Source organism: Ruminococcus sp. 1001136sp1, assembly GCF_039841815.1.
Classification (GTDB): domain Bacteria; phylum Bacillota; class Clostridia; order Lachnospirales; family Lachnospiraceae; genus Blautia_A; species Blautia_A faecis.
Window position 1 is genome coordinate 115,343 of record NZ_JBDPGY010000004.1, and the last position, 57,671, is coordinate 173,013.

The window sequence follows — 57,671 nt, forward strand, 5'->3', positions numbered from 1 at the left end:
ACGGTTCAGCTCAGCATCATCCACGATCAGAATCTGCTGTTTCAGCTCATCACGATTAACCTCTGCGCCATCTGCATTTCCAGCTTTTATCTCATTAGACTCGGTTACCACCAGGTTCTTACGGGTTTTCGCCTGGTACATAAAGCGGTCAGCTCTTCCTACCACACTTCCGATCGTTTCATCTGCCCCGGCAATTGTTCCTCCAATACTCACAGAAAGCTGAATTCCTGCATATCCCGGCACCGCAGCCAGATGAATCTTATCATGGATTTCCTGCAGTCTTCCGGCAAATTTCACTTCTGTTACTCCGGGAAGCACCAGAAGAAACTCATCCCCTCCATAGCGGATCAGAATATCATCCTTACGGATATGCTTGCATATGGTTTCTGCAACAACAGTCAGTGCCATATCCCCGGCATTATGTCCATATGTGTCGTTATAAAGCTTAAAATCGTCCAGATCGATCATGGCAATTCCAGCCGGTCCCATCTTGGACTTCAATTCTTCTTCATAATAACGTCTGTTGTATGCCTTCGTAAGAACATCCTGGTACAGTCTCTCGTTATATCCAGTAAGGCTGCTGATCAGGCGCTCATGATCTTTCCGGTCGATCAGGCTGCTTTTGTCCATTTTCTTCAAAAGCTCCATTACATAAGGATTACCGTCAATTTCCAGATATTTAGCCATGATCTGATAAATGTCATCTCCAATAAATTCCAGCTTGCACAGCTCTGCCTTCCGTAAAAAGGCTTCCATTGCCACACAGCCCTGGCAAAAATGTCCTATGCACAAATCTGCTTTTTTTGTCTGTCCGCCCTCTGCTGCCAACAGACCTTCTGCATTCAATTTCTCCAGTTTTTCCTGGTCAAGAAGCCTTACAAAGTTAAAAACCCTACGGTAACAGACCATCTCGTATTCTGCCTGCTCCATGGTGATTTTGTAATCTGATACCATACTTTATCCATCCTTCTTCGTTGTAAAGCATATTTGGACAATAAGCTTTCTCAACTCTTCCTCTGTATATGCAATATAATCTGGTTTTTCCATACCTTCCGGAACCGTATAACGGTGATGGTTCATCCAGATGGTCTTCCATCCGGCATTTTTTGCACCTGCAATGTCATTCTCCAGAGAATCCCCGATCATAAAAGTATTCTCCGGCTTCATTCCCCATTTTTCTTCTGCCATGCGGAAGATCTTCACATCCGGCTTGACCACGCCCACACCTGCAGACACGATCAGCTGATCCTCTGTAAACCATTTATCAAGTCCCAGTGTGTGGAACTTCTGAACCTGATGGGAAAAAGGTCCGTTGGTGATCACGCCCATTTTCACTCCGGCAGCTTCGCATTCGTCCAGCAGTTGTGTCATTACCCCTGAAACATGAAGATGGGACTGATTCTCTTTATATCTCTTCTGGAAGAGCTCTGCCTGCTCTCTGGTAAAGGGAATTCCCAGGTCTTTCATAGTATTTTCAATTCTGTAAATCCGGGATTCATGAATGGAAACCTGTCCACTCTCGCTGAACAGAAACATTTCAGCGCTTCTTTTCCCGAAAATCCGGTAAAACAGCTCCGGATCCGGAAGCTTCCTGCCCAGACTGAACTCACAGGCTGTAAGCAACGGCTCCATCTGGCTATATAAGGTATCATCTATATCGAAAACCAGAAATCTTTCGTTGTTCATTTTGCTGACTCTTTTCCTTTTTCGTATAACTCTAAAAAATATTATGCCGCAGTCTGCAGACAATAAAATAATTATACCTTTTTAAGGTAGGTTACGCAATCTATTATTCAGTTTTCTATGTGTTTTCTAACTATTTCAAAGCAGAGTATATTTGAAAAATCTGTTTCGCAACCGGCATGCCTCGCTTTGTGGGAAATTTTGCCCGAAAAAAGAGGTTCACCTTTTTTACAGATGAACCTCTCTCATTCTATTATTTACATTTCCGTGGCTGAATCAATCCCGGTTCTCCTGCCTTAGAGCGTGTCTAAAAAGCATTCCAGCAATCTGTATGCCTTACTAGAGCGTATTCGCCCAAGTGTTTAATTCCAGCCCTCGCCGTACTGGAGACCTGAGCCGCCTTCGTTATTCTCCCAGTCTTCCAGAAGATTATCATCCTGGCTGCTTCCCTGACCGTCACCGTTGTCCTTGGAATCCGTACTCTGTGTATTTGTGTTCTCGCCAAGAGTTACAGTTACCGTCTCTTCTTTGTAACCTTTTCCATCCGGAACCTCAAGGGTAAGCTCTACATCCTCACCTGGCTCGTAGTAGGAAAGGAAATCAATCAGCTGTTCCTTGGTTGTAACAACCTTGCCTGCAAATTTTGTAATGATGGATTTTGCTTCAATACCAGCCTCATCAGCTGCACCGCCTTCTGTTACGTCTCTTACAAGAACGCCTTCCGGAACACCGTATGCTTCACTTACTGCACTGTCAACACTCTTAACTGTGATTCCCAGAACACCGTGGTTATCAACTTTATCTCTGGTCTCCTCATTCATCAGGCTCTCCAGCGTATCTGTTACATCAGAAATTGCAATTGCATAACCGATACCCTCAACCGCTGTGGAAGCAAGCTTTGCAGAGTTGATACCAACAACCTCACCGTTCATGTTCAGAAGAGCACCACCGCTGTTGCCTGGGTTGATTGCTGCATCTGTCTGGATCAGGTTCGTAGCGGAATTGCTGTCGCTGTCATAATCGCCGACTGTATCATCAGAATTCAGCTGACGGTTCTTGGCGCTTACAATACCGGTTGTTACGGACTGACCATAACCAAGTGCGTTACCAATTGCAACAACCTGTGCACCAACCTTCAGGTCATCGGAATTACCGATAGTTGCAATCGTAATGGCATCCATTGTATCGCTGTCAATATCATCCAGGGAAACTGCTACAACTGCAAGATCCCTCTCGCTGTCATAACCTTTTACCTTAGCCTCACATGCTGTGCTGTCACAGAAGCCAACAGATAAAGTCTCCGCACCTTCTACTACATGATAGTTGGTTGCGATCAGAAGCTCGGAATCGTTCTTACCAATGATAATACCGGAACCGCTTCCCTGTACTTCTCTCTGCTCAGGAGAGTAAGCACCGTACTGACCAAACATTCCGTAGTAGTTCTGAACCTCTTCTACAGATTTGGTTGTAATGGAAACGATACTTGGCATTGCCTCTTCTACAATATCAGATACATCAAGGCTACCCTTTGCTGTACTCTCATCTTTGCTGTCATCCTGGGAATCATCCGATTTCTTCTCGGATTTCAGCAGCTCAACTTTACCTTCGCTTGCTGCCTGTACGTTCTGCTCATAGCCTGTCAGATAGTTAACTCCTGTATATGTCCCTGCTGCAAGGCCGCCTGCCAGTACTGCGCAAAGACTAATGCTTGCTGCCTTTTTAAGTTTTCTCTTTAATTCTTCATTTCTATTCTTCATGATAAAAGCCTCCTTTAGAAACTCCTTTATGTTCTTTTCATTTGATAGTTCACAGTATATAGACAATTTGTGTTCTCTTTGTGGGAAAAATGTGTTTAAATTGTTAAATTCCGCCTTTTAATATTAGAGCGTGTTTGAAAAATCATTCCCGCAATCTGCACGCCCCACTTTGCGGGAGATTTCACCCGAATTCGGTTGCCGTAGCCCGCTACGGCGCCCTCATCCGAGCGAAATCTCCCACAAATTGTGACGCACATCTTGCAGAAAGCCTTTTTCAAACACGCTCTAGCATTAAAAAACCCGGACTGCAAGGCAATCCGGGTAAAGAACAATCATCTTTATTTGTTCGGCATGATCCAGAATTTCATGGTCGGGTAGCTGAGAACTACCTGAACCAGAATGTTCAGAACATTTGCGAGTGTAGGTGCAAGTGCTTCGGAAATACCGATGTTTACGAAAAAGCTCTGGCTGTAAGCCGGAAGTGCTGCGGATACAAGCACCAGCACAACTGCAAGTACAATGTATTTCGGTACAGCCTTCTCAAACGCTGCATTGGATTTGAAAACCAGATTCTTCTGTACAAAGAAGTTTACGGTCTGAGCTGCTGCAGTTGCAACCAAAAAGCTTAAAAATCCACATAAACCAAGATTGGACTCGATATTATCTGCGTAATTGAACACCAGAAACTTAAATGGTGTATTTGCAAAGCTTTTGAAAATAAAACCGGTACACAGCCACATGATAATGAAGTTTGTAATAGTTGCACAGTTGGATAATACGTTAAATTTAATAAATTCCCAGATATTCGGGTGATCTTCGATTAACTGTTTGATTTTTCCCATAATGATACTCCTCCTATTTCTGCTCTTCCAGATCTTTCTCATACTGCTTGTTCAGCTTCTGGTTTCTGAAAAATCCGCTGATTACTTTTCCAAGTCCGCTGAAATGACCGTTTACAACCTTTAGAAGTCCCTCTACCATTTCCATGGAAACCATACCGCCTGTCATCTTGGCGATTGCACGGAATGGCATGTTGTACTGGAACAGGGTGTTCAGATCCGGAATTCCCGCTGCCTCGCTCTTTTTCAGCTTTTCACCCAGCTTCTTACAGATGAAGCGGGCAATTCCGTTCTTCGCGTAATACATCTGGCAAAGGGCATCGTTCATGCCAAGCTCGCCGCTCCAGCTTCCGTCCGGAATGGAATGTCCCAGGATCGTCTCGTACTCCTCATTTCCGATCTGCTGGATTTTTCCCTCCACGTAAGAAGAAACGCGGTTAGTATAGTATGGCATTACCTCAGTGGTTCCGATAATGGCAAGAGAATCCTGAAGACGGATATCCGCACAGCTTGCACCGATCATAATGCTGTAAACGCCGCCTTCTACTTCCCATTTATTTGTCTTCATATTCCAGTAACGGAATGTCTTGTCGTCGAACTTAATGGTAACGGTTTTCTCCTCGCCTGCCTTTAAGAACACCTTGGAAAAACCTTTCAGTTCCTTGACCGGGCGGAAAACTTTTGCTCCCGGAAGTCCTACATAAAGCTGGGCAATCTCTGCACCATCATACTTTCCGGTGTTGCGAAGGGTAAACGTCGCCCCATCCGGCTTCACCTGAAGATTGTCATATTCAAATGTAGTGTAGGAAAGACCATATCCAAATGGATAGTTTACCGGCACACCTGCGGTGTCGAAGTAGCGGTATCCTACGTAAATTCCCTCTCTGTACTCAGAGTTCCGCTCCTGTGACGGATAGTAATTGTAAGAAGGAGTATCCTCATATTTCTTAATGTAAGTTTCAGCAAGCTTTCCGGATGGGTTGACTTTACCGGAAAGAATATCAAGCACTGCACCTGCACCTGCCTGACCCATGAGAGCGGTGTGAAGCAGGGCTTTGAAATGATGGTGCCATGGCATTTCGATAACAGAACCTGCGCTGATGATACCAACCATGTTTGCATTTGCTTTTGCCAGCTCCTGAATCAGGTTGATCTGGTTCTGGGGAATGCGGAGATGCTTACGGTCAAGACCTTCTGTCTCGCTTTTTTCGTTCAGTCCGAAGAAAAACAGAACTACATCAGAACGGCGTGCAAGATCCACGGCCTCTTTTTTCATAGCTTCGTCTTCCTTGCCGTCACGCTGATAACCGCGGACGATTCCAGTTACGGAAATTCCGCTGGTCTCCAGCATGTCCTTGATGGAATCTACTTTTGTGGAGTTTACCATGGAGGAACCTGCGCCCTGGTATCTTGGGTCAAAAGCGAAGTCACCGATTATGGCTGCCTGAACCTTCGCTCCAACCGGAAGGATTCCGTCCTCATTTTTCAGAAGAACTGCACTGTTCTCGCAGGCAAGACGTGCCAGCTTGTGGTGCTCCTCATGAAGGGCTTTCTTGTCCGCCACTTTTTTATAATGCTTTGCATTCTCGGTGGTAGTAAGTACCAGATCAAGAAGCTCGTCTACGCGCTCGTCGATGTCCTTCTCACTGATCTTGCCGCTTTCTACGCTGGCAAGAAGCTCTCTTGCCGCATCAAGTCCCGGAGTCGGCATTTCCAGAGTGGAACCGTTCTTTACACCGAGAGAATGGTCGTTAGAAGCGCCCCAGTCAGTGATAACAGAGCCTTCGAAGCCCCACTCATCGCGGAGAATGTCTTTCAGCAGATGCTCGTTTTCGTTGGCGTAAACACCGTTTACCTCGTTGTAGCTGCTCATAACCGTTTTCGCGCCACCCTCTTTGATGGCAATCTCAAAACCGGTGAGGTAGATTTCACGGAGAGTTCTCTCATCTACCACCGCATTCATTGCCATACGGCGAAGTTCCTGGCTGTTTACAGCGAAATGTTTTGCACAGGCTGCTGCTCCTGTGCTCTGCACACCGCGGATAAAAGCAGCTGCCATTTTTCCGGAAAGATAGGGATCCTCGGAAAAATACTCGAAGTTACGTCCACAGAGAGGATTTCTCTTAATGTTCAGTCCAGGTCCAAGAAGAACGTTTACGTCTTCTTCCATGGATTCTTCACCAAGGGCAACGCCTACCCTCTGCTCCAGCTCTTCATCCCAGCTGTTTGCCATAGCTGCCGCTGTAGGAAAACAGGTTGCCGGTACTGCTGGATTGATTCCCAGATGATCTCCTGCTCCTGCCTGTTTACGCACACCATTCGGTCCGTCTGAACAGAAAATCGCCGGGATATCCAGACGCGGGAAATCTCTTGTCTGCCACTCGCTTTTTCCGCTGAGGAATGCGGCTTTTTCCTTCAGGGTCATGTTATCTATGATATTCTGATATTTCATGCTTGTGATCGCTCCCTTCTATATTGCCATAAATATAACATAACCCCGTCTGTAAAAGACGGGGTTATCACAAACTGTCAATATATTGCACAAGATGCATTAAAAAACCATTTATTTTTATCCCAGCACTTTCTGCAGCGTTTTCTCCAGCACCTGCAGATTCACAGGCTTGGAAAGATGTCCGTTCATACCGCTTGCCAGGGAACGTTTCACATCCTCGTCAAAAGCGTTGGCGCTCATTGCGTAAATCGGAATCTTTTTGCAATCCTCACGATCCAGATTCCGGATGGTCCGGGTTGCTTCCAGTCCGTCCATTTCCGGCATCATAATATCCATAAAGATCATATCGTAATATCCGGGAACGGATTCTTCCATGCGCCGCACAGCTTCTTTTCCGTTAACTGCCTGCTCGGTTTTAATTCCGTAATTTTCAAGAATCGTACAGATAATTTCCATATTCAGCTCATTATCCTCAACCACCAGGATTCTTTTTCCCGGGAAGCTGATCTCCTCCGGCTGGCTGGTGACCGTAGTCTTCTCTCCGCTTACCGGCTGAAGCTTCACGTTAAAGCTGAAGCTGCTTCCCTTACCAGGCTCACTTTCCAACTTAATATCGGAATCCATCATCCGCACAATTCTTCTGCTGATGGCAAGACCAAGACCAGTGCCCTGTTTTCTTGCATTTTCAGAATTATCCGCCTGCTCAAACTGCCGGAAAATAAGCTGCTGTTTCTCAGGTGCAATTCCAATTCCATCATCCCTGACCTGAAAATACAGATTGGAAAAGCCTTTCTCTTCTTCTGTCTCGCGAACGGTCAGCCACACATGTCCATCTGGTCTGGAATACTTCAGCGCATTTCCCAGAAGATTTACCAGAACCTGGTTCAGCCGCAGGGAATCTGCCATAAACCAATGGTTTTTCAGCTGGATATCTGCTATATACTGAATGTTATTTTCGTTCAGCTTCGCTTCCAGCAAAGGACGAAGTCCCTGTATCATCTCCATGAGATTGCATTTTTCTTCGATCAGCCTCATCTTTCCGCTCTCAATCTTGGACATATCCAGAATATCGTTGATAAGTCCAAGCAGATATTCCGAGGAGTACTCGATTTTTCTCAGACAATCGATTCGCCGCTCCTCAGTCTGTCCATCTTTCAATGCAATCTCCGTCATACCTATAATACCGTTCATAGGAGTACGGATCTCATGAGACATACGGGCCAGGAAATCCGATTTCGCCTTGGCAGAAAGATCGTGACGCTCCAGATTCAACCGGTTTTGAATAATTGCGCTGATTTCTTCCAGACACTTACACTCTTCTTTTTTCTCCAGAACATCCTGGTCAATGTCCCGGAATACAATACTTCCGGAATACTGTCCGTTATCTGTCATATGGAATACAATATCGTTTCTGCCTGAAGCAAAAGGCTGAATCAGCGGCTCTTTCCATATGCTTTCCCCGGAAGTCAGAAGCTGCTGCATTTCCTGTGTCTCCACAAAGTGCTGGTATTGCTTCTCAGAACAGTGGACCATACCGTCCCAGCCATCCTTTTTCTCCCAGGTTTTCCAGCAGTACAGCAGGTTATTTACCATATATTCCCCGTTGAAATGGGTGATCACAATGTCTGTCAGATGGTATTTCTCCTGCAGCTTCAACGCCAGAATATCCAGAACCACAGAAGTATCACCATCTCTGTCAAACAGGTTCAGAGCTATAGAGGAAAGTGTCATTTCCTTCAGACGTTCCAGAGAAGCCACCTCCGCAAATGCCACATCAACCGCACAGGCTTTTTCCACCGTTGAAAGCTCCTCATAGAACATGATTTCCTGCTTTCCATGACGTGCAGCTGTAAGAGCAGTCTTCGTCTGTTCAAGTGCCTCAGACAGCGAATTTCTGCTGCCTGTAACTGCGATTCCACATTTCAGGGAAAGGGACAGATGCTTCTCATCTGTAAGCGCCCCAAACTCCTTTTCCAGTCCCTGCACACTTCTCACGATCGGTCCGGTCGTACATACCGGCAGCCATACCAGCATCTGGTCTGCACCAGCCCTGATATAAATACCACCGTTTAAACCGTCCTCCTGGAAGCGCTTCGCCAGCAGACCGGCAAACTGCTCCAGAATAATATCTCCGAAGATCAGGCCATAACGCTCATCTATTTTGGAAAACTGCTGGATTTCCAGGAGTACCAGTACTCCCTCCGGGTCATCCCGACACAGTGTTTCCACAACCTCCAGTCCACTTCCAAGGCGGTAAAAAGAAGTAATGGAGTCATAAATCTGCTTTCTTTTCTGCGCCTGCTCCAGAAGCTTGTGCTGATGTACATTGTGAATGCAGCCAACGATCCTGCTGCGCTCTTTATTCTCGTCAAAAGTAATGCTTCCGGATAGATTTACCCACTGAAATTCTCCATTGACATGCTGCAGACGAAAATCAACATCCAGAACTCCTCCTGAGCTTTTTACCGCGTTTATCAGTTTTGCCTTATCTGCCGGATGGATACTGTCATTATCAAGAAATTCCGGATGCTTTCCGCAGTCCCATACACCGTCATTGCCTTTACTGTTAACTATTTCCAGCAGTTTTTCCTTACATTTGTAGGTAAAAAAGGCATCCTGGGAACTTTCTACCGCAATTCGATAGCGCTCCTTTTCCTCCAGAAGCTGATTCTCTGTCTGCATCTGAGCATCCGTCAGATTCTCTATCACTTTGTGGAGCTCATCAAGCTCCTGAATACCTGACTCCTGAAAACTGTGAATTCCCTTCACTCCGCCTCGTACACTCTCCACCAGATGGTAAACCGGTTCCGTCGCATACTGGACAAGAAAATAAACCAGAATAACTGCCATCAGGGCACTTCCCAGAATCGCTCCCAGGATTCTCTCATAAACATCGGAAATCAATCCATACACAGAATCCTCTGCAACAAAACCGCACAATGCCCACTGTGTATCTTCATACGGCACATTTCTGCTGTACAACTCCAGATTGCTCACAAGTCCGTAAATCTTCTGTTTCCCAATGGCAGCTCCTTGTACCAGCCTCAGATTCCCCTGCACCGGCTCCGCCAGAACAAAGTCACTTCCGTCCCGGCAGGCCGCATCATACAGCGCACCTTCACCGGCAATTCCCTCATAATTTCCATCTCCATGGTCTACCACAAGGGCAAATCCTGCATTCAGATCAGAATCCAGATCTTTTACTGGAAAATATTTGGTCAGATCATTCACTCCCACTTCAATTCCAAGCACACCGTAAACTGTTTTACCATAAACAAGAGGTACCGAATAGGTGATCATCTTATGATTATCCATATAGAAATCTTCCAGAATAAACGGCTTTGACCAGTACCCCAGGTTTGCCATACTGGTGCGGGAATCAACGTAGTTTGCTGCTGTTATATATGGCTGGTAAAAAAAGTCATCCGCATCTCTTTTCCCATTGCCCTGGAAGCGGAAATCTGTATGCCAGGAAGTATCCAGTGAAATGGACATGTTCTGTGACAGGACCTTACTTCCACGCTCCATCAGCAGATCCGTGCGGGAAGCCGTTTTGGTCTGGGGATCTGAGTCTCTCACCCAGAAGCCTTTGTATTCCCCTTCCGAATCTGTATCGCCGTCATTTCCCAGAACCAGAAAAATTCCAGAAGTGGAATTGTACTGCAAAACCTCCACCATATCGTAAAAAACTGTTTCCAGATATTCCTCCTGGACTCTTCCTGAGCCCATGAAGCCCTGCATGTCCATCTGATGATTGCTCAATACCTTTGTCAGCGCCGAGGAAAGATTATCACTTTCCTTGTTCACGCTACTCCACTGCTCGATCATATCGTTCTCCAGGACTACCTTACGGTTCTCCACCGTATGACTGTCCAGACCGATAACTGCATTCTCCATGTTTGAGCGGATTCCGCTGAAAATCAATGTCAGGAATGGGACTGCACCCTGTACAAACACAATGATCAGTATAGGAATCAGAAATATATTCAAAAGAGATTTCTTTTTCTTCACAGTCCTCCGCACCTCCTTATGTCCAGAATCTGTCTAAAAAACCACTTTGAATGTTTTTTCAAATACACTCCAGGCTATGGCAGAATTCCGTATACCAGTTCTGGAAATTCTCATCTGTCAGATACTGTGCAAGAGCCTCTTCCCGGCTCTCTCCGTCTACGATTGCAGCGTCCATGGCATCTTTATCAGCCTTTGCCTTGTCAGCCAGAGAATAATCCAGGATCTTACGGGCGCTGTAGCTATTGTCAAAGGCTCCAATTGTATAGAAACTTGTTTTATCAAAGTCTTCCATTTCCGTTGTAAAACAATCGTAAACCTTCTGGTTGACTTCTATATTATTCTCTTTGATAACGGAATCCAGTACATCTACGCTGTTGGCTTCTTTCAGAACCGGCATATAGGAGGATTCGCATACAAAGCGCAGGTTCTGGTTCTTCTGTGTGAACCATTTCAGGAATACACTTGCAGCATACTCATGTTCCTCATCAGACTTGGTCACTGCCATTCCGGCCCCCTGCTGAACTTTTATGTTCTCGCCGCCCTCCATAACCGGAGAATCACATACGATGTAATCAATCGGATAGCTTTCATTCTCTTTTTCCACGGTATCCGGGAAGTATACAGCGGAAGATGTGGAGCCTGTGTATGCAAGAATATCTCCTGTCTTCACATCATCGGAACGGAATTTTCCAAGAGATGCGAAATAGCCCTTCATATATGGTACATAGTAATTATCCCAAAGGCGGCGGATCAGATCTTCATCTGTGTTTAAGATCATTTTTCCATCTTTCACCTGGAAAATTTCCTTTCCCATCTGCTTCATGCCAATGATAAAATAGTTGGACATGGAGTCTCTGCCGTAGAATGCTTTTCCATCGTCCGGCACATCCGGGGTCTGCTCATCCGTCCACTCATAATAGCGCTGTGCAACCTCTGTAATACCTTCTGTAGTGGCAAGTTCATCCACTGTAGTTCCAGTGGCTTCTGCAAAAGGCTCCCAGTCAGTCTTATTGATCATGGTGATCTCTGTAGATTTGGCAACCGGGAAAAGATATAAAGCGCCATCCTGGTTAAAATAGCCCTCCTGGATGTAGGAATCTACATACCTGGACAGCTCATCTTCTGTAAAATACACGGAAAGGTCTGCCAGCTTGTCCTGCTCTGTACTGCGTAAGCAGTATCAGAATAGGAAGAGAAAATATCCGGCAGTTCTTCTGCTCCTACTTCTCCATTCAAAGAGCTGTTGACTGCTTCCTCAAGGTCGGATACGGAACCCTGACTGTAGCTCTCCACGTAGATACCCTCCTCTTTTCCAACGGAGGCGTTAAATTCCTTTACAAGGATGTCAAACATTGCCTGTTGGGCACCGTTGTAATAATGCCAGATTGTTAGGGACACCGGGTGATCCGGATCCAGCTTTACAGATTTACCGCTTCCATCTTTGCTGCTTCCACAGCCAGCTAAAGATGCGGTCATTATTGCGATTAACATCATTGCCACACATTTTTTCTTCATACTCTTTTACTCCCTCACGGCACCTGATGCCGCAGCTTAACTCAATATATACTTCTGCCTGCAGCACTGTCCAAAGACCGGCTGACATGGCAGACCAGAGCGTGTTTGAAATTCCAAATCTTCAAAACAAAAAGCCCCTGCAACAAGTAAAATGCATCGCTGACTTCTACGGAATACAATATCCTTTCCAGCGTTTTTACATGTCACATGGGTAAATTTATAACGCATAGGCTTATTATAGGAAATGTCAGAAAAAGAATCAATAAATATTCATGAAAAAGGACAGAAAATATTTCATTCCTGTCCTTTCAAAATATACGTTATTTCACAGTCACCTTACACTTAACTGTTTTCTTCCCTGCTTTCACCGTAATTACGGCTGTTCCTTTTTTCTTTGCAGTAATTCTGCCCTTGGAATCTACCTTTACCACCTTGGAGGAGCTGGATTTGTAGGTGATTTTTTCTTTGCTTGTTACTGGTTTTAAAACCGGTTTCAGGGAATATTTCTGATTTTTCATTAATTTCAGTGTTTTCGGCACACCTTTGATCTTTGTGGTTTTTACAGCGGTTTTCTGGACTTTTACGGTAACAGACTTTTCATATCCGCTGTTCAGGTATATGTGAATACGGGTTTTGCCTGTAGTCTTACCGGCGGTAATGTTACAGGTTCCATCTGAACTAACAGATACATCTGCAATACTCCAGTTATCAGTACTCCAGGTGGAAATGAAATCTCCCTTTGCAAGCCCGGTTACTTTCAGACACTTCGTCTTCTGTCTGGTCTTCAGCACAATACTGGACTGATTCAATTTCATTGTTGGCTGCAGTCTGTCCCGGGTAATTTTTGTTTCCTGCTCGCCGCATGCACTGCAGGTACGTGTCTGGACTTCTTCCTCATCCACAGTTGCTTCCTGGGTTACTGCCCATGCAGAAAATTTATGTCCGGTTGCTTTTATTGTAGTTCTCTTTTCCGTATCGCAATATCTGCAGGTGTATTCATCGACTCCGTCATCTGTACAGGTTGCATCTTCATGCCATGACCTTACCCAGCTATGTCCGGTTGCCGGAATTGTCTCTTTCTTTTTGTCACCACATCTTCTGCAGGTATAAGTTTTTTCTCCGTCACTTTCACAGGAAGCATCTTCTGTTGTTTCCCCACGGTTCCAGTCATGACCAAGTGCCGGTGTTTCTTTCGTATAGTAATCACCGCAAAATTCACAGATTTCTTCTTCGGATCCTGAATAGGTACAGCCACTCATTTTTATCACATGTGACTTGTAGGAATGAGTATGGTTCGGATTGTAGCTGTAATATACGGTTGTATTTGAATCACAAATGTATCTGGGCTGCCACGTGCTGCTATTTGCATAGCAGCGGATACTTCTCAGCTTGGCACAGTTTTTAAACGCATCATTTCCTATAGATGTCAAACTTGCCGGGATTTCTATGGTTTCTAACGCATTACATCTGCCAAAAGTCTGATCTCCAATTCTGGTCAGACCCTCTGAAAGCTTTACACTTGTCAAGCTGGTACAGCCCTGGAATACACCGCTTCCGATGCTCGTTACGCTTGCAGGAATAGTTATGCTTGTCAAACTGCTGCAGTTCCAGAATGCCTGAACTTCTATTGAGGTTACCGTTCCCGGAATGGTTACACTTGTCAGACTGGTACAATTGCCAAATGTCATACCATCTATGGTTGTTACGCCTTCTGGAATTGTCACACTTGTCAGATTGGTGCAGCCGGTAAATGCACGGGAACCAATGCCGGTCACTCCTTCAGAGATAACCACGCTTGTTATTTTAGTGTTGCCAGCAAATGCATCATCTGCGATGCTTCCAGTTCCGGAAATTACCAGTTTCCCATCATCTGACAAGGTGTAGGTAATTCCTGTGTCTTCTCCATCTGAAAAAACCAGGGCTTCGTCTGCTGTTGCCGCTTCCTCATTCTGCCATTCTGCAGCTGCTTCCATGCCAGACGCATCTGAGAATGAATCCTCGGATGACTGATCCTCCACCTGATCCATCTCCGGAGTCTGAACCGGTTCCTGAACCTCATCCTGATTGTCCAGCCCCTCATTCTCCACTTCGTCAAAAACTGCTTCTGCTACTTCCTCAGAAGAAAAATCAGCTCCACTTACTGCCAGTGCTGCTCCGTCTGCACTTGTGATTGCCAGCAGCAATGCTGCAGCCAGTGCCAGTCGTCTGTTTCTCATACGCTTTACCTCGCTATTCTTTTTTTCGTCTTTTCAAACACACTCCAGAGGCAAAGATTTTTCCATTGATATCTGCTGTATAACACTAAACGCTTCCCCAAAATGGATAACCTGCTATTCTGCAAATGAGCCCGCAGCATACTCCCTCCCCAAATTTGTCAGACGATTGATTTAATGATAAAGCAAAACAGCATTTAAAGCAATTAACTAACAGCATAGTATAGACGATAATTCATAAGTCGAAAACTATTTCTTCAATGTCTCATTCATACTTCCCATTCGGTATCCCTGAAGATCCATGGTCACGTATGTGAAGCCGTATTCTTTGAATGCTTTCACGATCTGGTTGCGGTTCTCCAGGACTTTCTGGAGTTCATCTGGCAATACTTCAATTCGTGCCAATGTACCATGAATACGCACACGAAGCTGATGAAATCCCAGATCCAGAAGCAGCTGTTCTGCCTTGTCTACCATGCCAAGTTTCTCCTTCGTGATAGTCTCACCGTATACAAAACGGGAAGAAAGACAGGCGAAGGATTGTTTCTCCCAGGTGGGAAGGCCAAGATCTTTAGACAGGGCACGGATGTCTGCTTTATACAATTCGCTGTGGCGCAGCGGGCTCTTCACCCCCAGCTCTGCAACAGCCTGTAAACCAGGTCTGTAATCACCATTGTCGTCCATGTTGGAACCCTCTGCCACTGCATTCAGCCCCTCTTTTGTGGCAATGTCCCAGATTTTCTCAAATAATTCTTTCTTGCAGATATAGCAACGGTTAGTCGGGTTCTGGCAGAAGCCCTCAATTTCCAGTTCTTCAGACTCTACTGTAATGTGGCGGATTCCTTCCTTCTCACAGAAGGTCTTCGCCTCTTCCAGTTCTCTCTTCGGGAAAGAACAGGACATGGCAGTAATCGCGATACATTTATCCCCCAGCACATCGTGTGCTGTTTTCAAAAGAAACGTAGAGTCCACCCCGCTCGAAAAAGCCACAGCCACACTTCCCAGACTGCGTAAGTATTCTTTTAAAGCTTCGTATTTATTCTGCTGCTCTTTGGTTGCAGTGATTTCGCTCATATGATTAGCCTCCTGTGGCGATATGTTGCTATTTATGTTACTACGAATTATCCTAGTATGTCAATGGGATTAATTATGATTCTCTTCTTTCAACGATTAAATTATCATTTGCAGCTCTCATAGTGGTTCTAAGAAGTCTCCCTATAGTGTCAATAGGTTCCTTGTTTATTTTGATACTTTTAATAAGTCACAAAACATAAATCTTTAAGCGCTATATACAAAAAAGAAGTCAACATCAACTAATGATATCAACTTCTTTTCATCATTCTTAATTTAAACGCTAGGTTCATTCCTCCTGGCGTTCTTTCAGTCTCTGTTCAGCGGCAATCCGTTTCGGATGCTCCGGCGGATAACATTCCCGGAAGCCTTCCACGGCGGCTTTCAGATATATATCTTCTTTTTCCTCATCTCCAAGTGCACGGTAAACGCGTGCCAGATTCCAGGTAGGCTCTGCGACTGCCGAACCTACAAGTCCATTTTCCTTCGTAAGCTCCAGTGCCTCTGTCAGATATGGGATCGCTTCTTCCGGCTTTCCCAAGTCCAGGTAGACTACACTCATATTGTTATCCACCATCAGAAGCAAAGAACCCTCACGATAGCCATTCTTAAGCAGCTGATTGCGAACCGCAAGATGACATGCCAACGACTCTTCCCTTCGTCCGGCGGCATTATACATTCGTGCCAGTTCCTCTGACAGGGCAGAATACATCTGATTTTTCTCACCACAGTACATTTTGCACCTGTCCGTTGCTTGTTCCATACAATAGGCAGCTTCTTCCATATTCTGATCCATAGCTGCAAGCTGACCACGAAGCTGCCATATTGCATACTCACTCTCACCCTGACGCTTTCTTTGTATCTGTTGTATCTGCTCTATTTTTTCCAGACAATCTGCCAGCTTTTCTTTTTCCTGAAAAAACATATGACATTCTGCTTTTGGATAAAGAAAATCCAGTATTCTCTGGCTATGCCCCCATTGTACACACATGAGGATTCCACGTTCTGCCCACATTTCAGCCTTTTTCACATTAAGCTTTAACATCTGCATATTCGTCTGCAAAAGCGCATATCCAATTTTATAATCAATATTATCCTTCTGTTGAAAAATTAAATCACAGATCTCCCGGTAACACTCATAATTACTGTTCTGCTCCAACCTATTGCAAAAATCACTTATAGCAAACAACATCCATTCCGATGATAGCGTTCTCTTTTTCAGCTGTTCGCGGAAGAGTTCTATATATTCTTCGTTTTGTTCAGGTTTTGTCTCTGTCAGACACGCTACCATAAACTTCGTCTCATTGGAAATCTCTGCACATCTTTTTTCCAGTTCCCGGATTTTCCCGCACATAGGAACCGGCAGCTCCAGATATCGGGCAGCCTCTGCCGCCAGTGCCACAAGCTGGTCACTGACCGCACCCTGCACTCTGGATATCCCCTGAAAGACAAGCCACGCAATTTCCTCCATGCGGGAATCCTCGTCTTTCGGTGCCTGTTTCGGGAAAAAGCACTTCCTGACCCGCTCCCAGAATGGCTGAAACTCTGCTTCTAAAAAAGCCTTTGTACACAGACTCTCTGCAATTACAGGATGCATACGGTAACCATTTCCTGTATCTTCCAACCATCCGAATTTCACCAGCCTGCCAAGTGCCTTTCCAAGAGTTTCATTTTTCTTCAAAAATCCCTGAAAAAACATCACTGTAAAGTTCTGGTCAATTTCCTGATAGGGCAAAAGCGCGAACATCCTTGCCAGCTGGCTTCCTGTTTCTCCAATATCAGCCAGTCTGTACAGCCCACGGTACATATCAATGAGTCCGGACTCTTCTGCAACATCATTCCAGTTATTCTGCAGCTCTTCTTCCAGATAATCCCAATTACCAAAATAGTAGGTCCCCGCTTTTCCAAGAAGCTTCAATGTCAGAGGATGCTGAAAAATCTCTTTTTCCAGCAAACGACTCAGCCGGTCTTTTTCCTCTCTGGAAAGTATTTTGTTGTAATTGTCACGAAAAATCAAACTTAAGGCACTCTTTTGCGGTGCCTTTATGCCAAATGTAGTAAACCCATCCAGATGTTTCTGACGTGAAGTAACAAATATGGTGCACGGCAGATCTTTCAGTTCTGACAGGTAAGGATCTTCCTCTTCCGTATGGTTCATATTATCCAGAAAAAGCACTGTTTTTTCCTGATGCTCTTCTGACAGATGATAGATACTTTCGTGAAATCTTTCTTCCACGCTCTCACCAGTAAGATTCAGAAAACTTCTGGAAAAGCTGGCCGCCAGATTCTCCTCATACTGAACAGCTGCGATCCGGCACTTTACTTCTTCCTGCTCCATCCAGCTCACAAGCTGACGCATGAGTTCTGTTTTTCCAATTCCTCCAATTCCGGAAATCAGATACTTTCCGGAATTGAAGAACATCTCTTTCAAGTCATATAACTCTTCTTCTCTGCCAAAGAAATGGCTGGCTTTCACAGATTTCCGGAACAATTCACAGTTTCGCAGGGTGAGAAAGCTCTGCCTGGTTTCCCCGGATTCCTGATAAATACAGCTCCAGATATATTCCGGCTTTAAGTCTTCACGGTTTCTTACCAGTTTCATTTTTGCCCCGGATATTTCCGGCCCCGCCATCGCGTGCAGACTAAGCAGGGTAAACAGCCAGGCATCCCCAAAGGACTGGGAAAAATCCTTCTGTTTTTTCTCTATGTAATCGATCCAGAAGATCAGCTTTTCCCCACACTCTTGGGACAGCCATGGATCTGACTCCATGACCATGCCCAGAAATTTTCTCAGCTTCTGTACAAACACAGAATGGTTATAATTTTTCTCTTTCAGGAATTTTTCAAAAATCAGTACCTGACTGCCAAATGTCTCCGTATTCAGACCTTCCAGCACTTCCTCTATGTATATATGATACAAGGGAAAGCTTTCCTTGCGGTTACAGAATTCCGAATGATAGCGGTTCTGACTTCCATCCTTTCGAAAAATCATTTTTCCGTGTCTGGTGCTTTTCCACTCATAGAGAAGATATTCATCCCAGAATCTGACCAGAGTCAGACCCTTTTTACTTTTTTCTCCTAGAATTCCGGTAGAATAGACCGGATAATCTTTCACGGTAAACAACCGATATAAGTTTTTCAGCGAAAGCAACACATTTGCCTGCTCATCTTTTTTCATGTCACGTTCTCTCCGGTTGTAAACACAGTTCCTTTTTTATTACTGTCTGCTGGTCACCTGACCAGCAGCACTTTTTACAGGTAACTAAATACAACAACTGATTTCTTATTTTTTGATTGTAATCTTAGCTTTCTTTGTGTACACGCCAAACACCTTCTGTTTCTGCTTGTTCAGCTTATATGCACACGCACGTATATAATAGGTATGTCCCTTCGTCAGGTTCTTCACAGTTACCGTATTCTTTTTGGATCCCTTGATGTCCACAATATCATAAAGATTGGAATCTGCGGTAACCACAAACGCATATCCGGCAGCACCTTTTACCTTGGATGCCGTAATGGTGATCGTGCCCTTCTTGTTATTCTTTACACTGATCTTCTTTACCTTCGGCACAACATAGGTTGTAAACTTAACAGCCTTGCTATACTTTCCAGTAACCTTCTTGCCACCGCCCTGTGCGATTGCTCTTACTTTTACATAATAGGTCTTTCCAGATTTCAAACCGTAGATCAGTTCATTGTTTTTATTTTCCTCGACAATATAATTCTTTACATTCTTCTTGAATTTCTTGTCAGTGGAAATTGTGATCTGATATCCGGTTGCACTTGCAATCCGCTTCCAGGAAATCTTGGCGCCATCGGTAAGCACATTGGTGGCCTTGGTTCCGGTAACCTTCGGAAGCTTGGACGGAATTACAGTGTTCTGATTGTTATCAGAAGTGTTCGGAGTCTTCGTCGGTTCCGGAGCAGATGGTGCCTTAGTCGGCTCTGCGTTCGGAGCTTTTGTCGGCTCTGCCGTTGGAGCTTTCGTCGGTTCTGGTGCCTTGGTAGGATCTGGGTTCTTTTTCCAGTTTGCAGTCAGTTTAACACCACTTACCAGTTCACCCATTGATGGTGTGTAAGAACCGGAAAAGTTTACTTCTTCATCATCCGCATCTACTGTCGTCCATCCGGTAAAGGTATAACCGCTTCGTGTAGGCGCTTTCAGCTCAATACTGTTTCCACCTGTGAAAGTGGATGGGTTGGAGCTGTCATTTGTTCCGCCAGCCAGATCATAACTAATTGGAAGCACATCACCATTTTCATAATAAAAATGATAACGTGTATTAAAGTAATTGTCCACATAAGAATTTTTTACAACGTATAATTTACAGCTGTCCTTGATGGAATCAAAGGCATAATATGTGTTCCTGTCTCCTATAGAAGCCATAGAGTCATAATCCAGATCCAGTACACGGGCCGGAATGTGAATCTCTGTAAATTTACAGGAATCAAATGCAAAACCGCCTAACAATACTACATCTGACGGAAGTGTATAGCTTCCTGCCCAGCTTTTTCCTGCAGGATAGGTGAAAATACTGCTGCCAGCCACTTCCCCTCCGCTGCTTTTATAAACCTTACTGTAAAGCACACCGTCCTGGGAAGAAAGGTACGGATGTCCTGCGTCAACTGTGATTTCTTTTAAGCTTGTGCAGCCCTTGAACATTGCACCAACTGTATATTTTACATCAGCACCAATGCGGATACTTACAATTCCACTGTCGGTGAACTGATATTTCAGGCTGTCAGTTCCATGAATATATACATTTTCAAGATGGAGGTTCTTGCAGCCCATAAATGCACCTTCTCCGATACCTCCGCTTACGCTTGCCGGAAGAGAAGTAAATCCTGTAAGCGCTGTACAGCCTGCAAAAGCATAACTTCCAATAGTGGTTAAGCCCTCCGGGAGATTGATGTAAGTAAGGTTCTTGTTATCCTTAAATGCGTCCCAGCCAATTTCCTTCAGTGTGGAGGGCAACGTTACTTTTTTCAGTGTTTTAATGTTTTCTCCCCGTCCACTCGAGGGACTTCCATCCTCATTCCATTCATAAGCTACAATAGTCGAAATTCCATCGACATATGTAAGTCCTTCTGCAAAAGAAACCTCCTCAACATCGGCACAATACTGATCCCAGCCCAGTTCCAGCTCGGATGGGGCATTGTAAATTCTTTTCAGGTTACATTCTCCATAACTGTAAAAAGCTTCTTTATCAATCTCGTTATAAGCCCCTGTTGGCGGCAATGTTATCTCTTCCAGTTTCGGACAGTTACCAAATGCCTGCTTCTCGATTTTTACAGGCTGTGCACCGCCTACTGCGTCATTAAAATGCACGATTTGAAGATTCTTATCCCCATAAAACGCACTTTCTCCAATTACAAGCCGTGGATTCTGCGGCAGCTGAACGGCTGCCAGTCCGTCGAATGCATCCTTACCTCCCCCGAAGCGATTATCTGTTGAAAATGCATATGGTGCCACGTAGCAGAGTGTATCCGGAAGAATCACCTTATACATCATATAGTCGCTATTCTTTCCATCGTAAAAGAAACAGCCAAACCGGGCCCATGTGTAATCATATTCTGCATCCGGCCTATAATTACCAATTCCAATTACCTTCTTCGCCACACCATCCTTATACACATATGACGGAACCTGCAGTTCCATAACAGCCTCGGTTACTGCGCTGATAATAGCTTCTCCATTTGTTCCATATTCATGGGCATACCAGATCTGCCCCTGACTGTCTGTCCAGGAAAATTCTTCCTTGTTCCACTTTTCGCCGTCGAACTGGAAAAACTGTCCTGAGCCTTCTGCATGCACGCTAAGCGCCATACCCAGGCACATGATAATGCCAAGGAACAGCATTTTCACACATTTTGAAATTTGTTTTTTCACTCTTTCATTCCCCCTTATTTTTTCGGCAATTATAACTGTTCAAAAATCCATTTGGGTTACTGTTCACTCCGTTCACAGCAACACGCTTCGTGGCTCTGAATAGCACCAGCAAATTTTCAAAAGCTGGAAAATTGCTCTTTTTTTCTTATAAAAAGAATATCATAATTGAATTTTTGAGACAATAATAGTGGGAAAGGTTACGGTTTTTATGCACAAGATTGCTTTTTTTATGCACAACACAACCTGTTTGACAACTATCCAGAAGGCAGTGTGAAGATACTAAACAGTTATCCTGTTAAAAAAAACTGCCGTGTCCAATATGTTTCTTAAACATATCAGACACGGCAGTTTATCAGAGGCATCATACATCCTGTAATATTGGCAGTTCTAAAGTCTGCCCCCTAATCATTCTTACAATCTGCACGCCCCGCTTTACGGTATATTTTGTCTTCTTTCAGTAGGCGTAGCCTGCTTCGCGCTCTTGCAACTTACCACACTTTGACTTTAATAACCACCTTTTTTCTGCCGGAGCGTACCGTAACTTTTGCAGTACCTTTTTTCTTCGCTGTAATTACACCACCTTTTGTCACAGTGCAGACTTTCTTATTAGATGTGGTGTAGGTCACTTTCTGCTGGGTTGTGATCGGTGCCAGAACCGGTGCCAGGGTCTGTTTCTTCCCTTTCTTTAAGGTGATTTTCTTCGGTACACCTGAAATTTTGGTGGTTTTCACAGTTCCCTTCTGGATGGTAACATTCACAGTTTTTACTGCACCGCCAGCCAGAGTCACTGTAAGTTTCGTCTTTCCTGTTTTCTTCTGAGCCTTCAGCGTAACTGCACCGTCTTTGGTGTAGGAGCTTACTTTCAGAAGCTTACTGTTGCCTGAAACCACAGATGCTACATAGTCCCCACTCTCCATGCCGGAAATCTTGAGCACTTTTGTGGTCTGTTTTATTTTCATTTTCAGGCTGGAGGCTGTAAGTGTCATTTTGGAAGTCAGCGGATTTCCATTGTCTCTTTCTTCTGTGGTCTGGCAGAGCTTACAGATTCTTTTCTCTTTCTGAGCTGCAAATACGGTAGCATCTGATGTCTTTTCCCATTCTCCCCAGGTATGTTCTGTCTTCGCGATTGTTTCACCGCCGCTTAATCTGGTTCCGCAGGTCTTGCAATAAGTATCTCCTGTATAACCTTCACTTGCACAGGTTGCAGCTTTTTTCCCTCTGACCTCTGTTTCCCCATGTCCCTTCGCTGGCAGCTTCTCGGTTCTGGTCTGCCCACAGTTCATACAGGTAAAGGTTCTGATGCCTTCCTCAGTACAGGTAGCTTCCTTTGTCACTTTTCCGTTATCCCAGCTGTGGGCATCTGGATTCACCGGCAAAACCTCTGTTCTGGTAATATGGCAGTCCGTACACTCATAGCTGATAATTCCAGTGGAAGTACAGGTAGGCGCTATGACTACAGTTCCGTTATCCCAGCTGTGCTCTACTGGCGGTTTTGTCTGCGATACCATACCGATATTTACTTCGGTTCGAAGAGGCGGAACGGTCATCCAGTCACTCCATGTAGTTTCATATCCCTCTTTCTCGTATTTTACTCTCCACCAGCCTTCTGGAACATCCCATGCATATTTTCCGTCTGCATTTGTCTGAAGAGGATTGTACTGGTTATACTCCCCCGCATTCCATTTCGTTCCATACTCGGATGGGGACGGCGTTTTATTCCAGAAATCATCAGATTCATCATATGAAATCCAGTAAGCTGTTACGGTAACATCCTCAATTCTCTCTCCTGTGGAAAGATCAAACACATAGCCGCTTGGATCTACTACAAAACGAAGCTTGAATTTTTCCCCTTTAATATCTGCTTTTCTGATATCCCAGAATAATGAGGAAGCTGCTGTAATCGTTCCCAATATGGCAGTCAGCGCAATTACCGGACCTGCGCCCATCGCACCTCCGGCTACGACCAGTGGAATCATCGCTGTCATGATCATAAACATTTTCTGGTCGCTTTCCAGATTATCCACAGCTTTCAATTTCTCCTTTAATTCCTGGTCGGAATAGTTACCGCCGGAAGCCAGTACGTCTTTTCTCAGCTCATCCATGTCTTTCTCAATCTGATAGTTCTGATATAACATGGACGCTCCCTTATTTATTGTTGACAGGTGGGAGGAAATCTGGGAAAGTGTCCAGTACTGATCCAGAGTACCGGCATTATCTGTAGCAGTGTCCAGCATAAATCCGATGTATTTATTTCCGGTAACATCCTTTACCAGCATATACCAGGTGCCTTTGTCGGAATAATCCAGGTTGCAGATATACTTGCTGTCATCATACCCCGGGATCAGATAGCCCATATCTTTATTGGCTTCGTCGATCAATCCCTTCCATGTTCCCATACTGGAGCTGTTGCTCTCGTCAAACACGCTGATGGTGACATCCAGTCCTACATCTTTCAGATCTTCCCCGAATTTACTGAGATCAATGGTTGCGTCATAATCCGTTGCTGTATTTTTCCTTACCGTAATATCATTTTCTGCGCCTTCGGGAAGTCCTTTCTGCAAAGCCTCCCAGTCAACATCCTGTCCCATTTTTACTTCTGGAACTTTTTTGTTATATTCATAGCTGATCACACCAGGAACATAGTTGTGATCGGATTCATCGAAATATCCGTCTGTCACAAACGCATTTTTTTCCGGATCATAGGTTGCTTCCAGATATTTCGTCTGGTTGTTTCTGGTGCTTGTAACGTACAGAGTCTTTATCTGATCCGGGTTTTCAAAGGTAAGCTCATAGTCAAATTTGCTTTTCGGAAGGTAATACACCAAAGGTGTTACTCCGTCTGTCTTTGTCAGATCGTAGGATTTTATTTTGTCATGCTCATTATAGTACATTTTGAAGGACTCGATTGAGGGTTCTCCTTCATTATAAGTAACTGCGGCAGTTCTTGTTTCTGTTGTACCATCTGCCTGTGTGCAGAGTGCTTTGATCTTATAGGTCTCATAGTTGGAAGGATTTTCCAGTGTAAGGACGGCAGACCATAAGCCGGCCTTTGATACCTGGACTGTCTGCTGTTCTTTCTCATTCACAAGCGGGGTAACAGTTCCACCGGCATTTGCCATACCGGAAACATTTACGGTTGGCTTTGATACAACATCTGGTGCATCTATGGTGAACAGATTAATACTTTCATTCAGTACACCGATGATTTCCTGGCTGGAGTTTCTGTTCTTTTTGTAGTTCAAAATAGCGTAGCTGCGTGCTGCCGACTGACTCTGTGCTTTGATACTGAAACGGATAATTCCAGAAGTACCGCTCACAGGAATGGTCAGTGTCCTGTCCTTTAAATTATAGTTCTGGCATAACTCCCCATCCACCTTTAATGTAGATTCGTCAAGCTCTCCGTTGGAAGGAAGAACCAGCTTCACATTCAGGTCGCTTACTGCGGATTTCCATGTGTCTTTTATGTTATAGCGTACTGTCATGGCCACATATCCATTGGCTGTGGCACTTCCGAAGTCTCCGTAATAGCTGGTGTCTGAACGATCCAGGACGGTTTCGGCGCTGTCCGTATAAGTTCCTATTTGCTCAAATGGAATATTATTTTCAATGGCATATATGGTTGCCATAGAATAATAACTGCAATGTATCGTCAGCTGTGGGCAGTTTTCGAATACAGCTTTCCTGATATCAGTAGTGGAATCTGGAATGTAAATGTTCTTTAAACCTGCGCAGTCGGCAAATGCATAATCTCTTATTGTCTTGGTATTGGATGGAAGCGTTACTTCTGTAAGTCCGGTTGCTCCTGCGAATGCGTATGCACCGATTTCGGTCAGGCTTGATGGCAACGTTACACTGGTTAGTGTGGTTAAGCTTGCAAAGCTGTGGGGTGCGATTACCTTTACTCCTTCCGGAATCTCTATCCCGGTCAGCTTCGGACAGCCGGAAAATACATTTCCATATTCATAGCTGTTCGATCCGTTTCCACTGGGGCTGTTTACCCAGTTCACCGGATAATTGGCACTGACAAGATTGCTGCAGCCTCCAAAGACTTTATAGCCCAATGTGGTGATGCTGTCTGGCAGATGTATGCTGGTGATACTGGTACAGTTTTCAAATGCATAGGCGTATATGGTGGTAAGACCATCGGGAAGCTCCACACTTTCCAGCACTGTATTTCCCTGGAATGCTCTCGCCCCGATCACCTGAACCGCATAACCACCTATGGTAGACGGAACCTGAACGCTGGTGGCACTTCCGGAATATCTGGTAATACGCGCATAGCTGTTATTTACAATTACATAGGAAAAATCACCTTCTTTCATCTCTGCCGATTCAGAAAGAGCCTCTTCCAATTCATTTGTCTCTCCAGTTTCCTCTACGTTTTCTTCCACGTCGCCCGAAACAAAAGCTGCAGCATCTCGCTTTACCGCCTCATCTCCCGCTTCTGCTCCATCCATTTCCGCAGATTCCCATCCATCAGAACCATTTGCTGAAGATTCAACTGTTTCTGATTCTCCAGACCAGAATCCATCCTCGTCAGTAACCGTTTCCTCCGATGTGGTCGCTGAATTACTCTCTTCCAACGTATACGCTTCCGATATACCGGTTGTCGCATCGGCTTTCATGTTGATTTCTGTGTTGGTTTCTGTGTTAGATTCCGCGTTGGTTTCTGTGTTGATTTCCGTGTTAGTTTCCGCGTCGCCTTCATTCAAACTCTGGTTTTCAATAGAATCTTCTGCGAAGAAGTCCGCTGCAGCTGAAGTCCCAATTTCTTCTGCCGCATAAATCGGAATGCTTTGTGCACACATTGCAACACTCAGCGAAATTGCAAGTATCCGGCTGATTGCCTTCCTTTTCATAATTCTTTTCTCTCCCTTAAATTCATTTGTAACTGGTCAGAATCAAATGCCGAAATACAAAGCATTTTGAAAATTAGCACTGAACAATTATATTTATTTTTGATAATTGACTAAATCCATTTTAGCATAGCTATTTTCCCCTTACAATCACAAACGGCGCCGGAAAAGTTAGTTGTCGTTTTTATGTATAAGCATGCAATTTTTATGTACATTCTCGAGTTCAATCCGACCGATAATTGTACTATCAATGCTGACGGTACAATTGCTAACCAAATAAAATAATAGCGTAATATTACGCAAAAAAGCCTCACTGATCTGATAACAACTCTGTATAAGCGATATCAGATAGTGAGGCTTCTTATTTGGTAAACTATAACTGCGCAATGCCTTCACAGTTACCGTATGTTTACAATGTATCTTTATTCAGTGAACAGTGGTGTAGAATAATATCTGTCACCAGTATCCGGAAGAAGTGCTACGATCACTTTGCCCTTGTTCTCAGGTTTCTTCGCATACTCGATTGCAGCGCTTAATGCAGCACCGGAAGAGATTCCAACCAGGATTCCTTCTTTGTGTGCAAGAAGCTTCGCTGCTGCAAATGCATCATCTGCCTCTGCTTTATAAATTTCATCATAAACCTTGGTATTCAGAACATCCGGAACAAATCCGGCACCGATTCCCTGGATCTTGTGCGGACCTGCTTTTCCCTCAGATAATACCGGGGAGGTAGAAGGCTCAAGTGCTACAATTTTCACATTCGGGTTCTGCTCTTTCAGATATTCACCTGTTCCGGTAAGGGTTCCGCCTGTACCAACACCTGCGATGAAGATATCAACCTTTCCCTCAGTGTCCTTCCAGATCTCCGGACCTGTAGTAGCCTTGTGCACTGCCGGGTTCGCCGGGTTCACAAACTGTCCTGGGATGAAGCTGTTCGGAATCTCCTCTGCCAGTTCGTTGGCCCTGGCAATGGCACCTTTCATTCCCTTGGTTCCATCGGTAAGAACAAGCTCTGCGCCGTATGCTTTCAGAATGTTTCGACGCTCAACACTCATGGTCTCTGGCATGGTGAGGATGATTCTGTATCCCTTAGCTGCTGCGATAGATGCCAGACCGATTCCGGTATTTCCAGAAGTTGGCTCAATGATTACGGAACCTTCCTTCAGGATTCCCTTCTGCTCTGCATCCTCGATCATAGCCTTGGCAATTCTGTCCTTAACGCTTCCTGCCGGGTTAAAGTATTCCAGCTTCACAAGAACAGTAGCTTCCAGTCCAAGTTCCTTCTCAATATTAGTAACCTCTACAAGTGGGGTGTTTCCGATCAATCCAAGTGTTCCCTTATAATATGCCATATCCATTCCTTTCCCGGCGCCTGCGGCCGCTTTACATTTATTCGAGGTGATGTCGCCGTATGGCGGCCCGCCTGTTATGTCTGTATCTGCCCCCAGTAACTGCCAGCTTGCTTCTTCGGCAATAATTGTCGATATTCCGTATTGATTTACTGGGTTATTTATTCGTTAAATGGATATTACCACTATTAACCCACTATGTCAATAGGTTTTTGGGATTTTATATGAGAAAATAGATTAGAGCGTTACTGTTCACTGGTAACGTTCCGCGAGGTGTTTTTTGTGAACAAAGTTCACAGAAAACCCGAGAATTGCAGCGCGAAGCGCGTTACTGTGAACGGAGTGAACAGTAACATTAGAGCCGTCGCGTAGCGACGCTTGTACGATTTCTATACACTATAAAATCTCCACAATATGCAAGAAAAGTGCATCTAGTACTAAGTTTCGTGTTTTTAGCTGGATGCACTTTATTTTCAATAAATTATCACTCCTCTGCCTCAGCAACTTCACAGACCATCTCATATGCATCTTCCAACGCGTCCAGAGCCTCAGTCAGTGTATCCACTTTCCTTACATCTGCGCCATCATCCTCATACTCCTGGATCAAATCTGAAAACTGGTCTTTCAGTTCCTCCATGTACTCTACTACCTGCTGTAATTTTTCCTCTTTTTCCAGTACGGATGATAAATTAATAATTTTTCCCATAGTATGATGTCCTCCGCTTTCAAAAAATAGTTTTCTAAAGGTTTTTCATATTTTCCACATCATAACATGTCCGAAACGTGCTCTCAATATTTCGCTTCAAGTTTCGCCTGCAGATTATAACGTATATTTTACAGAAAACCTTTTTTCAAACACGCTATAAAGTTTTTTCCTTTTATAATTATAACGTAGTCTGTAAATTCTTTTACAGGATTCCGCCCCGCATACGCCGTCTCGTACTGCGCCAGCTATAATTTGCAAAAGCATCCTGGATTTCCTTTCGCTTAAGACGACTAATGGGGATTTCTGTCTTATCCGACAGCTTCAGAATATCCGTAGGCATAGCCACGATTTCCCTCATGGAAACCAGCGCCCACCGGATCGGGCGGCAAAACTCATTGGCTGGCAGAACCTTTTCCAGATCTGCCATAGACATGGAAGCATCTATCACGCCCTTTTTCGTGTGAATTTTCGCTCGTTTTCCATCTGCTTCTGCATACAGAATATCGGAAATGTAAATGCTCTCCTCCAGCCGTCCCACTTTCACGTTCACAGTCCGCAGGGAGTAGACACTGTCAAAAAAGCGATCCAGAATGTGAAACAGCTTCTCTTTTCTCACTGGCTTCACCATGTAATGAAGCGCCTCAATATCAAAGGCCTCTGCTGCAAACTCCGTACTGGTGCTCCCGAACACGATCTGCACCCGGCTGTTTCTTGAAATCAGCTTCTTCGCCGTCTCCATACCGTTCATCCCACTCATAAAAATATCCATAAAAACCAGTGAATAAACGGATGTATCTGAGGATAAAAATGCCTCCCCGGAAGAAAATTCTTCTATTTTCACATATAGGTTATTTTTGTCTGTGTATTCCGAAAGCAGCCGGGTGATATTCTCCCTGTCTTCCGCAAGGTCATCACAAACCGCTATTTTTATCTCCTGGTTCATGTGTAATTCCTCCCATAGAATCTGTCTGAGGTCTGTTTCTGAATCTGCCATCCCTCATATTTCTGCATAATAAATGCCGCATTCTCCGAGTAAAAATCTGTCTTTTATGATTCGCTCAGTTTTTGAAACATTTCCAGATATTCCTGCTCTACTTCAACAAACGGCCGCACTGTATAATCCAGCTCAAAGTGCAGCTTCGGTGCATCACCCGGTTGTTTCTCTTCCAGAAGAACCTCTAAATCATACCAGAGAAGATCATCATCGATTTCTTTCAGACGTTGCGCTTCTTCATCAGTCAGACTGCTTCCCAGAAATTTCTTATAAATCACCTGAAGCAGCTGCTCTTCCACCTCACGGTATCTGGGCATCTCCTGCTTCAGCGGACGGGGCACATCTGACATATAGCACTCGCTGGCATCATGCAAAAGACAAGCCAGCGCCTGACGATTGGAATACCCTCGCCCAAGAGCCTCCTTCGCACAGCAAATACAATGCTCCCCAACAGACCAGAAAGAACTTACATGTCCATTTCCCCTACAGGTCAGCGACAACGCATGTGCAATATCCTGAATATCAATCTTCTCCGCCTCCGGATGAACCGGATTGAAATGGTTTCTTGTGTATGTGGTTATGTAACTCATAGGATGCCTCCCCTACTGCTCTTTTCTTTTTCTTGCAAGATACTCATCCAGTTCTTTCTTGATTTTCTCCGGAATCTCCCTTGCAACCGGACACACTGCTGCATTTGCAAAACGTTCTGTAAACTTCACCAGAAAATCAATATCCCCCTGTAGCTGCTCCATGGACATAACCTCCTTCACATCATAGCGGCAATGAATTGGTGCCACATTGGAGCTGGCAATTCTGGCAAAAGAGAGTGCCGGAATTCCGCTGTCTGCAAAAGGTGTAGAATCACTGGAATACACTCCAGTCTTTGCCTCAATTGGAAAACCGATTTCTGCTGCCATATAAGATATATAATGTGCCAGCTTGTCCTCTGCGGAAACACAGGAGATAAATTTACCCATATAAGTTCCAATCATATCCAAATTAATGTTCAGCACTATTTTGTCCAGTTCCTCTTTATGCTCCTTCACATATGCTTTAGAGCCCAGAAGCCCTCTCTCCTCACTTCCGCAGAATACGAAACGAAGACCATAGTTTAGTTCTTTTCCCTTCAGCTGTTCCATAATTCCAAGCAAACCTGCGCAGCCACTCATGTTGTCATAAGCGCCGTGGGATAAAGAAGTGGAATCGTAATGGGCACTAAGCACAATAAACTCGTCCCGTCTGCCAGGAAGCTCTGCAATTACATTGTGGGACTCTCCGTCGTACTCTTTCTGGGAAACCTCCAGACGAATGTTCTTCACCTTATTTTTCACCAGTTCTACTGCCTGGCTGGAATGGATCATGGCGCAAAGAACTTTCCGTTCTTCCCCTACAACGGCTTCGCGCAGATCGCGCTGGTCAATATCTGTATTTGGATAATACATATTTCCGTACTGGAAAATAATTCCCTTTGCTCCTGCTTTTATCAGGTCCTGGTAAACAAAAAATCCAACTCCCTGAGTGTCCATCAGTACAATTTTATCTTTTGCACCTGCTATGGAAACAGGATCCGTTCCCGGCATATAATAAAGCTCTCCCTCTACGCTGCCGCTGCCACAGCAGTTAAACACCTTACAGGTGATTTCCTTCCCATCTGCAAACAAATGCGCAGATTCAATCTCTCCCATAGCAACCCGAAAAGCCTCCAGATGAGCTGGCACTCCCAGCGCCTCGCACTGATCTTTCAGAAATTCAGCAACTTGCAGTTCCTCCTTCGTGCCACTGGCGTGGACGAAATCGGTGAATTCGAAAATATTGGATAAATTCATGATGGTTTTCTCCTTTGTGAATTGAAGATAAAATCTCCGGCTCTCAGAGTGTCCCTGAGAACCGGAGGTTTGTTTTTATAAATTTCACTTAAGTTTATAACATTTTACGTATTAATACCTTTCATCGTGATTTGTTTCCCTTACTTAAATTTAGTTTTCGGTTACATTTGCTCTTTTTTCAAACAGATACCCCATTCCACGACCTCCAATCTCGCCCATCATCTCTCTTGCCTCGTCCACGGGCACATTCATCTTTATTAGTAAAGTCCATAAAATCTTCTTGTAAATTTCTTTTATCGCTTCCGGCGCATTGCTGTAAATAGAGTTGATTTGCTGGATACATCCTTGATATCTTCAGACTGAACATTCGCAAACAATGGAATATTCGTATAATTTCTCAAAAACTGGCTGGCAAGTGTATCGTTTTTGAAAATCTCCCGGCTGTTCACATCTCTTGTATGCAGCTCCGGATGGTAAGCAGTGTCTCTTTTTCTTTTGTTCTGTGGCTTTCTGCTCATTTTTCCTCCTTACGCAGGAAACGCTTCACAGATCAAAAAATATCTACAAGTTCATAGTAACACGCACAAATTCAGAATACAAGAAGGGACCATAAAATTTTCACTTCATATGATTGACCATAGAATGCCTTTTCCAATGTTTTACTAATAGTGCGTTTAAAGATTGCATCCAATCTCCTTCTTGACAGCCATGCTTCTTTTTATATCTGTCTCCCCTCACAAATAACCAAATATAATATGTACACTCCTTAATTTACTTTAAAAGAAATAGCCATGCGAGCCCCCTCGCACAGCCATCTCATATCTTTCATATTATTCAATTCCCTCACACAAACGGATTATAAAATCTCCCCCACCGTATCGTCACCGTCATGCTGACTACCAGCAGTACCACGCCAACTCCAATTGCCACAAAGTCCCTTTTCTCAAAAGGTCTCTTCATATACCACGTTCTCTTCTTATCCTTTCCAAACCCACGCAGTTCCATCGCATTGGAAATAGTGTCAATCCGATTCAGGCTGGTGAGGATCAGCGGTAGAAGAATATTCACCGAATTCTTCAACCGGGCAAAAAAGTGCTCGTTTTTTCCAAGTTCTACGCCCCTTGCCTGCTGAGCCTGGCTGATGCTGTGGTAGTCACGCTGAATGTCTGGAATGTATCGAAGCGCAATCGCCACAGAATAACCCACTTTATAGGAAATTCCAATACTGTTCAGGCTAGCAGCAAACTCACTTGGGTTCGTTGCAGAAATAAACAAGATCGCAACCGGCAGCGCAACAAAATATTTCAGAGAAATATTCACCATATAAAACAGCTGCTCTGCAGTCAGATCATACCGCCAGAACAGGTGGCAAAGCACATGTCTGGTGCCATACAGCGTCGTTCCCTGGTTAGGATCAAACAGGAAAATAAACAGATTATTCAACACCAGAAATACCAGCATAAAAATCATCATAAACCGCACTTCGCGGAACTTAATCTTACTCAGTTTAAACGCCGCCAGGCTCACCGCAAACAGCCCAAGCAGTACCCACGTATTATAAGTAATCATACTTGCAAAAGTAAAAAGCAGGAAAAACGCCAGTTTGGTGGTACCTGTCAGCTTGTGTATCACACTTTCCCTTGGCAGATAATTCAACACTGTCTTAGCGGCCATGGCTTCGCACCTCCCTGTCCTCCTCAATAAAACGCTGCACAAACTCTTCCGCCGGACTGATTCCCAGCTGGTTCGCCAGGGTAAAAAGGCTTGTCTCCTTCAGTGCCGCCTGACGGATCAGCTGTGGATCACAAAGAACTGCTGCCGCGCTTCTATCCGCGATCAGCCTGCCATCTGCAAAAACCAGTGCCCGGGGCGTATATTCCAGCATCAAATGCATATCATGGGTAATCATCACAACTGTTACCCCTTTTTCATTCAGCCCACGAAGGAACTCCATAATCTCTGTATAATGGCGAAAATCCTGTCCCGCAGTCGGCTCATCCAGAATGATCAGTTCCGGATCCTGCACCAGCACACTGGCAATGGTCACACGCTTCTTCTGCCCGAAGCTAAGCGCCGATACCGGCCAGTTCCGAAATGGGAAAAGTCCGCAGACTTTCAAAGTTTCCTCCACTTTTTCCCGAATCTCTTCCTCGCTTTTTCCCATATTGCGAAGGCTCAGTGCCACCTCATCAAAAATCATGGTCTTGGAAATCATCTGATTGGGATTCTGCATCACATAGCCAATATGTTTGGCTCTGTGGCGGATATTTTCCTGCAGAAGATTCCTTCCCTGGAAAAGAATTTCACCGGAATCTGGTGTCTCAAAGCCGCAGACCAGTTTGGAAAAAGTAGATTTCCCGGCACCGTTTTTCCCTACAATGCTGACCATTTCACCCTTGTGGATTGTAAGAGAAACATCACGTAAGGTCTGACTGCCTCTCTCATAACCAAAGGTAAGATTTCTAACTTCAAGCAGCGGCTCATGTTCTTTCTCAGCCTCTGCTGCCGGGCGGGACCAGAACCAGTCTGTCATTTTCTTCCGGTCTGCCTTATCTATCACAACAGAATCAACATGTGCCGGTTTCTTCGCAGGAGCAAGTTCCACACCTGCATAACGCAGTGCAGTAAGATAAAGGGGCTCCCGGATTCCATTTTCTTCCAGAAGTCTGGTGGACAAAAGCTCATCCGGATGAAGATCTGCCAGAATTTTTCCATCGCCCATAAGAACGATACGGTCCACATCTCGCCACAAAACATCCTCCAGACGATGCTCAATGATCACCACCGTAGTATCTGTTTTTTCCTGAATCTCGTCGATCAGCTCAATAGTCTGCTTACCTGTAGCCGGGTCCAGATTGGCCAATGGCTCGTCGAACAACAGGATTTTCACCTGATCCACCATTACCCCCGCCAGACTGACGCGCTGCTTCTGCCCTCCGGAAAGCTCGTGGGGCGCGTAATCCAGATGATCCTGAATTCCGACCAGCTCTGCCGCGTGACGGGTGATCTCATGCATTTCATCCTGCGGCATGCAGCTGTTTTCCAATGCAAAGGCAATATCCTCGCCAACCGTCAACCCGATAAACTGACCATCAGGATCCTGCAGCACTGTACCTACATGTGCAGAGAGCTGGAAAATGCTGCTCTTCGGCGCATCCACACCATCCACAATAAGTTCCCCGCTGCATTCTCCTGGATTGGAAAAAGGATTCAGGCCATTGATGCAGCCTGCCAGAGTACTTTTTCCACAGCCGGAAGGACCTGCGATCAACACCCGCTCGCCAGGATAAATATCCAGATTAATTTCCTTCAGCGTAGGCTTTTTCTGTGCCCGGTACTGGAAAGAAAAGTTTTTGAAAGAAATAATAGGAGATTTTTTCTCTGTCATATAGTACCTCAAAATCAAATATCCTGAAGCGAATCCATCGTCAATTTGTAAACAATGTGACTGCTTCAGAACCACTTAACAATTTGCATCTCTATAAGTGTACACCTTACACCATCTCAAAAGGATAACACGAATTTCTTAAATCCACAATAAAATTTCTTACCAAAGTTTATCTTATTTTGCATAAATCTTGCGAAATTTACTTTTTGGATCCAATAAAATTATGCATCAAAAAAGACCCTGCCACAAGTTTCCCCATAGCAAGGTCTTTTACAAATTTCCCTTTCAACTTATTCCTGATCCAGGGAGCCTTTCTTTGCAATTGTTTTTGTATAAGCCAGGATCAGAAGACCGCCGACTACAACACCTGTGATGGTGTTTGAAACAGCGGCGAATGCACCCTGTGCAAATACTTTGTTTGCCGGTTCAGCATAGATTACAATGTCAAGTACAGGTGCAACAACTACCCATCCTACAACATGTGCGATCACGTTTGCAACTGTGAAAACGGCAACTTTGCTTTTTCCGAAATCGCCTTCCTGAACCTGAAGCTTCTTGGCGAACAGACCGATCACAACACCTACAAATGCAGATGTGATAACCCAGCTCCACCATGGGCTTCCACCCCAGGACAGGTCGATCAGTGTATGTCCGATGAAACCAATGAGTCCGCCTGCAACCGGGCCATACATTGCTGCAAGAAGTCCAAGTACTGCGTACTGAAGACTGATGTTTGTGTTCGGAACCGGACTAGGGATCGCCACAAAGCGTCCCAGCACAAAGAACAGTGCTGCACCGATACCGATAGCAACTACGGTTTTGATACTATTGTTGTTTTTCATAGCTCTTTCCTCCTACTATGTGTCTTACTAGAGCGTGTTTGATAAAGGCTTTCTGCAAGATGTGCGTCACAATTTGCGGGAATGTTTTTTCAAGCAGGCTCTAACACGCTATAGTATACGCTTTATTAAGAGCTTGTCAATCTGAATCCACAGTATTTCAGCCTTTCACCGGAATCTTAAACACAATTTTCGTTGCGGGCTGGGCTTCTGTTACGGCGATGCAGGGCATATGACCGTCTTCAGGAGCGTAGAAGCCGAACATTCCAGCCTCCAGAAGAGTGTATCCCTGCTCCGGACCACTTTTATAGAAAATAATGTCAGCTTCCGGGGTGCGGTCATCCTCTACGGTAAGCTTGCGAAGAGATGCCCAGTAAATTTTCTCAGTGCCTTCTACAATGTACTGAAGGTCGCAGTATTTCTTATGGGATTCCATCTGTGCACCATCCAGGGACTTCGTGGTATATTTCTGAACCAAGGCAAAAATGCCGTTTTTTAGGTCGTATCTGCCTTCTGGAAGGTTCTCCTCTTTCTGTTTTTTGATAAACTGCTGAACCATGTCAGCGTAATCTTTAAATTCCTCATATGTATTCAGTTTGTCTGCGTAATCTGCAATCATGATAAATCCTCCTGTTATTTTTTACTGCTCTTCATACTCACAAATATAACTCTGCCCCATCATACCATAAGGCTTCAGCACCTTCCCATCCGTATGGAACATTCCCTCGGTGCGGAAATCAGCCCAGCTGATTCGGCTGCAGCCGGTGTAGGACTGGTGGAATGGGCCGAACATGTTTCTTGGACTTCCGGAAACTTCAATTTCCAGAGTATTCTCTTCTTTTTCGAAAAGACCAGTTACATCTGTGACACAGTTCTTCTTTTCGAAATGAAAACCAGCTTCCTTTCCATTTACTCTGACTTTCAGAAGGGTACCTCTCCACTCACTCAAATGAAGAAGAACCTGCTTATCGGAAATCAACTGTGGCACCTTGTACTGGTAAATCATGCCCCCAGGATAGTTTACATAACCTTGCATACTCCAGTCGCCCGTATGCAGAATTTCTTTTTCCCTGGAAATATTGCCAGACATATCTACGGCGAAATTTCCAATTACGAATACATCTTCCAGTTCCCGCTTTTGGTCGTAACTGCCTTTTATGGTAATCCGATGCACCCCCTTACTCAAAGCAGGAAGTCCGAAGCAACGCATGTCTTTGTCAATAAACCATTTGCCGGTCTGCGCACATTTCACACCATCGAAGTAAACTTCCAGGTCATAAGGCTTCTCAATTACAAAACTGCATTCACTGGAAATGTCTTCTGCAACATTAAACCGGAAATGCATGCCAAATGGTGTTCCATCTGCCGGATGTGGCTGATCCACCCAGGTATATCGCTGGGGTGCGCCGTTATAGTAAACCTGCTGCATGCACAATTTCTCACGAATTTCCTTCTGCGCCTGCCAGATTTCCATCTCTGCGGACTCATAGACGCTTCCTGCTTCTGACAGTCCGCTGCCATGTCTGAATTCTGATACCTGCTCTACAATTGCGTCGAGATCTTTATCTTCCACCATAGCATTTCCGTCACAAATTTTATTTGCTGAAGCAGTCCCCAGCTCATAAGTACATTTATCTATCGTCAGCACATTCTCCATAGTTCTTCTTAATTTCGCATCCGGACCGAATGTAGCTAATACGGGATCTGTGTAATGCGGATGTCTGTATGGGAATGTGGCAGCTTTGCTCACTGTCATTTCATGCACCGCATTTACGCCATCCAAAACAGCCGCCAAGTCCACAGCAGTAGTGTCTTCCTCAATTCCACATTTGTTTTCAACACTATTTATCTCTTTAATAATCTGACCAGCCCCTATTATTTTCTTCACAAAATAAATTCGGCTCATCCCCGTCTCGAATGTCCTGGTAAAGCAAACGCCCTCTCCATCTGCAACAGTTTCCACCTCACGAACTTCTCCGGTCAGCGGGTCAAGCTCTTCCACAACGTTCCCGCAGTCAAGTTTTATGTAAACCTGATGTGCATTGTTCCGATCGTGATTTGTCAGGAAAAGAATATGTCCATCTTCTGTCTTTCTCAGCATGGAAAGAATCTCCCCATCTTCTGCGCCGCTGGCATTTCGCACAGTAAAATCTTTTCCGGTGCATTTCGCCACAGCTTCCGTCAGCTCCCATTCATACTCAACCGTATGGACAAATGCTTCCTCATCTAAAACATCCCGGATATCACCATATTTTCCACACACTTTCCTGCTGTCAGATTTCTCTTCATTTACATCCTCACTGTCTATTTTTTTATCCCATCTCTTAGCAACGCATATCTGCTTACTACCAATCCGTTCTCCTTCAACCATCACCGGATACGGCTTCAGCCAGATTACCGTTCCGCCGGCTGCAAGAAATTCCTTCAGTAGCTTCACCGTATTTGCAAACAGATTGCTCACTCCCGGAACCACAACCACCTGATAGCTGCACTTTCCTGCCACAAACATTCCATCCTCAACCTTGCCGTCCTGCTCCAACAGGATCTCATCTCCAAAATCAAAATCCACATGCCCTGCAGTCAGCGCTTTCGCAATCCGATTGTAATATTCACCCTTTCGATTCAAAGCCGTAATATGCTCATCCAGCCATCCCATATTCATTTCCAGATGATTGAAATCCTCCGCCCGGTCACTACGACACTCGGTCCAGATGCTGGAAATCGGATGGATCATCAGCACCTTCCGCACCGGTTCACCCTGAGAAAGACACAGCGCCAGACGACCAAAATAATTCTCCATCTTATCATTGTCATCCCACCAGGTATTCTGATAGTTGAAAACCGGCGGATAGTCCCTCTTCCTGCAGCCAGTAATGGAATACAGGGCAAGATGCTGACAACGTCTCGTAATTCCAAGCGCGAACTGCCAGTCTCCCAGCCATTTCTGAGTAGAAAAATCCAGCTCCCAGCCAGTGCAGCCGTAAGCCTCACTGATGGTCATGGAGCGGTCATACTGATGCGCCACACTTGCACACTGCTTCACAGTCAGATACTCATCTGTCTGCGCCCCCAGAAGATCAATGCCCGGATTGTGCAGATAACGAAGCTGAGGCATAGCCGCGCCGCACACACGTGTCTGATAGCCCAGGTCGTTCTCATATAAAATATGTCCTGTAGTACGAAGCCCCCGTTTATCACACCACTCATAAACCTGCTTCATATAGCTTTCTTCGAAACGCTGCGCCACCGTCTTCCAATAATCATGACGGATCTTCTCCGCCCCTTCCCCATCAAAAAACAGATAAGGCAGCTTCTCCTGCGGATCATATCCTCTCTTTTCAATAAAATACTCTGTAAATCCAATACTCCACGGAATCCACGGTCTGCCTTCATGGAAAACGCTGAAGAAATCACAGCAGTTTGGTTCATCTGTGAAAAATCCTTTCACCTCTTTTGGAAAACTTCCGCCAAACACTTCCTCATAATGCTCATGTGTCAACTTCAAAAATGTCTTCACGCTCTCCGGATTCAAATTATCCGGCGGCATCAAGCCGTTGTACCACTCGCTCTTATCAGAAATCTCCTGACGCAGAAGCAGAATCTCTTCATCAACACCGCAAGCTTCAGCAGCTTCCTCATAAGTCAGATATTCTTTCATCCTCTTAATAAATCTGCCGTCCGCCGTCGTCTGAATCACATAAACACCCTGAAGAAACTCTGTCTCCATAGTTTCTTCCACTGCTAAATCTTCACTGCCGTTCCTGCCAGACATGGAATTTTCGTCTGTGCTTCGATTCTCGCCACACATTATCGAATCCGAGTCCCCAGTAACTGTCCTTTCTTCCTCGTTACTTAACTTCGCCGGTACCGCCAGCTCCCCGGCTTTCCCGCACTCCATCGTCAGCGCCCTGGCTGTAAACTCCGCTGGATTCACCCTGCTGACCATACCTCCTGCAGCCCCCGACGGCCATTTATCCTCATCATATATCCACAACTCCAGATCATTTTCCCGGGCTTTATCCACACAGAACTTCACATCCTCCATCCACTCTGTGGAAAGATACTCCGTCTCCAGCCCTTCACGGGAATGAATAAAAAATCCCCCCATCCCCGCCTTCTTAAATCCCTCTATCTGCTCTCCCAGATTCTCCTTCTGAAGTCTGTCATTCCACCCCCAGAAAGGAGCACTCCGATACTCCTTCGGCGGATTCTCAACCAATCCCTTTACCTTATCCAATGTGCCCATCCTTATGTCCTCCTCTTATAGTCCCACATTACATTATTGTTCTAAATTCCCTATTCCATCATCACCAGCACCGTCGCTTTTATTGTATCCATTCGTTACCAATACACAGCGTTTTCGCAACTGATATTCCTAAGCGGGGCATTTCCAGGTGCGCCCTTAACGGAGGCGAGATCCACTGCTTACGAAGACTTAATCGTGAAGGCTCTCCTGAACGATTTAGTCGTAGTTAGCAGTTAGCTCGCCGCAGTGTTGCACCGCCCCGCGTGGAATATCAGCTGCGAAAGTGCGTCCGGGTAACCGTGCCTCCCGATACAACAAAAGGGACTGCAAAACAGTCCCTTTCATACTACCCAAGTTCATATTTTACATGAAGTTGTTAGGTATAAACATAATAATATCCGGTACATAAGTAACCAGGAACAACAACCCGATCATAATAAGTACCATTGGCAAAATCTCACGTATAACACCCTTGATCTTCGTTTTTCCAAGTCCCGAAACAATAAACAACAGCATACCAAATGGCGGTGTGGAAAGACCGATCATCATGTTCAGGCAGATCACAACGCCGAAATGAACAAGGTCAATGCCCATAGCCTGTACCAGTGGAAGAACCATTGGTACAAATACCAGCTGGATCGTACTTACATCAAGTACACAGCCAAGAAGCAGGAATACGATGTTTACGATAAACAGGAAAATGTACTTGTTATCTGTGATTCCCATAACCAGGCTTGCAACAACTCTCGGAACCTGCTCCAGAGAGATAATATAAGAGAACAGCATGGAAGTTCCGCAAAGGAGAGCCAGTGTAGCTGTGTTGGCAGCGGATTTCTTTATGATACCCCAAAGCTTTTTCCATCCCAGTGTTTTGTAAATCAGTGCAGAAATGATCAGTGCGTATGCAGAAGCAACAGCACCAGCCTCTGTAGGAGTACAGATACCGGAATAAATTCCACCAAGAAGAATAACAACTGTAAACAGTGCCGGAAGAGCCTGCAATGTAGCTTTCAGGAACTCTCTCTTGCTCATGACCACACCAGCCGGATAATTTCTCTTATGAGAAATAAACGCAACATAGATCATAAGAAGAATGGCAAGTAAAACGCCAGGAACCATACCTCCCATAAACAGCTTACCAATGGAAGCACCGGATAACATAGCGTAAATAACCATTGGAATACTTGGCGGGAAAATCGGTCCTACCGTTGCAGAAGCGGCTGTAATGGCACAGCTGAACTCTGCATCATATCCCTCTTTTTTCATCTGGTCGATCTCCATCAGACCAATACCGGAAGCATCTGCGATAGCAGAACCGGTCATACCTGAGAAAATAAGGGAAATAAATACGTTAACCTGTGCTGTACCACCTTTTAATCTTCCAAGAAGACCATTACAGAAAGAGAACAGCTTGTCCGTTACCTCACCTTCATTCAGCACATTTGCCATGAAAATAAACAGCGGCGCTGCAAGCATGGTATAGTTTGCAAACATGTTACCAGTGATAACGGTAAATACCTGGCCCAGTTTGTCCGGAGCTGCAAGCAGAAAATATGTAATAGAAGCTGCAAGCATGGAAAAAGAAACAGGCATACGGATTATGAAGCAGATCGCCATAACCACAAACAGCATAATAATCGGCATACTCATGATTCTTTTCCTCCTTCCTTGTATTCTTTAAATGCATTTTTGATATTGATACAGGTTCTGACGATGATCTCAGCCAGCATATACATAAATGGTGCAAAAACAACTGTATATGGAAGCTTCAGAACTCCTGTTACCATTTTCTTTCCAACCATGGACTGGAAACACGGTACAAAACAGGTTACCAGCAGGATTAAAAGAAATGTATTGTAAACTACTTTAAAAATAAACTGGGTACGAGGTTTTACAGCATCGTAAACCAGACCAAATACTACGTGTTCATCAGCTTCCATTGCCTTACCAACGCCGAAGAACATGGTCCACATGTAACCCAGAACAGATACCTCATAACTCCATGTTACAGGGGTTTTGAAAAAATATCTGGATACGATTGTTACCATAAAGGTAAGGAAAATTACCAAAAACGTAATGTTTGGGATAAAAACGCCAAGGAAATCGACGATCTTTTTCCCGATCTTTTTGAAATTATCCACAGTTTCCTCTCCTCTCAGATTCACTTTTCTGCCATCGGTTTGTTCCCTTTTGCAGACACTACTGCAAAAGGTTTCACCTGTGCAGACAGGCAAAAAATCTGTTCTTTGTTAAAAAGCCCAGGCCGTACACACAGCCTGGGACTTTTCTTTGTTATAAGTCAGACAGATGTCTCAAGTTTTGCTGTCAATTCATAGCTGATCACTATGTCTTGCCTGTTGTCACGACAATTCGTTTTACTCTTCTGCGGTTGTTGTATCAGCCATAGCCTGGATTTCGTTGTAAAGATCCATATCCCAGTCTTTGATCATATCTTCGTTTTCCATGTACTTAGCCTGAACTTTTTCTTTAAACTCGTTGATGTCAGGATATGTAACAGTAAGTCCCTTCTCCTCAAAGAATTTGATCAGTTCAGCTTCTCTGTCAAGTCTTGCTGTATCGTTTACGTCTCTTGCATATTCCATAGCCTCAGTAACAGCTTCCTGCTGAGCCTCTGTCATGCTGTTCCATGTGTCACCGTTGATACATGGCATGATGGAGTCAACAACGTGGTTTGTGATTGCGATGTATTTTGTTACTTCATAGAATTTTGCACTCTCGATACTTGGAAGCGGGTTATCCTGTGCATCTACAGCGCCAGTCTGAAGTGCAGTATACAACTCACTGAAGGAAAGTGGTGTCGGGTTTGCACCAAGTGCCTCACCAAGGAACAGCCATGCTTCGGAGTTCGGCATACGGAGAAGTAATCCGTTCATGTCATCGTAGCTGTTGATTTCTTTCTCTCTTGTGTTGATTACACGGCTTCCAAGATAGAAGCTGGAAAGAGGTTTGATGTTCAGTGTCTCTTCAATCTGTGGACGGATCTTGTTAAGTCCGATGTCACCGTTGAGAACGCTTGTCATATGCTCATAGGAGCTGAACAGATATCCGGAAGCAAACATGCTGTAGGACGGAATCTGTGTTGCAATTGTCGGGAAGGAAATATATGCCAGATCTGCATCTCCGTTAAGAAGAGCATCAAACTCGTTCTCGGAAGAGAACAGAGAACCGTTGTCGTAGCATTTACATGTTACGGAACCACCGGATAATTCCTCTACTTTATCTGCAAACTCATACATAGCCTCTGTATGGGAGTCACCGCTTACAGATACTGATGTAAAGATCAGCTCTACTGCCGGGTCATTTGCTGCTGCAGCATCTGCTGCCTGTACACTGATGCTTCCTGTTAACAGCATTGTTGCTGCCATAGCTGTTGATAATACTGCTGCCATTAATCTTTTTTTCATTCTCTCATCCTCCTGATTTTTACACACTATGTGTTTTTGTTTCCTTTTTTTCACGTATATTTGTAACCCCAATTACAAATCTTAAGAAATACCTTTCAGCCGGCCTCACGGTCCCCACCGTTCCGGCAGTTATCTCTGATTACTTTCCAAAAAAGCTCTTGCGGAAGGTCTCTGTGATCGCACAGAACTCTTCGATCTCTAATTTCTTGCTTCCTGTAAGAAGCTTATAATCCTGTCTTCTTGACTGAAGTGTCATCGGCACACCTACCAGATTCATATGGTATTTGCTGTTTACCGGATATACCTGGCACTCAACCATGGAAGCAGCGCCAAGGAAGTTCATAAGCTCCTGTGCTTTCTCCGGCTGCTCTTTATAGTTCTTGCAAAGCCATACATAAAGATCCGGATGGAAGTTTGCCATAACTCCTGAGTATCCTGCACATCCCATTTCCATGCTGCGAAGAAGTGTTGCTGCATTTGCATTGAAGATCTTTAATCCGGTGCCCTCAACTGCTTTGCATTTTGCTTCCAGCTGATCAAGATCACAGCAGGTGTCTTTCAGGAATGCAAATTTCTCAGTCTCTGCACACCATTTGAGAAGCTCTGGTGAAAGAAGTCTCTTGTATGGTGCCGGGCACTCATAAACACCGAACATATCTCCATCAATGTGATCCAGAAGATATTCAATATTTTTCTTAGCTACATCTTCGCTCTCGTTCTCTTTTGCAAACTGATTGGAAATGAAAACATATGCATCTACACCGGCATCGATTACAGTCTGAGCTTCGCGGATCTGATCCTCTACCTTCTCAGCGCAATGTCCGGAAGCAATTACTCCCATGTGCTTTGGTGTATTATTGATAATAAATTTTGCAAGCTCCACTCTCTCCTGTGGGCTCAGCTCAAACATTTCACTGGACTGACATACTGCGAAGATTCCGTCAACACCGTTCTTGTCATACCACTCAATGATTCGAAGGACTGCATCATAGTCGATCCTGTTGTCCTCTGTAAAAGGTGTGATCATAACCGGCCATACGCCGCCTGCAATTGTTTTTTTCATGCTCTTCTCCCTCTTGATGTTTACTTGTTGCTGTTCACCGGTAACGTTCCGCGATGTGTTTTTATGAACGGAATGAACAACAACATTTACTATCCACTGCAACCGCGCAATTGCTTTTCAACTGTGACTATAGTATAATATAAATAATTTAAAATTGCTTTCAGCAAAATATTTAGTACTATTTTATAACTTTGTACGAAAAAGAATACAAACCAGCAAAACATAGTGCGGTAAACAAAACAGAGTTACGGTTCACTTCGTTCACAGTAACACACTTCGCGGAACGTTACCAGTGAACAGTAGTAAAACAGACTGCAACACAATAATTCACGGACATAAGAAGAGGCGACTTGAATGGAACAGGAAATATTTGACGATTACATATGGAACGAACATAAAAAAATATTAACAGCAGATAAACATAAGATCCCGGGGCTTAGAAATCTTTCTCATTTTACACCTATGGCACCTGGCGTTCCGGTTCCTCTGCATTATCACTCTGATATCATCGAGCTTCATTTCATGGTGAAAGGCCAGCGCAAGACTTACGTTATGAAAGGCGGCGTCCGCACCAGCTACTGTGCTACCGGAAATAACCTTTTTATCACCAGACCTTATGAGCTTCATACTACAGGACATATTGCCCAGAACCGCTGCGAATTTTTTGCAATGCAGCTGGATCTGAAGGAGCACGATAATTTCCTTGGTCTGAACCAGCATTACAGCAATATTTTGTGCCATCGGCTTCTGAATATGGATCAGCACCTGTACCATGTAGGCAGTTCCCAGATTTCCATGCTGCGCACTGCTTTTAACCTGATTTCTTACGGAACAGAAGGCGACTCCATTGCCGGTGTCCAGTATCTGACCTGTGTACTTGCCAGTCTGAACTACCTGACTGCAGTTCCAGCCCAGGAAGAGATCAATGAACAGCTGAACAGTGACATCGGACATGCGCTGAAATACATTGAACAGAATATTGAAAACCCCATTACACTTCAGGAGCTTGCCCAGGCATCCAACTATTCTCTTTCCCGTTCTAAAGCCAAATTTAAAGAGGAACTGGGAATTACCCCTGCTGAATACATTACCCTCCAGAAAATGGACCGGGCACAGATGCTTCTGAAGACCACAGATGATTCCATTACAGACATTGCTTACCAGCTGGGCTTTTCTTCCAGCAATTACTTCTGCTCTGTTTTCAAAAAAACTCTGAGCTACAGCCCGGCGGCATACCGCAAAAGTTTTTCCCAGTCATAGAAAATGCTGCAAAATCATTGCAAAAATGATTTTGCAGCATTTTTTTATTCCGCGTCCAGAGCGTGTTTGAAAAATCATTCCCACAATCTGCGCTCCCTGCTTTGCGGTATATTTTCCCTGATTCAGCTGCGGCAGCTGAATCAGGGCTTAATACTCTTACTATTCACTGGCTTTTCAATATCACCTTTTTAATTGATTGCAAAGGTCTGCTGTGTATCATAAAATCCGTCCTGATACATAACATAGATTTCATAATTATCTGCATTCATTCCCTGAAGCGGCACCGGAATGTTTTCATAGAAATCCAGATAGGTGTCCATATGCAAACGAACCTCTGTTGTATCATAAACATAAGTGTTCTTCTCCCCTTTGAAAATGATCTGGGAGATCTGATGATCATAAGTGCCTATATAGAGCACTTTTCCTGTGATGTTATATGTCAGGGTATCTGCCGGAAGCACCTGGTCCGGCTTCTTGTTCCACAGCCATTTCCAGGTCTTCACCGGCTGCCATAATTCTCCTTTGATATAATTTTCATCCAGCTCCATAGGACTTGCAAGATCGTTGTAATCAATCCGCATTTCCTCTGCACGGTAAAAAGTTTTCTTAAGACAGTACTGATTCAGAACCTTCTCTGTATCGTAGTCAAACTCGTAGGTCATTCCCTTCCAGCCGTTTTCTACATTTGCTGCATGACCGCACATTCCGAAGAAATGATTGCTGTCAGCCTCATAAATCGCTGCGGATGTGATCTTGGACCATACCGTAGGAATCTTCTTAATCTGCTTCACAGTACCTTCTGCTTCATTTACAGAATATACCAGCAGGTAGGATTCCTCTGTCTTGTCATAATAGTCGATGTCTTTCTTCCTTCTCCACAGGAAATGGTTATCAAACATGGTGATTTCTATAGTCTGGTCATCGCCATCCAGATCTGTATCGATCTGATATGCTGTATGCTGCTGGAACTGATAAATGAAATCGCCATCTGCTTTCAGCACATATTTTTCATAGTCTGTGCCTTCCCAGAATCTTGGATCGCAAAGAATCCACTGGATTTCCTTGGTTGTCCAGTTTACCTTGATCACAGATTCCAGATTGCGGACACTGAGCAGAATAGTATCTGTCTCCGGCTGATAGGAAACCGTATTAATATGAGCCCAGTCAACCAGATTCTCGTATTTACATTTAATAATATCCTGAAGTTTCAGCTCATTTACCACCGCACCTGTCTGCCGGTCGATTTCCTCAACTTTATCTTCACAATGGCTCTGCATGGAGCTTGTAAGCACCAGAAGATTTCCGCCTGGCTCCTTCTCAATTACCTCATGATGACTTCCCCCGGAAAGATAATACATGTTGTAAGCTCTTCCCAGATAATCCAGCTCATAAAGATTGGTAGACTGGGGCTTCTCCAGGTTCGGAACATATCCGGCAGTATCCTGCCAGATCATTCTGCAGTTGGAAAGCATGTAAAGGCCATAATTTCCAGTCTCTTTGTTCATATACCAGCGAATATCTCCCATGCAGTCATATGCAAAAGGAAGATGAGTGCTCTGTCCGTAAACCATGGTCAGATCATATGCAGATTCTCCACTGGTCTCCACAGGTTCGATTACATCCGTAAGAGACTCTGGCAAAGCTTCTGTTGTAATAGTGATCTCCTGGGAATCCTTCACTCTGCCAGAATCATCCAGAAGTTCCAGTACTACTGTATTATCCTCTCCCGGATAAAGACCGATAATGGGCACTCTGTGTGAACTGGCCGCATCTATCTCTCCGCTGATGTCTGCTGCTGCAGTTTTTCCTTTCACAGTAAAGCGCACTCCGTACTCTTCTTCTGTGTCAAAAAGTACTACTGCAGTTAATGGGGAAATCTGATATGGGTTGAGAATAACCATGGGATCATCCCATGTATATCCATTTTCCTGCTCTGTCTGCAGCTGCTGGTCAATCTCATAGGAAGTTGCCACCAGTGTTTTCGCCTGAGGGATTTCAGTCTGGATATCATTCGCGGAATCATCGTTTTCCTGAATAGAAATCGTGTCATCCACATCCATGGTAACATTCAGCTTTTGACCGTAATAGCCATATTTTTTCTTCCGTTTTTCTTTTACAGAATAGGGAATTTCCTGATTGGTAAGTTTCATGTAAGTATTATAAATTCCCCGCCGCTTTTTCCAGCAAAGGCCTGCAAACAATGCAAGCAGCACCAGAAACAGAAGCAGAATGGTGATTTTTTTCTTTTTGCTCCATTTTTTCATACTGTAAGCTCCTCAAATTTTTGTCGTTATGTCCGTACAGGCTGCAAAGCCTGTAACGTCAAAATGGGTTCAAGGCTCTTGAACCCATTTTGACAAATTATATACTTATGCCTGACTGTACATATATCCCGTATTATAAAGAACACCGTCCAGTTCCAGGTAAATATCCCATTCCTGACCTTCCAGCCCGTCAACTGCCGTCCAGCCCTTAACTGTAACATTTGTTCCGTCATCTCCTTCAGAAGGAGTCTGTGTCAGCTGATAAGCTCTCTGGGACTCACCGCTTATCAAGATCATCTTTCCAGCCTGCAGATCTGTTGCTGCGGTCTGGGTCAGGAAGCTGCCGTTCACACTGATCTTGCTTCCATCCAGCAGGAAATTCCAGCCATCTGGCAAAGCCTCTGCGGTGCTCACATCAATGCTGCTTTCCTCATAACTTGTCTCTCCAAGAGAACCAAGCACCTCCGGAACTGCCGATGGATCATATTTTCCTTCTGTATAAAGGGGCATGCGGAAAGAACGATATGTCAGCGCATTATAAGTGTCACCGGAGATCGTCAGCTCAAAGCTCAGCTCTCCATTATCTACCTGATCAATATGTGTGGTCTTGGTCAGTCCCTGTACAAACATATCTTTCGGGTAATAATCACTGCGGTTTTCTTCATCGCTATGCAGGTGGGAGCCAGCTGTGATCCACAGATGATCCTGTGTTCCATCCAGGGAAACCACACCTGAAATCCAGTCCGAATACCAGTCGGCGCCTCGTTCTTTACCATACTCAGTTACCTGGGAAACGGTCATGTTCTCTGTATCAATCTGATAAACAACCGCACGGGAATATACGTTATCACCACTTACACGGTTATCGCCATCCACACGTTTTACCTTTGCAGTACCATTGTCAAAAAGAGCAATATCTCCATTATCCAGAATGGAAACATTATGCTGTGCATAGAACCATTCGAAATCTTCTCCTTCCGGAGTAAAGAAGTAAGACGGATTCACACCGTCCCAGCCTGTAGGATCTCCAAGGATCCATGCCAGGGATTTGTCCTCTTTATTCACTGCTACAATGGCGTCTTTGTGTCTTGCAGAAAGAAGGACCAGATCATTCTCTGCATCATAGGCAAGACCATTATTATGGAACCAGTCAGCTTCCTCACTTCCGTCTGAATCCATAGAAGCAGACTGTCCATCTTCCTGGCTGATGAGATCTTTCATGTCAAGCTCCCATACAACAGCACCGGTCTCGCGGTCAATTTCTACCACGTAGTCCTCAACTGTGCTTAAGTCCGGGCTGTCAGAAGCCACCAGGAGATTGCCATCCGGAAGCTCCACGAAATCGTGATGCTGGCCACCAGGAATCATGTATTCGCGGTAAATTTTTCCCAGAAGGTCGACTTCGATCATTCCTTCTTTATAATAGCTGCTCTTCAGCACATAGGATGCAGGCATGAGAAGATGCCCGTTCTCCAGCTGGTGAACTCCGAGAGTTCCGCCAATATTGGTAAAGAATCTGATATCTCCGTCCGCATCTACTCCATACAGGGTTCCCATAGTGGAGCAGACAAAAGTCAGGTTCGAATAATCGTAACTTGCCTCGCTTTTCATCTCTGTCTGGATTGTACCGTAATCAACACCTATATCTTCTGTGGTTACTTCAAAGGTAGCAGAAGTCCCATCATCCAGAGTGATTTCAACCTCTGTGGTATCATTGTTGTAAAGACCATAAATCGGGACGATATGCTCCGTTGCCTCCTCAAAAGTCCCCGTCACATCGTTCTCTGCGGATTTCCCTTTCACAGTAACAGTTCCGCCGCAGGCTTCCTCTGTGGAAAAAACGGCAACTGCACTTAAAGGGGACATTCCATATGGATTGACTACAATTAGTGCCTCATCAAGACTGTAGCCGTTTGATGCCTCCTGAAGAAGTGCTTCATCAACAGCAGTCTGCTGTGCAAACCGGTCAGTTACTTCCAGGGCTGCCGCCTGAGACTTGGTATCTGCTGTTTCTGCTGCCTCGGAATCTGCATCCCCTGCAGTTTCTGTTTCCGTCTCATCTGCAGTTTCAGTCTCTGCTGTGGCTTCTGCCGCAGGTTCTGTCTCTGCTGCAGTTTCTTCCTCTGCTGCAGTTTCTGTTTCTGCTGCAACTGTAGTAATAGAACCCGCTGTCATTGTCATCATTACAAGTATTGCAGCCAGTTCCCGATATCTTTTATTCTTCATGCCAGCCTCCTGTGCAATTTTATGATTTCTCAAACACGATCTAATACAAAATCCGCATTTTCATACCACCGTCATGGTAGCTGACGGATTGTCTGCATTTTCTATCATCCTTATAATGCGCAGTGATATTCCTCTGCCTCAAATGGATAGCTAAGCTCCAGACCTTCTGCATTCTCGTCAATCTCAAATGCGATCCAGCCCTCGTTGGAACCGAAATTCAAAGTGGTTCCTGCCATACGTGTCATACCAAGCTCTGTAATGAACTCATCATCCATTCTGCTGTATTCATTTCCTTCACTGTCAGTCAGCTTTAGATTCGCCCAGTCCAAAGTCTCCTTGCTGCCGTCTTTCTCGATCTTCAGCTTAATCATACAGAAGGTCTTACCTGCGTCAGCTTCCTTCTTGTAGTCGCTTGTCTCCACACCTGTATAGCCAAGTTCTACACTTACATTCTCAAGAGAGGAATTGATCTCCACATCTTCTACTGTAATATTCCATCCTGCTGCGGAAACAACCTCGCCGTATGCATCGCTATTTGCAGTCTTGGCTGCTGTACCAGCAGAACTGCCTGCTGCTTCTGTCTCCTTGCTGTCGGCCACCTCTGCACTGTCTGCTTCTGTTGAATCACTACTTGCAGAATCCTCACCTGTACTCTCTGCTTCTGCAGCCGTATCATCTGCCTCTGCGCTGTCTTCTTCAGCGGAATCAGTACTTGCAGAATCTTCACTTGTATCTTCTGCTTCTGTGCTGTCAGTCTCTTCCTTAGCATCAGCCTTGTCTGCGGCAGCTTCTGTCTTGGTATTCTCTTCTTTCTTTGTATCATTTGTGCCACCACAACCAGCCATTAAACCAGCCACCAGAACGGCCCCCATTACCTGTAATAAAACTTTTTTCTTCATTTTTTTACTCCCTTTATTTTTCTGGTATAACTTTATTTCCCTGGAGCATGTTTGAAATAAATATTCTGCAAAATGTGCTGGAATCATTTTTCAAACACGCTCTGGTCGTGTTATCAACTATTATAACATAGTTCCGCAATAAAGTAGAAACACTTTCTTAATATTGCCTGTAAAAATTTAAAAATTTAAAGCTTTACTGTTTCAACCATTTACAGCAACACGCTTCGCAAAATGTTACCAGTGAACAGCAGCATTACATCACTTAATTTTTATATTTTGTTCCAAATCATAAAATTCGTTCTGATATACAACATAAATCTCATAATCATCCGCTTCCATTCCCTGCAGCGGTACCGGAATGTTCTCATAGAACTTCAGGTAAGATTTCGTATGAAGACGGATGTCTGTAGTGTCATACACATAAGTATTTTTCTTTCCATGAAAAATAATCTGGGAAATCTGGTGATCATAAGCTCCTGCATAAAGCACCTGTCCGGTAAGATGTAATGTAATCTCGCCGTCTTCCAGTACCTGTTCCGGCTTCTTCTGCCAGAAGAACCAGGTCGCTTTTACAGGCTGATATAATTCTCCCATAATATAGTTGTCTTTTATTTCCATGGCTGCTGCCAGATCATTCCAGTCAATTTTCATCTCTGATGCGCGGTAATAATAGCTTTTGATGCTGAACTGATTGATCAGCTCTTCTGTATCATAGTCAAACTCATAGGTCATTCCTCTTCTTTTATCTTCAGAATCCTTCACATGACCGCACATACCAAAAATATGATTACTGTCAGCATCGTAAATAGCAGAAGAAGTGATGGTAGACCATACAGTAGGAATCTTTTTAATCTGTTTTACTGTCTTTTCTGCTTCATTTACAGCATAAACCAACAGATAAGATTCTTTTTCACCATCAAAGTATTTCAACACGTCAGACTTTCGTACTTTTACATAATGATTATCAAACATACTGACTTCTACCGTCTGGTCATCTCCATCCAGATCTGTTTCCAGCTGGTAGGCAGTATGCTGCTGGAACTGATAAACAAAATCCCCTTCCGGCTGAAGCACATATTTCTCATATTCTGTGCCTTCCCAGAATCTCGGATCGCAGAGTATCCACTGGATTTCCTTTGTCGTCCAGTTCAATTTGACTACAGATTCCAGATTTCGCGGACTGATCACAATGGTATCTGTCTCCGGCTGATAAGACACAGTGTTTAAATGGGTCCAGTCAACTCGGTCCTCATATTTCCCTCCAAAAATATCTTCCATTATCAGTTCATTTACAACTTCTCCGGTCTGTCTGTCAATTTCCTGGATTTTGTCCTCAATGTGACCTTCCAGAGAACTGGTCAGGACAAGAAGATTTCCGTCCGGCTCTTTTTCGATCACTTCATGGTGGTTTCCACCCGCCACATAGTACATGGTGTAGGCGCGTCCCAGATAATCCATCTCATAGAGATTGGTTGTCTGCGGTTTGTCCTGGGATGGCATGAAGGCTTCATTGGAAGCAACTATCATCCTGTTATTTGACAGCATGTAAATTCCAGAAGTAAATTCTCCGCTCATGTACCAACGGATATCTCCCATACAGTCATAAGCAAATGGGAAGGTTGTCCGCTGTCCATATACCATAGTCAGTTCAAATGCAGATTCACCGCTTGTTTTCACCGGTTTCACAGCATCATCCAGTTTATCCGGAAGTTCATCCGTTGTAATAGTGATTTCCTGGGAATCTGTAACCTTGCCTGATTTATCCAGAAGCTCCAGAACAACCGTGTTTTCCATTGCCGGGTAAAGACCGATCACCGGGATTCTGTGTGAAACAGCAGCTTCCACTTCTCCACTGATATCTGCGGCTTCCGTTTTTCCCTTGACCGTAAAACGCACCGCACACTCTTCTTTTGTGTCGAAAATAATCACCGCTGTCAATGGAGAAACCTGATAAGGATTCTGAATCACCATAGGCTCCTCCCAGCTGTATCCATTCTCCAGCTCGGCCTGCAGCTGCTGGTCGATTTCATAAGAGGATGCTATACGTGTGGTTTCTTTTGGAATATCTGTTTCGATCTCATTTGCAGAATCGTCCTTCTCAGTTATGTAAACCGGATTTTCCAGATTCATGGAAGCATTCAATTCCTGATCATAATATCCATATTTTTTCATTCTTTTTTCCTGGACAGAATACGGAATCTCCTGACCAGTAAGCTTCATATATGTATTATAGATTCCACGGCGCTTTTTCCAGCATAGAGCGGCAAATAACGCCAGTAAAATTAAAAATATAACTAATACTGTAATTTTTGTTTTCTTATTCCACTTTCTCATTTTCCCAAATCCCTGATTTCTGGAAGCTGAAGCCAGAACAGTACTCCGTTCTCCATATTTTGGACTCCGCAGCTTCCTTTATGTTTATTCACGATCTTTCGGACCACAAAAAGTCCAAGACCGATGTTACGTACTTCATTCTCAGATGTGACCGGTTTCTTCTTCTGGGAGGTTGTGTAAAAGCTGTCCCAGATATGCTCCATCTGCTCTTCTTTAATCCGCTCTCCATCATTGTAGACTTCCATGCGTATCTGCTTTTTCTCTTTCTTCAGAGTGATCCGGATCCGCTTTCCCTGCTCTGTGTGCTGAAACGCATTCATCAGATAATTGTTTACTGCTCTTTCCAGATACATGCGGTTTCCGTATGCGAAACAGTTCTTTTCGATTTCCTGTTCCACTTTGATCTCGTTTTTGCGGAACATGGCATCATATCGAAGAAGCAGATATTCTATCATTTCTGATACGTTTACACGACTCATTTCCATGGAACTCATCTGATTGTCCAACATGGAAAAATCAAGAAGCTCTCCTACCATTCTGGACATTTTGTCCAGTTCCTCGTGAATGGAGGAATAATAGTAGGAACGATCGATCTTATCTCCTGCGATTTCCAGCATTTCCACCTGGCTGGACACTACTGCAAGAGGTGTTTTTAATTCGTGGGAAATATTCGCCACAAATTCTCTCTGGCTTTCCAGAAGCTGATAGTCAGACTGCTTTGCTTTTTTCTCGGTACTTGCTTTACTCTTTTTTTCCAGAAAGTAACTTAATCCCACCATCAGAAGCAAAACAATTGCCAGATACAATCTGGTTCCTTCAATCACTTCCAGCACTGACTGCACATCTTTCCGCAGGTAGACATAGAATGTATGTCCATCCTGTATAATCTTCCCACGGAACATCAGAATATGCCTAGATTCCATGCGACGCTGTTCCAGAGTTCCTTCTTCTGTGTACTGGGCAATTTTGTTTTCTATGTACTTACGGGCATGCGTGGTCTTCAGAGATGATCTGGACGTATAAATCTGCTCATAATTTTCATTCGCAATTACAGTCTCAAATTTTTCTTTCTGATAATCACCAAGTGTTTCTTCGTCGTCCTCGCTAAGTTCCTCAAGATCCATGTCATGGATATCTTCATACAGCTGACGCATGATTCTGGCCTTTGATGAAGTATATATGGGATAGCAGCACACGCTATACAGCATGACTGCCACCGCAAAGGCAATAATCTGAATCCACAGAGCTTTCCCATCTCTCCAGAAATCTTTTTTAATTTTCATGGATGTCCTCCCCGAAGATGTAGCCAACGCCGTAAACAGTCCGGATATAATTGCAGCCTTCTCCCATTTTTTTCCGCAGCTGCTTCACCAGAGTGTCAATGGTCCGCACATCACCTGTGTAATCGTATTCCCACACCGCATTCAGTATGGTATCTCTGGGCAGAACAATTCCCGGATGCTCCATGAAATAAACCATCAGATCAAATTCCTTCCTGGTGGTGGGGATATGCTGCTCTTTGTAAAATAAAAGCTGTGCATTTACATCTGCCTGCAGATCGTTGTATTCCACCATAGTCCGCAGCTTCCCGGCACGCTTCAGCACCGCCTCAATGTGCATTTTCACAAGTGCCAGAGTAAAGGGCTTGGTGATATAATCGTCTGCACCTTTCTCAAATCCGCTCATCTGATCTGCCACGGCCGACCTTGCAGACAAAATAATAACCGGAACCTCCGATATTTTCCTGATCTCTTTCAATACGGTATATCCGGAAATATCCGGCAGCATAAGATCCAGAAGGATCAGATCCACCTTCTGCTTATTCTGGCAAAAATATTCCAGGGCTTTGTTCCCGGTCAGTGCTGTCTCTACTTCATAGTTCTGAATCCTCAGAAAGTCAGAAATCGTCTGTGCTAATTTCGGTTCATCCTCTACAACAAGAATCTCTATTTTTTTCACGGCTCTTTCCTCTCTCTTAAAGCCTGTCGCTAGAACGTGTCTGAAAAAGGCTTTCTGTATTTCAAACAGGCTTCAATGCTCTGTAAATCGTTGCGGTTTCCTATCAGACAGAAGCCACAATTTACTTTAATATAGTATCATGTGATTTTGATGGAAATATGAGAAAATAAGTTTTCTTTCGGCGCAGAAAAAACGAAAATGCCACAAAATCACCATTTCCTGTGACTTTGCGGCATTTTTTCTTAAGCAACCACTTCCAGATTCTGTTTTCTCATTACTCCCTAAAGGACTTCTATCTGGCAGGCTTTCATCGCTTCCAGCGCCCGCTCATGGCTCTCCGGCGTCACTCCGGCGCAGCAAAGAGAATCTACCATGATCGGTACCTCCGGCAAAAATGCTTTCAGCAGCATAGCGTTGGAAATCACGCAGATATCTGTGCAAAGCCCGACCAGTGTAATGCTGTCAATGGTCTCTGATTTATTAAATTCTTTCAGGACTTTTCCCAGAGTTTCGCTGCCAAAGGTTGGCTTATCAATGGGTCCGGACTCCAGAAGCTCTGCAATCTCCTCCCGGATCTCCCAGCCGTAGGTGCCGCGGATGCAGTGCTCTACAGGAAGCATTCTGCCCTCCTGGGTCTGCAGATAATCCCCGCCGTGAGTATCCCTGGTCGCCAGCACAAGACCATTGAAATTCTTCACTCTGTCCACCACATTAGGCACAATCGCTTCCGCCTCCGATGTTCCAAGCGCTCCGTCAATAAAATCATTCTGCATATCGATCACAACTAAAATATCCATATTTTCCCCCGTACTTCACATGTTTTTTGACAGAATTTTTCTCAATTCATCCCAAACGCCACATGTTTTTGTAAAACTTATTTAGATTAACTATACCACTTTATTGGAATTTCGTATACCGAAACGGTCAGATTTCTGAAAGATTTTAAAAATTTTCCAAACATTGCGGATAATAATGTTTTGATGAATCTCTTCGCATATAGTATAATACAATTAACAACCACAAAAATTTAACACCACTCACATACAAGGAGATTACCATGACCAAGGAGAAATTCCCTGCCCGCCAGGGACCAAGATACATTTTCTATTTTCTGATGCTCGCCATTCTTGGATGGTTCATTTTCATGCAGTTTTTCGGTGTTGATGAAAGAACTGTCAGCGAAAACTCTCCGTCCCTCCTCTATCCCGGAACCTTTACCTGGGAAAAATCTGACGGCACCACTGAAGAAATCACAGTTCCCGGTTCCTATGATGTTCCCGCAGGCGAAACCATGGTCATCACATCTACCCTTCCGTCAGATTTTGATGCCTCATCTATAGCGATTCGTTCCTCCCTGCAGGACGTAAACATATACATAAACGGCACCTTAAGAGAACAGTACAGCACCAGTAAAACCCGTCTGATTGGGAAAAATTCCGCCAGCCGTTTCATTTTCTGCTCCACCTCCCATGAAGATGCCGGAAAGGAGCTCCGCATTGAACTGACCACCTACACCTCCAACTATTCCGGTGTTGTGAACCAGATTTTTTGCGGAGATAAAGCGGACATCTGGCAGTTGATCTTTAACCATTACGGACTGGCCACTTACATCGCATTTTTCACCCTGTTTGCAGGACTGACCACCATTCTTTTCAGCCTTACCCTTGGTTTTGTGTACCACACAAGCTTTGACATGGAATATCTTGGCTGGTGCATGATAATGGGAGCAACCTGGATGCTGGGCGAGTCCAAAATCCGCCAGCTGCTGATTCCAAACTCATCTGCCCTGGCTTCCTTGTGCTTCGTTATGATTCTCCTTGGACCGATTCCCCTTCTGCTTTATGCAGACAATGTACAGCACGGACTTCACCGCAGGCTTTATCATATTGTAATCGGAATCTCCCTGCTGAATTTTACAGTCTGCTCTATTCTGGCCATAGCAAATATTGCAGACTACATTGAAACCCTCCCCCTGGGGCAGATCATACTGATAGGTACTTTCCTGATGGTGTTTATCCATCTTTGCCTCTACATCCGAAACAGAAAAAAAAGCCTCAGACCATCTTCTGCTCCTGGCTCATTTGCTCATTTTGCTTTGCGTTGCTGCTGAATGTATCTCTGTATATTTTGTCACATCCCTGTCCGGTCTTTTTATCGGCATTGGAATGCTCATTCTGCTGTTTGTCAACATTGTCCGGACTCTTCGAAGCATCCAGCGTATAGAGAATGAGCGCCAGCAACAGGAACTGGAACGCAAACAGAAGCAGACAGAGATCCTTTCTCTGCAAATGATGCAGACTTTGTCCACCACTATCGAGGCCAAGGACGAGTACACCCGCGGACATTCCTACCGGGTTGCAGAATATGCCGCACTTATTGCAGCCGAGCTTGGATGGTCTTCAGAGGAAATCCAGCAGTTAAAGCACGCCGCTTACCTTCACGATATTGGAAAAATTGGTATTCCGGATCTGATCTTAAACAAGCCCTCCAGACTTACAGATGACGAGTATAATCTGATAAAAAAAACATACCGTCATCGGTGCAGAAATACTGAAGGATATTACCTTTGTCCCTCATATTGTTGAAGTGGCCAGAAATCATCACGA

The 57,671-nt window shown here is 44.5% G+C and carries 40 protein-coding genes (2 of these 40 running past the window's edge); 4 read left to right on the forward strand and 36 right to left on the reverse strand.

The annotated features are described in order from the left end of the window. The 29 genes from ABHC48_RS04885 to ABHC48_RS05025 all read right to left on the reverse strand — a co-directional run. On the reverse strand, window positions 1–954 hold the 5' end (the start) of the coding sequence (locus ABHC48_RS04885; protein ID WP_226836839.1) for a diguanylate cyclase. The gene continues 1,059 nt to the left of window position 1, outside the view; only the first 954 of its 2,013 coding nucleotides appear in the window; the start codon lies at window positions 952–954; its stop codon lies off the left edge, out of view. Window positions 955–957: 3 nt separating this feature from the next. Next, window positions 958–1,686, reverse strand: coding sequence for an HAD family hydrolase (locus ABHC48_RS04890; RefSeq protein WP_118577735.1), 729 nt, complete (start codon window positions 1,684–1,686; stop codon window positions 958–960). Between the two features lie 359 nt (window positions 1,687–2,045). Then, window positions 2,046–3,440 (reverse strand): trypsin-like peptidase domain-containing protein, encoded by a 1,395-nt coding sequence (locus ABHC48_RS04895; RefSeq protein ID WP_347505188.1) that lies wholly within the window; start codon window positions 3,438–3,440, stop codon window positions 2,046–2,048. Window positions 3,441–3,535: 95 nt separating this feature from the next. Further along, window positions 3,536–3,697: a DUF6783 domain-containing protein gene (locus ABHC48_RS04900; RefSeq protein ID WP_306467751.1), complete on the reverse strand. Its 162-nt coding sequence runs from the start codon at window positions 3,695–3,697 to the stop codon at window positions 3,536–3,538. A gap of 81 nt (window positions 3,698–3,778) precedes the next feature. Continuing rightward, a complete protein-coding gene (locus ABHC48_RS04905) occupies window positions 3,779–4,282 on the reverse strand; it encodes a GtrA family protein (RefSeq protein WP_118577927.1) in 504 nt (167 codons plus the stop codon). A gap of 13 nt (window positions 4,283–4,295) precedes the next feature. Next, a complete protein-coding gene (locus tag ABHC48_RS04910) occupies window positions 4,296–6,731 on the reverse strand; it encodes a glycoside hydrolase family 3 C-terminal domain-containing protein (protein ID WP_347505191.1) in 2,436 nt (811 codons plus the stop codon). A 117-nt stretch (window positions 6,732–6,848) separates the two neighbouring features. Then, a complete protein-coding gene (locus ABHC48_RS04915; RefSeq protein WP_347505193.1) occupies window positions 6,849–10,742 on the reverse strand; it encodes an ATP-binding protein in 3,894 nt (1,297 codons plus the stop codon). A 58-nt stretch (window positions 10,743–10,800) separates the two neighbouring features. Continuing rightward, window positions 10,801–11,877 (reverse strand): extracellular solute-binding protein, encoded by a 1,077-nt coding sequence (locus ABHC48_RS04920; protein WP_347505195.1) that lies wholly within the window; start codon window positions 11,875–11,877, stop codon window positions 10,801–10,803. Next, complete coding sequence (locus ABHC48_RS04925) at window positions 11,841–12,257, reverse strand: hypothetical protein (RefSeq protein WP_320054996.1); 417 nt, start codon at window positions 12,255–12,257, stop codon at window positions 11,841–11,843. Before ABHC48_RS04925 ends, ABHC48_RS04920 begins: the two co-directional genes overlap by 37 nt. A 320-nt stretch (window positions 12,258–12,577) precedes the next feature. Next, window positions 12,578–14,473 (reverse strand): leucine-rich repeat domain-containing protein, encoded by a 1,896-nt coding sequence (locus ABHC48_RS04930; RefSeq protein WP_195589564.1) that lies wholly within the window; start codon window positions 14,471–14,473, stop codon window positions 12,578–12,580. Between the two features lie 246 nt (window positions 14,474–14,719). After that, the gene (gene larE / locus ABHC48_RS04935) at window positions 14,720–15,544 is read right to left on the reverse strand and encodes an ATP-dependent sacrificial sulfur transferase LarE (RefSeq protein ID WP_195408836.1); all 825 of its coding nucleotides are present in this window, start codon (window positions 15,542–15,544) and stop codon (window positions 14,720–14,722) included. Between the two features lie 286 nt (window positions 15,545–15,830). Then, window positions 15,831–18,719, reverse strand: coding sequence for a tetratricopeptide repeat protein (locus tag ABHC48_RS04940; protein WP_195982874.1), 2,889 nt, complete (start codon window positions 18,717–18,719; stop codon window positions 15,831–15,833). A gap of 105 nt (window positions 18,720–18,824) precedes the next feature. Further along, window positions 18,825–21,431 (reverse strand): leucine-rich repeat protein, encoded by a 2,607-nt coding sequence (locus ABHC48_RS04945; RefSeq protein ID WP_195982873.1) that lies wholly within the window; start codon window positions 21,429–21,431, stop codon window positions 18,825–18,827. Window positions 21,432–21,919: 488 nt separating this feature from the next. Beyond that, on the reverse strand, window positions 21,920–26,290 hold the full coding sequence (locus tag ABHC48_RS04950; RefSeq protein ID WP_195982872.1) for a leucine-rich repeat protein: 4,371 nt from the start codon (window positions 26,288–26,290) through the stop codon (window positions 21,920–21,922). A gap of 419 nt (window positions 26,291–26,709) precedes the next feature. Next, a complete protein-coding gene (gene cysK / locus ABHC48_RS04955) occupies window positions 26,710–27,639 on the reverse strand; it encodes a cysteine synthase A (protein ID WP_195982871.1) in 930 nt (309 codons plus the stop codon). A 481-nt stretch (window positions 27,640–28,120) separates the two neighbouring features. Then, window positions 28,121–28,342, reverse strand: a complete 222-nt coding sequence (locus ABHC48_RS04960; RefSeq protein WP_173716773.1) for a hypothetical protein — start codon at window positions 28,340–28,342, stop codon at window positions 28,121–28,123. 202 nt (window positions 28,343–28,544) lie between these two features. Continuing rightward, entirely contained in the window at window positions 28,545–29,285 is a 741-nt protein-coding gene (locus tag ABHC48_RS04965) for a LytTR family DNA-binding domain-containing protein (RefSeq protein ID WP_173769152.1), read from the reverse strand. Between the two features lie 104 nt (window positions 29,286–29,389). Beyond that, a complete protein-coding gene (locus tag ABHC48_RS04970; RefSeq protein ID WP_118577906.1) occupies window positions 29,390–29,926 on the reverse strand; it encodes a hypothetical protein in 537 nt (178 codons plus the stop codon). A gap of 12 nt (window positions 29,927–29,938) precedes the next feature. Further along, the gene (locus tag ABHC48_RS04975) at window positions 29,939–31,162 is read right to left on the reverse strand and encodes a M28 family metallopeptidase (RefSeq protein ID WP_347505201.1); all 1,224 of its coding nucleotides are present in this window, start codon (window positions 31,160–31,162) and stop codon (window positions 29,939–29,941) included. 293 nt (window positions 31,163–31,455) lie between these two features. Further along, window positions 31,456–31,680: a hypothetical protein gene (locus ABHC48_RS04980; RefSeq protein WP_118577904.1), complete on the reverse strand. Its 225-nt coding sequence runs from the start codon at window positions 31,678–31,680 to the stop codon at window positions 31,456–31,458. A 325-nt stretch (window positions 31,681–32,005) separates the two neighbouring features. Beyond that, window positions 32,006–32,836: an energy-coupling factor transporter transmembrane component T gene (locus ABHC48_RS04985; protein ID WP_173718008.1), complete on the reverse strand. Its 831-nt coding sequence runs from the start codon at window positions 32,834–32,836 to the stop codon at window positions 32,006–32,008. Then, a complete protein-coding gene (locus ABHC48_RS04990; protein WP_215661178.1) occupies window positions 32,826–34,550 on the reverse strand; it encodes an ABC transporter ATP-binding protein in 1,725 nt (574 codons plus the stop codon). Before ABHC48_RS04990 ends, ABHC48_RS04985 begins: the two co-directional genes overlap by 11 nt. 290 nt (window positions 34,551–34,840) lie before the next feature. Then, window positions 34,841–35,392 (reverse strand): ECF-type riboflavin transporter substrate-binding protein, encoded by a 552-nt coding sequence (locus ABHC48_RS04995; protein WP_118577901.1) that lies wholly within the window; start codon window positions 35,390–35,392, stop codon window positions 34,841–34,843. 157 nt (window positions 35,393–35,549) lie between these two features. Beyond that, complete coding sequence (locus ABHC48_RS05000) at window positions 35,550–36,008, reverse strand: YhcH/YjgK/YiaL family protein (RefSeq protein ID WP_118577900.1); 459 nt, start codon at window positions 36,006–36,008, stop codon at window positions 35,550–35,552. Window positions 36,009–36,029: 21 nt separating this feature from the next. After that, window positions 36,030–39,635: a glycosyl hydrolase gene (locus tag ABHC48_RS05005; protein WP_347505205.1), complete on the reverse strand. Its 3,606-nt coding sequence runs from the start codon at window positions 39,633–39,635 to the stop codon at window positions 36,030–36,032. Between the two features lie 363 nt (window positions 39,636–39,998). Next, on the reverse strand, window positions 39,999–41,285 hold the full coding sequence (locus ABHC48_RS05010; RefSeq protein WP_148461351.1) for a TRAP transporter large permease: 1,287 nt from the start codon (window positions 41,283–41,285) through the stop codon (window positions 39,999–40,001). After that, window positions 41,282–41,776 carry a TRAP transporter small permease gene (locus tag ABHC48_RS05015; protein WP_148461350.1) on the reverse strand — a complete coding sequence of 165 codons (495 nt, stop codon included), beginning with the start codon at window positions 41,774–41,776 and terminating at the stop codon, window positions 41,282–41,284. Before ABHC48_RS05015 ends, ABHC48_RS05010 begins: the two co-directional genes overlap by 4 nt. Before the next feature lie 234 nt (window positions 41,777–42,010). After that, complete coding sequence (locus ABHC48_RS05020; protein ID WP_173717183.1) at window positions 42,011–43,060, reverse strand: sialic acid TRAP transporter substrate-binding protein SiaP; 1,050 nt, start codon at window positions 43,058–43,060, stop codon at window positions 42,011–42,013. 139 nt (window positions 43,061–43,199) lie between these two features. Then, window positions 43,200–44,123, reverse strand: a complete 924-nt coding sequence (locus ABHC48_RS05025; RefSeq protein WP_118577896.1) for a dihydrodipicolinate synthase family protein — start codon at window positions 44,121–44,123, stop codon at window positions 43,200–43,202. 354 nt (window positions 44,124–44,477) lie between these two features. Here ABHC48_RS05025 and ABHC48_RS05030 point away from each other — a divergent pair, with 354 nt between their 5' ends. Further along, entirely contained in the window at window positions 44,478–45,383 is a 906-nt protein-coding gene (locus ABHC48_RS05030) for an AraC family transcriptional regulator (protein ID WP_347505208.1), read from the forward strand. Between the two features lie 188 nt (window positions 45,384–45,571). Here the strand turns inward: ABHC48_RS05030 and ABHC48_RS05035 are convergent, their stop codons facing one another. From ABHC48_RS05035 to ABHC48_RS05065, 7 genes are all read right to left on the reverse strand, one after another. Continuing rightward, window positions 45,572–47,647, reverse strand: coding sequence for an aryl-sulfate sulfotransferase (locus ABHC48_RS05035; protein WP_347505210.1), 2,076 nt, complete (start codon window positions 47,645–47,647; stop codon window positions 45,572–45,574). 105 nt (window positions 47,648–47,752) lie between these two features. After that, window positions 47,753–49,873, reverse strand: a complete 2,121-nt coding sequence (locus ABHC48_RS05040; protein ID WP_347505212.1) for an aryl-sulfate sulfotransferase — start codon at window positions 49,871–49,873, stop codon at window positions 47,753–47,755. Window positions 49,874–49,983: 110 nt separating this feature from the next. After that, window positions 49,984–50,772, reverse strand: coding sequence for a DUF4352 domain-containing protein (locus ABHC48_RS05045; RefSeq protein WP_173718001.1), 789 nt, complete (start codon window positions 50,770–50,772; stop codon window positions 49,984–49,986). Between the two features lie 258 nt (window positions 50,773–51,030). Continuing rightward, on the reverse strand, window positions 51,031–52,944 hold the full coding sequence (locus ABHC48_RS05050; RefSeq protein ID WP_195379348.1) for an aryl-sulfate sulfotransferase: 1,914 nt from the start codon (window positions 52,942–52,944) through the stop codon (window positions 51,031–51,033). Between the two features lie 158 nt (window positions 52,945–53,102). Then, window positions 53,103–54,389, reverse strand: coding sequence for a HAMP domain-containing sensor histidine kinase (locus ABHC48_RS05055; protein WP_173717999.1), 1,287 nt, complete (start codon window positions 54,387–54,389; stop codon window positions 53,103–53,105). Further along, window positions 54,379–55,065, reverse strand: coding sequence for a response regulator transcription factor (locus tag ABHC48_RS05060; RefSeq protein ID WP_148461343.1), 687 nt, complete (start codon window positions 55,063–55,065; stop codon window positions 54,379–54,381). Before ABHC48_RS05060 ends, ABHC48_RS05055 begins: the two co-directional genes overlap by 11 nt. A 281-nt stretch (window positions 55,066–55,346) precedes the next feature. Next, the gene (locus ABHC48_RS05065) at window positions 55,347–55,862 is read right to left on the reverse strand and encodes a cysteine hydrolase (RefSeq protein WP_195379350.1); all 516 of its coding nucleotides are present in this window, start codon (window positions 55,860–55,862) and stop codon (window positions 55,347–55,349) included. A gap of 260 nt (window positions 55,863–56,122) precedes the next feature. Here ABHC48_RS05065 and ABHC48_RS05070 point away from each other — a divergent pair, with 260 nt between their 5' ends. The 3 genes in view from ABHC48_RS05070 to ABHC48_RS05080 are tightly spaced (each overlapping or abutting the next) and all read left to right on the forward strand, a layout consistent with a single transcriptional unit that may run on beyond the window. Continuing rightward, window positions 56,123–57,175, forward strand: coding sequence for a phosphohydrolase (locus ABHC48_RS05070; protein ID WP_243284485.1), 1,053 nt, complete (start codon window positions 56,123–56,125; stop codon window positions 57,173–57,175). Next, window positions 57,156–57,650 (forward strand): HD domain-containing phosphohydrolase, encoded by a 495-nt coding sequence (locus ABHC48_RS05075; protein WP_272066996.1) that lies wholly within the window; start codon window positions 57,156–57,158, stop codon window positions 57,648–57,650. Before ABHC48_RS05070 ends, ABHC48_RS05075 begins: the two co-directional genes overlap by 20 nt. Continuing rightward, window positions 57,643–57,671 carry the beginning of a diguanylate cyclase gene (locus ABHC48_RS05080; RefSeq protein ID WP_334285691.1) on the forward strand. It continues 1,282 nt past the right edge of the window, so only the first 29 of its 1,311 coding nucleotides appear in the window; it begins with the start codon at window positions 57,643–57,645; the stop codon falls past the right edge of the window. The genes ABHC48_RS05075 and ABHC48_RS05080 overlap by 8 nt, the downstream gene beginning before the upstream one ends.

Coding starts and splice junctions, on each gene's coding strand:
- ABHC48_RS04890 (WP_118577735.1), bottom strand. CDS start 1,686: ATGAACAACGAAAGATTTCTGGTTTTCGATATAGATGATACCTTATAT.
- ABHC48_RS04895 (WP_347505188.1), bottom strand. CDS start 3,440: ATGAAGAATAGAAATGAAGAATTAAAGAGAAAACTTAAAAAGGCAGCA.
- ABHC48_RS04900 (WP_306467751.1), bottom strand. CDS start 3,697: ATGTGCGTCACAATTTGTGGGAGATTTCGCTCGGATGAGGGCGCCGTA.
- ABHC48_RS04905 (WP_118577927.1), bottom strand. CDS start 4,282: ATGGGAAAAATCAAACAGTTAATCGAAGATCACCCGAATATCTGGGAA.
- ABHC48_RS04910 (WP_347505191.1), bottom strand. CDS start 6,731: ATGAAATATCAGAATATCATAGATAACATGACCCTGAAGGAAAAAGCC.
- ABHC48_RS04925 (WP_320054996.1), bottom strand. CDS start 12,257: ATGAAGAAAAAATGTGTGGCAATGATGTTAATCGCAATAATGACCGCA.
- ABHC48_RS04930 (WP_195589564.1), bottom strand. CDS start 14,473: ATGAGAAACAGACGACTGGCACTGGCTGCAGCATTGCTGCTGGCAATC.
- larE (WP_195408836.1), bottom strand. CDS start 15,544: ATGAGCGAAATCACTGCAACCAAAGAGCAGCAGAATAAATACGAAGCT.
- ABHC48_RS04940 (WP_195982874.1), bottom strand. CDS start 18,719: ATGAAAAAAGATGAGCAGGCAAATGTGTTGCTTTCGCTGAAAAACTTA.
- ABHC48_RS04950 (WP_195982872.1), bottom strand. CDS start 26,290: ATGAAAAGGAAGGCAATCAGCCGGATACTTGCAATTTCGCTGAGTGTT.
- cysK (WP_195982871.1), bottom strand. CDS start 27,639: ATGGCATATTATAAGGGAACACTTGGATTGATCGGAAACACCCCACTT.
- ABHC48_RS04960 (WP_173716773.1), bottom strand. CDS start 28,342: ATGGGAAAAATTATTAATTTATCATCCGTACTGGAAAAAGAGGAAAAA.
- ABHC48_RS04965 (WP_173769152.1), bottom strand. CDS start 29,285: ATGAACCAGGAGATAAAAATAGCGGTTTGTGATGACCTTGCGGAAGAC.
- ABHC48_RS04970 (WP_118577906.1), bottom strand. CDS start 29,926: ATGAGTTACATAACCACATACACAAGAAACCATTTCAATCCGGTTCAT.
- ABHC48_RS04975 (WP_347505201.1), bottom strand. CDS start 31,162: ATGAATTTATCCAATATTTTCGAATTCACCGATTTCGTCCACGCCAGT.
- ABHC48_RS04980 (WP_118577904.1), bottom strand. CDS start 31,680: ATGAGCAGAAAGCCACAGAACAAAAGAAAAAGAGACACTGCTTACCAT.
- ABHC48_RS04985 (WP_173718008.1), bottom strand. CDS start 32,836: ATGGCCGCTAAGACAGTGTTGAATTATCTGCCAAGGGAAAGTGTGATA.
- ABHC48_RS04990 (WP_215661178.1), bottom strand. CDS start 34,550: ATGACAGAGAAAAAATCTCCTATTATTTCTTTCAAAAACTTTTCTTTC.
- ABHC48_RS04995 (WP_118577901.1), bottom strand. CDS start 35,392: ATGAAAAACAACAATAGTATCAAAACCGTAGTTGCTATCGGTATCGGT.
- ABHC48_RS05000 (WP_118577900.1), bottom strand. CDS start 36,008: ATGATTGCAGATTACGCAGACAAACTGAATACATATGAGGAATTTAAA.
- ABHC48_RS05005 (WP_347505205.1), bottom strand. CDS start 39,635: ATGGGCACATTGGATAAGGTAAAGGGATTGGTTGAGAATCCGCCGAAG.
- ABHC48_RS05010 (WP_148461351.1), bottom strand. CDS start 41,285: ATGAGTATGCCGATTATTATGCTGTTTGTGGTTATGGCGATCTGCTTC.
- ABHC48_RS05020 (WP_173717183.1), bottom strand. CDS start 43,060: ATGAAAAAAAGATTAATGGCAGCAGTATTATCAACAGCTATGGCAGCA.
- ABHC48_RS05025 (WP_118577896.1), bottom strand. CDS start 44,123: ATGAAAAAAACAATTGCAGGCGGCGTATGGCCGGTTATGATCACACCT.
- ABHC48_RS05030 (WP_347505208.1), top strand. CDS start 44,478: ATGGAACAGGAAATATTTGACGATTACATATGGAACGAACATAAAAAA.
- ABHC48_RS05035 (WP_347505210.1), bottom strand. CDS start 47,647: ATGAAAAAATGGAGCAAAAAGAAAAAAATCACCATTCTGCTTCTGTTT.
- ABHC48_RS05040 (WP_347505212.1), bottom strand. CDS start 49,873: ATGAAGAATAAAAGATATCGGGAACTGGCTGCAATACTTGTAATGATG.
- ABHC48_RS05045 (WP_173718001.1), bottom strand. CDS start 50,772: ATGAAGAAAAAAGTTTTATTACAGGTAATGGGGGCCGTTCTGGTGGCT.
- ABHC48_RS05050 (WP_195379348.1), bottom strand. CDS start 52,944: ATGAAAAAATATGGATATTATGATCAGGAATTGAATGCTTCCATGAAT.
- ABHC48_RS05055 (WP_173717999.1), bottom strand. CDS start 54,389: ATGAAAATTAAAAAAGATTTCTGGAGAGATGGGAAAGCTCTGTGGATT.
- ABHC48_RS05065 (WP_195379350.1), bottom strand. CDS start 55,862: ATGGATATTTTAGTTGTGATCGATATGCAGAATGATTTTATTGACGGA.
- ABHC48_RS05070 (WP_243284485.1), top strand. CDS start 56,123: ATGACCAAGGAGAAATTCCCTGCCCGCCAGGGACCAAGATACATTTTC.